This is a genomic window from Methylobacterium sp. AC832 (genome assembly GCF_979256025.1).
In genome coordinates, this window is the sequence record NZ_CEEDMV010000004.1 from 1 (window position 1) to 57,671 (window position 57,671).

The following is a 57,671-nucleotide window of genomic DNA, read 5'->3' on the forward strand; positions in this document are numbered from 1 at the left end:
GCGGTGGAATGAGCCGTGGAGGTGCTGGCGGCGCGGGACTCGCGGCTGCGGGCGGTGGTGGGCGAGGCTGGGGCGGTGGCGGTGGCGGCTTGAGCCGTGGCGGTGCTGGCGGCGGTCCCGCTGCCGTGGGGGGCGCTGGCCAGGGAGGCTGGGGCGGTGGACGCGGACAGGGCGGGATCGCTGCCGGTCCGAACTCCGGCGGTGGCTTCAACCGTGGCGGCTACGGTCATCACCGCGGGTATGGCTACAATCGTGGCTACGGCCGGGGATACGGCTACGGCGGACTCGGTCTTGGTTTGGGGCTAGGCTTGGCTGGAGCCGGAATCGGTTACGGCTATGGCAGCGGTTACTACGATAACGGTGGCTATTACGGCGGCGGCTATGCCCCAGCCTATTATGGTGGCGCCGTCGAGGTTCAGCAGGATGTCGGCGGGTCCGATCAGGACGTCGCCTACTGCATCCAGCGCTTCCGCTCCTACGATCAGCGATCGGGCACCTATCTGGGCAATGACGGTCAGCGTCACCGCTGCCCGCAATAACAACTGCACGGAAGACCTGCACCAAGAGCGAAGACGTTTCAGCCTCATCCGACAAGAGAAGCCCCGCATCACTCGTTGCGGGGCTTCGTCGCATCTGGGCCCAGTGGCGCCTGCCTTACTCATCCGCGCCGTCTTTGCCATCGGTCCATCGGCGGAGATGATGATCTATACCTGGCGACCCCGCCTCCACCCCGTTCGAGGGTCTGGGTCTAGGAACGGCGGTCGCAGCGAGGAGGGATCTTCCGGGGCTGCTCGGCATGGCGTAACGCCACGTCATGGTGGCTTCCGGTTCTCTCCTCGCTCCCGACGACATCGCCCACGTCATTCAGGTCGCGCTCGCTCCCGCTTTCCTGCTGACGGCGCTGGCGACGCTGCTCAATGTCTTCTCAACGCGCCTTGGGCGGGTGGCCGACCGTGTCGATGATGCCGCCGCCAGCTTGCAGAAGGCGGATGCGGCCGAGGCGGCGCACCTGTCGCGCCAACTGACCTATCTGCGTCAGCGCTCCTTCATGCTCGATGTGGCTGTGGTGCTGGCCTGTTTCGGCAGCATCATGACCGGCTTCGCGGTGCTCACGCTTTTCGTCGGGGCCTTGCGCGATGCCGCCACGGCCTCCGTCTTGTTCGGATGCTTCGGCGTCGCCCTGGTCTGCACGGTGGCGGCTATCGTCGCCTTCCTTCTCGAGATCCTGATGGCGGGCCGCCGCATCAGGGACGAGGTCGACCGCCAGACGGTGCAGGCCTCGGATCGGGAAGCGTCTGGACCCGATCTCCCATAGCGGTCGCCGCGAACAGCACGGGCTTGATCCAATGTTGCGGACCGCCACCTGCGGCTTCAATCCTCGACGATCCCCTCGCCATGCGCGTCGAGCCAGCGAATTGCGCCGCTGAGGTCGAAGCCCCGTTCCCGGCCATAGGCCGCGACGTCATCGCGCCTCAAGCGTCCCGCCAACACCTCGCTCAAAGCCCAGAGGGTGAGCGAGCGGGTACCACTACGACAATGCGCGAGGACAGGGCCGGGCGCCCCTTCCACGGCGTCGCGGAACTGCGCGATGTCGTCGAGTGTGATGTCTGGGCCGGTAACCGGAAGATGGAGATAGGCCAGCCCCGCCGCCCTAGCAGCTGCGGCTTCGGCCTCCGTGCCCAATTGGCCGGGTTCTTCCCCCTCGGGCCTGTTGTTGATCAGCAGAGCGAACCCTTTTCCCGCCAAGTCGGCGATCTCGGCTTCGTTCGGCTGGCCGGAGACCGAAAGTCGGGATTCGATGGAGGTGATGGTCATGGAAGATCGTCCTTGGGGCTGCCTTGCGGCTCCGTTGGCGCTGCACGGACCCGCCACAGATCGTGTCCGTTCCGTGCGGCACAAGCGGGGCAGGCTGATTCCACCGCACGGCCCGCCTTGAACCCGGGATGGGTCTCGTCCGTTTCCGGTCTGATCCTCAACCCGCCTTCAGGATGACCACCATGGCCGATGCAAGACAGATCGTCGACGCGCTCGTGCGCTCACGCAAGGGCGGGATCGCCGCCACGGCCGCCCTCGGTGGGCTCGCCCTCGTCGCGGGCCTGGCTCTTCGAGCACTCCGTCCTTCCCATGAGCCCGAAACCCCCGATCTCAGCCAAGTCGGCGAGGACGAGGCCCGCATCATGCTGCGCGCCATGGTGGCGGCGACCTTGGCCGACGGCATCGTGGACACGCAGGAGCGCCAGCGCCTCGACGAGGCGGTAGAGGCGGCCGGTATCGACAAGGATGGCCGCGCCTGGCTCGAAAAGGAGCTGGCCGACCCGGCCGAGATCGACGAACTCGCCGAACGCGTGGATTCGCCGGAGAAGGGTGCCCGCCTCTATGCGGCAGCGCGTCTGGCCATCGATGCCGATACGCTGCAGGAGCGGGAGTTCCTGAAGCGATTGGCCGAGGCCCTGGACGTCTCGCAGGACGTGGCGGCGAGGGTCGATGCCGGGCTCGAAAATGCCTGATGGAGAGCGATGTCGCGGGAGTTGACGCGCTCCGTACCGGCCCGATGGGGAAGTGCTACTTCCCCATCCATTCGTGCCCTGCCACCAGCGCCTCAACTGATCGTGTCCAGGTGCCGGGCTGGTCGGTGGCGCCGGTGCCGAGTGCCCGCTGGACCATGACGCTGTCGCTCCAGCGGCCGTACTTGTAGCCCACCGCCGGCAACAGGCCGACACGGACGAAGCCGCAGGTCTCGTGGAGCCGCAGGGACGCTTCGTTCTGCGCGTCGATATAGCCGATCATCTGGCGGTAGCCACCGGCGGCGCAGGCCTCGATCAAAGCCGGCAGCAGGCGTCGCCCGATGCCGGCGTTCAGGTGCTCGTGATGAACGTAGATCGAGTGCTTGAGCGTGTAGCGATAGGCCGGGCGCTTCCGGAACGGGACAGCGTAAGCGTAGCCCGCCACCACCCCATCGCGGTCGGCCACAAGATGCGGCAGACGCCTCTTGCGCATGGCCTTGCGGCGGCGCTTGAGGTCGTCGGGATGGAGCGGATCCGCTTCGAAATCCCCCACATCACCTACGCCCCGCCGAATATGGTGGGCGTAGATCGCCACCATGGCCGGCACGTCCGCATCCGAGGAGGGCCGGATGATGATCCCGGTATCGGAGGCGGCGGGCGGCCCTTCCGGATTCACGGGCGATTCTCGCGCATGACATAGGTGTAGAAGCGGATGGTCCCATCGGGATCGACGTTGCGGAACACGCCCTGAATCTCGGCCTCGAAGCCCGGGAACAGGTTCGCGGAGCGCTCGAACATCTTGAAGTAGTCCAGCATGGGTTTCGCCCGTTCGTCCAGTCGTTCGCCCGGCAGCACCGTGCCGATGCCCGGCGGGTAGACCAGAAGCAAGGTCGTCGCCACGCGACCTTCCGCTTCCGCGATTGGCACGTAATCGACGTTGTTGCGGGTGAGCTGCTGCACCGCCTCCTTCGGAGTCATGACCATCTCGGGCAGGTGGCCGGGCTCGAACTGCTTGCGTTGAAGGGTGCTGGTGCCGTGCTGGCGGTGGAAGGCGTGGAAATCCGCGCAGAGGTCGCGCAGGCGTACGCCCTTGTAGCGGTTCGGCCGGCGCCGGACGAATTCCGGCATGGCATCCTCGAGCGGCACATTCTCGTCATGCAGGCGCTTGAAGGCCACGAGGCCGGAGATGAGCGTGCCGGCCTTGGAGGATTCGACGCCCGGCGTCAGCAGGAAGAGGAGCGAGTTGAGGTCGTTCTTCTCCGGCACGATGCGGTTTTCGCGCAGGTACTGGGCCACGATGGGCGCGGGCACGCCGTGCTCGGCATATTCTCCCGTGCGCCGGTCGAAGCCGGGGGTGAGCACGGTGAGCTTGTTCGGGTCGGTCATGGCGTAGTTCGGCGCCACATGGTTGAAGCCGTGCCAGGCGGCACCGGGGGTCAGCTCCCAGTATTTCGCGTCGCTGGCGAGCTCGTCCGTCGAGACACTCTCCCACGGCACCTTGCCCTCCGGGCCCTTCACCGTGTCCGGCACGAAGGGATCGAAGAACCAGCGGCGCAGGGGATCGCCCTCCTTCTCCTCGAATTCGCGGCGGATGGCGCGGACCTTCTTGCGCCATTCGATGCCGAGCCGGATCGTGTCGTCCCACAGGACGACGCCCGAGCGGCCCTTCATCATCTGCGCGCCGACATCGAGCGAGGCGAAGAGCGGGTAGAACGGCGAGGTCGAGGCGTGGACGAGGAAGGTCTCGTTGAAGCGCCGGTGCTCGATGCGCCGGGTCTGGCCGCGGATATGGCTGTCCTTGGTGTGGATCTGCGAGGCCTGGGAGAAGCTCGCCAGCTGCTTGTGGGTCGATTGCGTGGCGATGATGCCCGGCGAGGTCTCGTCGAGGCCCTTCAGTCCCATGGCGAAGCGACCGGCGAAGAGGGGGTGGAACTTCATGAAGCCCGCCCAGGCCTCGTCGAACAGGATGTAGTCGCAGAGATGCCCGATCTTCTCGAGGATCATCTGCGCGTTGTAGATGGTGCCGTCATAGGTGCACTGCTCCACCACCGCCACGCGGAACGGGCGCTCGCGCTTCCAGGCTTCCTTGTCGGTGATGAGGGGGTTGGTGCGGATCTTCTCACGGATGGCCGCCTCGTCGAGGGCCTCGTGATACATCGGGCCGATCAGGCCGAAGCAGTTGCGGTCGGTCTCCAGGAAGACCGGAACCGCGCCGCCGAGGAACAGGGCGCCGTGATGGGCCGCCTTGTGGTTGTTGCGGTCGAACAGGACGAGGTCGCCCTCCGCCACCAGGGCCGAGAGCACGATCTTGTTGGAGGCCGAGGTGCCGTTGAGGACGAAATAGGTCTTCTCGGCGCCGAAGATGACGGCGGCTTCTTTCTGCGCTTTCAAGGCCGGGCCTTCGTGGACCAGAAGGTCGCCGAGATCGAGCACGGAATTGTCGAGGTCGTCGCGGAACACGGCCTCGCCGAGATGCTCCACGAAGATACGCCCGATCGGCGAGCGGTTGTAGAAGATGCCGCCATTATGGCCCGGGCAGGTCCAGAGCTGGTTGCCCTGCTCTGCGTAATCGACCAGCGCGCCGAAGAACGGCGTCTTCAGGGTCTCGGCATATTGCTTCACGCGGCTCACCAGGCCGCGGGCGATGTAGTCCGGGGTCTCTTCGGCCAGGAAGATGTAGCCGTCGATGAAGTCGAGCACTTCGACGGGGATGTCCTCCAGGCGCTTGCGGCGGACCATGATGACGATGGGCATTTCGAGCCCGCGCTTCCGCATCAGGTTGATGAGGGCCGCCGCCTTGCCGTCGAGGCCGCGCTTGCCCCAATCCACCACCATGCAGCCGATGGCGGCATCGGTCTGGACCGCGATGGCTGCGTCCTCCACGCGGCGGGCGCGGACCACTTCGAAGCCGAGCTTCTCCACAGAGCCGATGATCTGCTGGACGCGCACGCCCTCGAGGTCGTCCGGGTCGAAGTTAGGCGCGCACATGAGCACGGTGAAGCGGCGAAAGAAGTCCATGCGGGGGAAGGCTCCGGTGGTCGGATGAATCGAGGGTGTGTGGGCGCGTTCGCGTTCGGGATCAACCAGGCCGGCCGGCGAGATTGAGCCGGCGGATGACGACATAGACGGCCAGCGCCGCAAGCGCGCCGATGATCAGGGCGATCATGGAGCCGCTGTCGGTTTCGGAAAAGAACAGGCCCTTGGTGTTCATGCCGAAGACGCCCGTGACCAGGGTGGGCGGCAGAAACAGGGCCGTGAGGATGGAGAGGGTGAAGAGCTGGCGGTTGGTCAGCGCGGTCGTGCGGGCGGCGATCTCATCCTGGAGAAGCCGGCTGCGCTCGGACAGGACATGCATGTCCCGGTGGAGCGAATCGAGGCGCTGGACCACGCGCGCCGCCATGGCGCCGACGGCTTCCGGCAATTGGTCGCCCTCCATGGCGGCCTCATCCTCGAGCCGGTGGAACACCGCGCGTAAGCCGGCGAGTTGACGGTGGGAGCGCACGGATTGGCGGCGGATCGGTCCCAACGGCCTGGCATCGTCGGCCTTGGCCTCGTCGAGCATGTCGTCCTCGATGGCATCGAGGGAGGAGGACAGGCGATCGGACGTGGCATTGAGCGATGCGATGGTGCTGCCGACGAAGCGCTCCAGCAGCTTTGCCGGGCCGGGAACGAGGGTGCCGGACAGGACCGCGTCGCGGGCGGCGACCGCGCAGGCCGTGGCATGGCGACGGCCACTGACCAGATAGCCTGGACCGAGAACGCAATGGAGGCGGCCGTTCGGTTCTTCGCTCGACGACCCGTCGAAAGCGCGTTCCCGGTCGGCGATGACGAAGCCGGCATGAGGGCCATCGACGACGACACGCTGATGCTCGTCGCGGGCGAAGGTTGCGGCGGCGAGACGGGGCGGGCCGAGGCGTCCCTCAAGGATCAGCGCCTCGGTCCGCGCATCGACGAGATCGACGTGAAGCCAAACGAAGCCGTGTTCCGGGTCACCGAGGGAAGGAAGCTCGTCCCCCAGCGCAACCTGGCGTCCCCGTCCATCCGTGTCGAAGGCGAGGGCGAAGATCAACCCCGGGAGGGACGATTCCTCGATGAGAAGATGCTGCATAATGCGTTCGCGGCGAACATGGCCGGCAAAATACCGGCTCACTATCGCGCTGGATCGCAAGGCTGGGCGACACTGTGATGACGACGAGGCGCGTCTGCTGCCATCGTATTCTCCCGATGGATCAGACGACTCACAGGGACGGGGCGGAGCGACGACGTCGATGGTCGAGCGGTGATTGGCCATCATGACGTGCATTCGCGAGGGATCGCGCTGAGCGTCACCAGTCGCCTTCGCATCACGGCCGCCTGCGCGACATTCTTCGGCTGGCCTTGCTGGGCCAAGCGCTCGTGGAAGGGCATGCAGTGATGATGAACATCGCCTGTGCTTGCCTGCAGCATCTGCACTTCGCCGAGGTTCGTTGGACTGGGCGGAAAATAACGCCGCGTCGTCCGAGGTCTTCATCGTCGCTATTCGCGTCCAGCGTGCGGCAGGCCGTCGCTGGACATCTCTTCCGTTAGCTTCGTTCCGCCCCGTCCTGCATCCTCATTTCGTAAGACGATTCAGACTACCCTCAAGAAGTAAATTACCGACATACTACTAGATCAGGAGTCCAAAGTCCGCCCCACTCAAGGATTCCTTAGCAACATTTCTCAGGATGATACTGTTGCCAAGACCAACATCATCGAACGTGACAAGAGTGTCCGCCCCCCGTTCAACATAGTAAGGTTGATATCCTCGAAGCTGCTCACGAGGGCTGACACGTCGAAATGATCGAAGCCCTTCGCGAAACCATAGACGTTATCCTTCCCGAAATTCATTTCGAAAGTGAAGGTATCAGCTCCCCCACCTGCATACAGCTTGTCGTTACCCGTGCCGCCATCGATCACCGTGTCACCCACGCCGGACCTGATGACATCGTTCCCCTTTGTCCCCGACACCGTGGCGAAGGTATCCTTGGCGTTCTGCAGGTTGACCGTAGTGCCTGCGGTCACGCCCGACAGATCGAGGGTCAGTGCTCCGCGCACATAGATCGTCTCGATACTCTTGAAGCTTGTGTCGGTGAACGTGAAAGTATCGGCTCCAAGAAGCAGGAGCCTGTCCTGCCCATTTCCCCCGTCGACCAGCGCTGGTGCATTGGTAACTGCCAGCTTATCATTGCCGTCGCCGCCGATCAGTGTATCGGATGCTCCTACTCCCCGGAGGAAATCGTTACCGGCCAAGCCCGTCAGGATATTAATGCCGCTATCGCCGATCAGGACGTCTTCGTATCGACTACATGGCCGGCGAGGCACTTTGAGCCCTCGCTCCACCGGCGAATGACGCAGGATGGTGCCCCGCCGACATCGAATGCCATTCAGAATCGGTCATGGCTGCGGAACACTCGTCCGCTCCGACCCTGGACGATGTCGTTCCGCCGGGCCTCCGGCGGTTCGAACCCGGATCGCCACGAGATCGGGGCCTCTCCCGCGTTGAGGGTCCGAACAGCGTTGAACCGAGGGCCGCGGCAAGGTGCGGGTTGGGCCGGAGCCCGCATGGGGAGAAAGGACATCCGCCGTCGGGAGATCGCCGGGCGGCACCGACAGGATCACCCCCGATCCCTGGACCGGATTTAGCCAGACAGGATCTAACGGTCCCTGTCCGCCTCCAGCTGTTTCATGAGCTCGGCAAGGCGAGGGTCGAGAGGCTCGTCGATCACGGGCTCGTAGAGGGCCTGCAACTCCTCGCCGAGACGCCGCCGGGTGGTCTCGGTCAGCGCGCTGTTGAGATCCCTGGTGCGCGGCCGGGGCCGGGCTGGCTCGCGATAGTCTTCAATGAGCATCGCCACTCCTTCGATAACACAAGAAATGTGAACGCCGGGATCGAAGATAGGTTCATATGTCGCGGTGAACGGGGTTTACCGCCCGAGGGAACGAGCGCGACGGAGATAGGCCCCTGAGTGCGAGAATACCTCCCGGCAGAAGTCAGCGCCTGCGTCGATCAGAAAGTCACAGCGTTGAGACTGCCCACAGAGCTTCCGGTCATGGACGGGCTGCGCTCAGACCAGAATGGCCCGCCGGAAGATTTTTTTGGGAATACCGAACCATCGCTTTTACTTCGCAAACGACCATCGAACGAAACTGTAGCTGAGATATCGAGAGCACCTTTCGAGGTCGAGTGACGGCGGCGGGCTTGCTGATCGTTGACGAACGGACACCAGAGCACTGCCATCAGGGAGGACAAATACACCTCTGTGCCGCTTTCCTCATATATCGGCATTTCTGCTGCCTCTTTCTTACAGAGGAATATTTGTTTTATTCTTATTATAAACTTGAAATACAGATTTATGCTTGCGTTGCGGCTCGGGGCGGCTAGGCTCCCTCGAATCATCCAGCTTCGGAATCGCCGTCCCATCGCCATATGAGCCTCACTTCCGCGCAAATCCTCGACCTCGCTCCCGATGCGTCGAGCCGCAAGGCCGGGCAGGATCAGGCGAAGGCGGCCAAGTGGAGCGGGCTCGGGCGGGCAGGCGCCGTCGTCTGGGGCGAGATCAAGGGAAGCGGAGCGAACCCTTATCGCACGGTGGCCGATCTCTCCGGTCCAGCCTCGAAATGCACCTGCCCGAGCCGGAAATTTCCCTGCAAGCACGCAATCGGCCTGATGCTGGTAGATGCCGCCGCGCCGATCTCCGAGGCAGAACCGCCGGATTGGATCGCCGCCTGGATCCGGGGGCGCGAGAGCCGCGCCGTCTCCGCCGAAACGCGGTCCCAGCAAGCCTCTGCCCCCGTCGACGAAAAGGGGCAGGCCAAGCGCCGTCAGGCCCGCGAGGACAAGGTCTCGGCGGCGCTCGATGAACTCGATCTCTGGCTCGGCGACCTGATGCGGCGCGGTCTCGCGACGGTGCGGCGCGAGACCTATGCCTTCTGGGACCGCATGGCGGGACGCCTCGTCGATGGACAGGCCCCGGGCCTCGCCCGTAGGGTCCGGGCCGTGCCGGGCCTCATCGCGGCCGCGCCCGGCTCTGCCGCGCGTCCGGAGGCGGCCCTTGCCCTCGCCCTCGGCCGCCTGTCCCTGCTGGCCCGGGCCGCCCGGCGTCTGGAACGGCTCACGACCGAACAGGCAGCGGGCGTCCGCGCGGCCATCGGCTATCCCGTGACCACCGAGGAAATGGCGGCACGTCCGGGTCTCGTCGACGAGTGGGCCGTCCTCGCGCATGCGGTGGAGGACGAGGACAAGCTCACCGCCCGCACCGTCTGGCTCGCCGGACGGACGAGTGGCGCCATGGCCCAGGTCGTCGATTACGGCACCTCCGGCTCGCCGCTGCCGCCGGTCCCGGCGGCAGGACAGGATTTCTCGGGCGCGCTCGCCTTCCATCCCGGCGATCCGCCGCTCAGGGCCGCGTTTCGCGAGGGGCGCGCCAGTCCGGCACCGGCCGGCGCCCTGCCCGGCGCGACGAGCGTCGCCGAAGCCCTCGACGGTTTCGCCGGGGCCCTGGCGCGGGCGCCGTGGATCGACCGTTGGCCGCTTCGGCTGTCCGGACTACGCCTCGGACATCTCGCGGATGGCGCCATGGGCGCGGGTGACGCCACCGGCTGTTTGACCCTTGCCGATTCCGCACATGTCCCCCCTCTGATGGCGGTGGCGGCGGGGGGGCATGTCGATCTTTTCGGTCTCTATGACGGGTTCGCGCTCACGCCCCTCGCCATGGTGGCCGGCGGGCATCTCTACGCGGTTCCGGCCCAGGATCCCCGGCCGATCCTGGTGAGGGCGGCCTGATGGGCCTCGACGTCTCCGCCCCCGACGATTGGGAGTCGGCCCTCGTCTCCGCTCTGCTGGGGGCCGACCGCTCCCCCTCCCCTGTCGATCTCGAGACGGTCGCCGGTGCGCTGCCGCGCGCAGAGCCGGGCATGACCCTGCTGGCGCGGGTCGCGGTCGCGGGCATCCACCATCTCGCCGGCAGCGGCTTTCCGCCAGAAGCCTTCACGCCGACGCCCCCTCACGAGGCGAAGGGCCGTCCCTGCCCACCCGAAGCGGCGGCGCGGCTCGGGCTGCTCCTCGCCGCGGGCACGGAGGCGCAGGGCCGCGTGAAGGAGTGGTGCGAGATCGCGGCGGAGCGGGGCATGCGCGCTCCGCCCTGGCTGCTCCCCGCCCTCGCGCCCTACCGGCGCGAGTGGGACGAGACCATCGACGCGGTCGCGGGCGAGGAGCTCGCCTGGCTGGAGGCGGCCTGTTCCGCCCGAGGCGCCGAGGCGGCGATTTCGGCCCCGGATGGCGCTGAAGCGAGCCCGGCCGAGCGCCACGCCGCCTTCGCCGACTTCCGCTTGCGCGATCCCGAAGGAGCCCGCGCCGATCTGGAGGCTGGGTTCAGCGCCGAGAAGGCGGAGATGCGCGAGCGCCTCGTCTACATCCTGGAGATCGGCCTGTCGGAGGCGGATGCGCCCTTCCTCGAAACCTGCCTGGACGATCGCGCGGGCGGCGTGCGCGCGGCAGCGAGAGTCCTGCTACCGCGCCTCACCCACTCGCTCTTCGCCTCCCGCATGGCGGCGAGGGCGCGAACCGCGCTCGTGGTCGAAAGCAGCCGAAAGCTCCTCGGCGGGACGAAACACACTCTGGTGGTGACGCTGCCGGAGGAATCGCCGACGCTCGCGCGGGACGGGATCGAGCCGAACGCCTACGAGCGGAGGCGCGGCGGCGCGAGGGCCGGTCTGCTCGAGAGCGTCATCGCCGCCGCTCCCCTCCACGCCTTCGCCGATCATCCGCCGAAGCTCTGGATCGAACTGGCCCTGCGCAGCGAATGGGCGATCCAGATCGTCGATGGTTTTCTCACCGCCGCGCGCCGCGAGCGCGACCTCGACTGGGTACGGATGATGGTGTCGGTGCTGGCCGAGGCGTCGGCCGGGCGCCTCTCCGGCATCGAGCCGGTCGACGCGCTCCGTGAGACCTGGGCCCGCGCCGTACGGTCGCTCCCCGATGCGGAATGGGAGGCGACGGTGGCGCAGCTCCTCGGCAAGGGGGAGATCGATACGATTCTGACCCTGCTGCGACAGGCGCCCTCATCCCTGTCGGAGGTCTTCACGGCGGCCCTCCTCGATTGGCTTTCTGCGGTGACGCGGACCTCGCAATCCGACCGCCAGGACCTCGCCTCCGCTTACCTGCTCACCCGCCTCGCCGAACGGGCCTGGCCCGACGAGGACCACGCGGCATCGGCTGCCGCCATCCTCGCCCGGCTGCCGGACGAGGCCGAGGACAACCTGCGCCGGCAGATCGAGGACTTCGCCGAAACCCTCGCTTTGCGCGCCACCATCAGACGGGAGTTCGCCTGAGGCATGAGCCAGACCAACGGAACCAAGACGACGCAGCTGCGCCGAGCCGCCGAAGATGCCTTCGCCGAGGAGTTGGAGGCGCTGCGCGGCGCCGATGACAGGCCGCGCCCGCCGAACTGGCTGCTCTCACCCCAGGCCGTCGTCACCTACCTCATGGGCGGAAGGCTCGGCTCCGGTTTCGAGGTCACGCCGAAATATATCGGCGACCGGCGCTTGATGGAAGTGGCGGTGGCGACGCTGGCCACCGACCGGGCGCTCCTTCTTCTCGGTACGCCGGGCACCGCCAAGAGCTGGGTCAGCGAGCATCTGGCCGCCGCGATCTGCGGCACCTCGCGCCTCATCGTGCAGGGCACCGCCGGCACCAGCGAGGAATCGATCCGCTACGGCTGGAACTACGCACTGCTCCTCGCCAAGGGGCCGAGCCGCGAGGCGGTGGTGGCGAGCCCGATCGTGCGTGCCATGGAGGAGGGCAAAATCGCCCGCGTGGAGGAACTGACCCGCATCCCGTCCGAGACGCAGGACAGTTTCATCACGATCCTCTCCGAGAAGACCCTGCCGATCCCGGAACTCAACGAGGAGATCGCCGCCGCGCGGGGCTTCAACCTCATCGCCACCGCCAACAACCGGGATCGCGGCGTCAACGAATTGTCGAGCGCGTTGAAGCGGCGCTTCAACACCGTGGTGCTGCCCTCGCCGGCAACGATCGAGGCCGAGATCGCCATCGTCGAGTCCCGTGTCGCCGCCCTCGGGCGCGCCTTCGAGATCCCCGCCGAACCGCCCGGCGCCGACCAGATCCGCCGCGTCGTCACCATCTTCCGCGAGTTGCGGGAAGGCGTGACCGCGGACGGCAAGAGCAAGGTCAAGCAGCCGTCCAGCACGCTCTCCACGGCCGAGGCGATCAGCGTCGTCGGCAGCGGGCTGGCGCTGGCCGCGCATTTCGGCAACGGCCACCTCTCGGCCCACGACCTCGTCTCCGGCATCAGTGGCGCGGTGATCAAGGATCCGGTGCAGGACGCCATCGTCTGGCGCGAATATCTCGAGACCGTCGTGAAGGAACGGTCGGAGTGGAAGGACTTCTACCGCGCCGCCCGCGAGAGCGCGTGAGGGCGTTCTCACCCTCCCCCATCTGCGGAGGAGGGTGCCTGCGGAGCAGGCGGGAGAGGGGGCGACCTCTCCGGATACGGCGCTCCCCTCTCCCGACCCTCGCTGACGCGAGGGCCACCCTCCCCCGCAGAGGGGGGAGGGAAAGCCCCGCGCGCCATCCACCGCGACACCCCACCCAAGAGTAACGAGCGTGCCATGAGCCTTCGTCCCACCACCCCCGGCCGCGATGCCTGAGGTTCGGATCTTCGGCATCCGCCACCACGGGCCGGGCTCGGCCCGCTCGCTGCGCGCGGCCCTCGATGCGTTCCGGCCCGATTGCCTGCTCATCGAAGGGCCGCCGGATGCAGACGCCCTGATCCCGCTCGTCGCCGATCCGGCGATGACACCGCCGGTGGCGCTGCTCGTCTACCGGGCGGACCGGCCGCAGACCTGCGCCTTCTTCCCCTTCGCGGCCTTCTCGCCCGAATGGGTGGCCATGCGGCATGGCCTCGACCATGGGGCGACCCTGCGTTTCATCGACCTGCCGCACGCGATCCAGCTCGCCGACGGGTTCGAAACGAGGGGGGAGGCGCCCGAAAGCGAGACGGCCCCGGCCGAGCTCGATACGCCTGAGCCCGCCGAGGCGAGCGAGGCGCCCTCCGTCGCCGTTCGGCGCGATCCCCTCGGCGAACTGGCCGAGGTCGCAGGTTTCCCCGATGGCGAGCGCTGGTGGGATGCCTTCGTCGAGAGCCGCACGGGCGAGGATGGCGACGTGTTCGCGGCGATCCAAGAGGCCATGACGGCCCTGCGCGAGGGCGCCGAGACTGCTTCCGGCCAGGACGTCGACGGGGACGCGTTTCGCGAGGAGGTGCGCGAAGCGCATATGCGCACCTGCCTCCGCAAGGCGGCACGAGAGGATTTTACCCGCATCGCCGTGATCTGTGGCGCCTGGCACGCCCCGGCGCTGGCGCGCCACGATGCCAAGGGACAGGTCGGCCTCGACGCGGCGACCCTGAAGGGACTGCCTCGGACCAAGGTCGCCGCGGCCTGGGCGCCGTGGTCCTATGAGCGCCTCGCCACAGCCAGCGGCTACCGGGCTGGGGTGCTCTCGCCCGAATGGTACGACACGTTGTGGAACCACGAGGGCCGTGTCGCAGCGCGGTGGCTCGCTCGCGCGGCGGCCCTGCTCCGCGCGGAAGACCTCGATGCCTCTCCGGCCTCCGTGATCGAGGCAGTCCGCCTCGCCGAGGCGCTGGCCGGGTTCCGGGGCCGGGCACGCCCCTCCCTCGACGACCTGCACGAGGCAGCGCAGGCGACCCTGTGCTTCGCCGATCCGGCGCCGATGGCCCTGATCCGGCGCAAGCTCGTCATCGGCGAGCGCCTGGGCGCGACCCCACCGGATAGTCCCGGCACGCCGGTGGAGGCAGATTTCGCCGCGACCTGCAAAAGCCTGCGCCTAAAGCCGGAGGCGGTCGCGGGCGAACTCATCCTCGACCTGCGCAAGGAGAACGACCTCGCCCGCAGTCATTTCCTCAACCGGCTCCATCTCATCGGCATCCCCTGGGGCCGGCGTCAGCAGGCGCGCGGGCGCGGCACCTTCAAGGAGGCGTGGTTCCTGTCCTGGCAGCCCGAATGGGTGGTGGATCTAGTCGCCGCCTCCGCCGATGGCGGCACGGTGGCCGAGGCCGCCGGCAGCCGGGTGCGCAGGCGGGCCCGCGAGGCGACCCGCGTCGCGGAGCTGTCGGGCCTCATCGGCACGCTCCTCGACGCCGATCTCGCCGGAGCCACGGACGACGTGATCCGCGCCCTCAACGACCGCGCCGCAGTCTCGGCGGACGTGTTCGACCTCATGGAGGCGCTGCCGCCCCTGGCCGAACTGGCGCGCTACGGCTCGGTACGCTCTTCGGACACGGAGCCGGTGCTGGGCGTGGTGCGCGGGCTCGTGCCCCGCGCCGCCGCAGGACTGACGGCGGCCTGCCAGAGCCTCGACGACGATGCAGCGAGCGCCGCCAAGGCGCGGATCGTCGGCGTCCATGCCGCGATCTCGCTGTTGGAGGAGCCCGACCTGAAGGCGGTCTGGCAGGAGGCCCTTCACGGCCTGGCCGACCAGAGCCATGTGCATGGCCGCGTCGTCGGACGCGCCGTGCGACTGCTGTTCGACGACCGGGCCCTCGATGCGGAGCAGGCCGGGGACCGGCTTCGCCTCGCTTTGTCCCGCGCCTCAGGCACGGTGGCGGCCGCCGCCTGGATCGAGGGGTTCCTGGAGGAGAGCGGCACGGTCCTGATTCACGGCGGCACCCTGCTCGCGGTCCTCGACGAATGGCTCGCTGGCCTCGACGGGACGCTCTTTTCCGAATTGCTGCCCCTCCTGCGACGCACCTTCGCGACGATCTCGCAGGGCGAGCGACGCGCCATCGGCGAGGCTTTGAACCGCCATGGGACGGGTGTTTCCGAGGGAGAGGAATCGGGCCGCATCCTCGATGCCGAACGCGCCGCCAGGGTGCTGCCGGTCCTGCGCCTTCTCCTGGCGCCGAGTGGGGACAAGACGACGGAGGACACGCCATGAGCGACACCGAGCGCCTGCGCCGCTGGCGCCTCGTCCTCGGCGGGGGCGCGGCGGACGGCACCGGCTGCGGCCTGTCGGGCCGCGATGTCGGCATCGACCGGGCGCTCGGCGCCCTTTACGATTCCGACCGGAAGGGCAGCCTCGGTGCCTCCTCCCCCTCCGTGCCGCGCTGGCTCGGCGACATCCGCGACTATTTCCCGGCCTCCGTGGTGCAGGTGATGCAGCGGGACGCCTTCGAGCGCCTCGACCTCAAACGCATGCTCACCGAGCCCGAGATGCTGGAGGCGGTGGTCCCCGACGTCGCCCTCGTCTCGACCCTGATCTCCATGCGCGGGCTGCTCGGCGGCAAGACCAAGGACACCGCCCGCCTCGTGGTGCGCAAGGTGGTGGAGGCCCTGATGCGCAAGCTCGAAGAGCCCCTGCGCCAGGCGGTGACGGGGGCCATCGATCGCGCCAGCGTGAACCGGCGCCCGCGCCACACGGAGATCGACTGGAACCGGACCATTCGGGCCAACCTGCGCCATTACCAAGCCAAGTATCGCACCATCATCCCCGAGACCCGGTTCGGCCATGGCCGGCGCCAGCGCGCCAGCCTCAAGGACGTGATCCTGTGCATCGACCAATCCGGCTCGATGGCGAGTTCGGTCGTCTATTCGAGCATCTTCGGCGCGGTGATGGCCTCACTCCCGGCGGTGACCACCCGGCTGGTGGTGTTCGACACAGAGGTGGTGGATCTCTCCGACGAGTTGGAAGACCCGGTGGAGGTGCTGTTCTCGGTCCAGCTCGGCGGCGGCACCGACATCAACCGGGCGATGGGCTATTGCGAATCCCGCATCACCCGCCCCGAGGACACGATCCTTGTCCTGATCTCGGACCTCTACGAGGGCGGCGTCGAGGCCGGGCTCCTGGCGCGCGCGCAGCGGATGGTGGCGTCGGGCGTGCAGGTGGTGGCGCTGCTAGCGCTGTCCGACGAGGGCGCGCCGTCATACGACCGGGCGCTGGCGGGCCGGCTCGCCGCGTTGGGCGTGCCCGCCTTCGCCTGCACGCCAGACCTGTTCCCCGACCTGATGGCGGCGGCGATCCGGAAATCCGACCTCACGGCCTGGGCCGCCTCGGCCGGCATCGCGGCGATCCCCGCGGCGGGCCCGCCCGGCTGAGAGCTTGTTTGAGTTGTTGTCCAGGGCGTTACCTCAAGATGAGGAGGTCTGCTTGGATGATCGACTTTGGCAGACGATCGACTTTGGCATGAGCATCCGCTGAGACATCCGATCAAAAGGGCTCTGAGCGGGACGCATCTAATCCGAAGCTGTTTCGTCAGCCGACACCTCGGCCGGGAGCTTGGTTCGTTCGCGAAGCAGGGCCGGGTGGAACGCCCTCGCCCTCCGTAATCTGCGCTGCAACATCCAGCGGGAGCGGGACCGGATCGGCCACAGGGCACGTCTCATGGAGTTCCCCCTAGCCGAGATGGAGCGGCGGCGTGGGCCGGCCGGCTTGGCTGGCTGCGGCGATCTCGTTCAGGCGCCCCGTGGCGACGTCGTAGACGAAACCGAAGATCGGGATGCGGCTCGGCACGAGGGGATGCGCGCGGATGCGCCGGACGTCCGAGGTGACGGCAGGGCTCCGCTCGGGGATGGTCAGCCAGTCGATGGCGTAGCCGGCCGGCGAGCCGCCGCCATGATGCGGGTTCGACCAGACCGTGCCGTCGAAGTTCGCCGTGTCGAGACTGTCGGCGAGGAGGTCGCCGATGACGGCATCGGTGAACAGCTCCATCCCGCAATCGGTGTGGTGGATCACGAAGAACGCCTCGGTGCCAAGGAGCTTGTGGGAGATCACCAGGGAGCGGATGGCGTCGTCGCTGGCCCGCCCGCCGGCATTGCGGATGACGTGGGCGTCGCCTTCCCCGAGGCCGGCATATTTCGCCGGATCGAGGCGCGCGTCCATGCAGGTCAGGATGGCGAAGCGGCGGGCCGGCGGAAGGGCGAGGTCGCCCTTGTCGAAGCTCTCCGCGTAGCGGTCGTTGGCCGCGCGGATGTCTCGATAGGCCTGTGGCTCCGGGTCGGAGACGGCGATGTCGGCTGCCATGGAGGGGAAACCTCGGTGAGGAAGGTGGCGTGGCTGAACATGGCGGCGACACCGCCGAGATGAGCGGCGTCAGGGGTGCCGCGCGGGCTGTCGCCGTGCCAGGGCGGACCGCGGAGGAGCGCGTTCAGCAGGCCGGAGATCACGCGCCGGGGGCCGCCGATCATGCGCCCCCCGTCACGGCGAGGTCGCCGTAGAACCGCGCCGCCACGTCGGGATGGGAGCGCAGGCGGCCCTTGAGGTAGTTGCGGCCGACCTCGTGGAAGAGCGGGTTGTCGGGGTCGCTCGCCGGGCCGCGCGCCTCTGCGGCGAGGTCGGGCGGCAAATCGAGCAAGGGAACGGTGGCGTCGTGGCGGGCGCCGAGGAAGAACGCGACCGAGAGGCGGTCGCGCCCCGCCGGCGGGGTGACGACCCGGTGGATCGTGGCCCGCAGGTAGCCGTTGGAGGCGAGTTCGAGGAGTTCGCCGATATTGACGACGAAGCTCCCCTCCACCGGCTCGGCGGCGATCCAGCCGTCCCGCCCCTCGACTTCGAGGCCGCTCTGCCCGTCCTGGACCAGCAGCGTGAGGAAGCCGCTATCCTTGTGGGCGCCGACGCCCTGCTCTCCCTGCGTGGCCTCACGGCCGGGATAGCGGATGATCTTGATGTGCTGGTTGGGCGCGCCCTGGTAGATAGGGGCGAACACGTCCTCCGGCTGGCCCAAGGCCAGGGCGAAGGCGCGCAGCAGGCGGATGCCGAGCTGCGTCACCGCCTCCTGCCAGCGCAGCAGGCCGACGCGGAGTTCGGGCAGGCCGACGGGCCATTGGTTGGGGCCCTGCAGACGGCTCCAGGGGGGCGAGGCTGCGGTCTGCGCCAGGGCCTCGCGCTCGGCGCCGACATCGAACTGCTCGCGCCAATCCGGTGCGCCGCGCGTGATCTCGCGGCCGGCCGCCGTGTAGCCACGGAAATGCGGCGAGCGCACCATGGCCACGGCCTGTTTCTCCGGGAGAGGCAGCGCGAAGAAGCGACGGGCCAGGGCCTGGACCTCGGCGATCTCCGCCGCCGGAATGCCGTGGCCGACGAGGTGGAAGAAACCGACATCGCGGGCGGCATCACGCAGTTCGGCCAGGAAGGCCTCCCGCTCGGCCGGTCCGGTATCCAGCCGGCGCAGGTCGAGACGGGGGATCGAGGCGGCGGAAGCAGAGGATTCCGGTGCCGCCCACGAAGCCAGCGGGGAAGCCGCCATGGTCAGGCGGCCTTCGCGAAGGACCCGACCGAGGCCAGGGCCTGGTCGAGATCGGCCAGGATGTCGTCGATATGTTCGAGGCCGATGGAGAGGCGGACATAGCCGTCGGACACGCCGGTGGCGCGCTGGTCGGCGGGGGACAATTGCGAATGCGTGGTGCTGGCCGGATGGATCGCGAGGCTGCGGGCATCGCCGATATTGGCCACGTGGTAGAACAGCGACAGGGCCTCGATGAAGCGCCGGCCGGCCTCGCGCCCGGCCGCGAGCTCGAACCCGACGAGGCCGCCATAGCCGCCCTTGAGGTACCGTTCCGCCCGCTCGCGCGCCTTGCCGGTGGCGTGCGATGGATGGATGACCCGCTCGATCTCGGGCCGGGCGGCGAGGTAATCGACCACGGCCTGCGCGTTGCGGCTGTGGCGCTCGATGCGCAGGGCCACGGTCTCCAGCCCCTGCAGGGTGAGGAAGGCATTGAGCGGCGAGACGGACGGGCCGAGGTCGCGTAGCAGCCGGACCCGGGCGCGCAGGATATAGGCGATGGGCCCGAGGGGCTTGGCCGCCTCCGTCCAGACCGCGCCGTGATAGCTCGGATCGGGGGTGTTGAGGGCCGGCTGGCGCTGGGGGTTGGCCGCCCAATCGAACCGACCGCCATCGATGATGGCGCCGCCGATGGCGATGCCGTGGCCGCCGAGATACTTGGTGGTGGAATAGACTACGATCGCCGCGCCATGGTCGAATGGGCGCGCCAGGAGCGGCGCGGCGGTGTTGTCGACGATGAGCGGGATGCCGAAGCCCCGGCCGATCTCGGCCACCTCCGCGATGGGGAAGACCGCGAGTTTCGGGTTGGCCAGCGTCTCGCCGTAATAGGCGCGGGTGCGGTCGTCGGTGGCGCGGCGGAAATTCTCCAGGTCGGCCGGATCGACGAAGCGGACCTCGATTCCCTGCTCGGCCAGCGTGTTGGCGAAGAGGCTCCAGGTGCCGCCATAGAGGTCGGTGGAGGCGACGATGTTGTCGCCCACCCGCGCGAGGTTCTGCACCGACAGGGCGGAGGCCGCCTGGCCCGACGCCAGGGCCAGCGCCGCCGCCCCGCCTTCGAGGGCGGCGAGGCGCTGCTCCAGCACGTCGACGGTGGGGTTCGTCACACGGGTGTAGAGGTGGCCGAGTTCCTTCAAGGCGAACAGGTTCTCGGCATGGGCCGTGTCGCGGAACTGGAACGAGGTGGTCTGGTGGATCGGCACCGCCACCGAGCCCGTGGTCGGATCGGCGCGCCAGCCCGCATGCAGGGCAATCGTCTCGGGGTGAAGCGAGGCGGGCCGGGGCGATTTGGGCCGGGGCGACTTAGGCGTCGTGTTCTGGTTCGACATGGGGTGGCTCCGGGAAAGGGAACGGGGCGGGGGCATTGGCCAAGGGATATCGGTCACCGCTTCGCAGAAGCGGCGTGATCCCGGCATCGACCGGAATGACCGGAACTACAGTTCCGTCGAAGATGAAGTCTATTCCGGCCTTCGATTATGCCGCTCGGTGACTGCTCAAGATGACATCCGTATCATGAGGCACGGGCCGTCCCTGTCAACGAAATGGAATTTCGATTTTCGAGGTGGATCGGCACAAAGTCTTCGGCGGCGAGGGTGAGAGAAAGAAGAGACCGTTCAAACCCGGCATGAGCCCGCCTACCACCGCCGATGCGCGGGTAAGGCCAAGACGGCGCGGACCGTCGATGGACTCCCTACTGCCAATCCGGCTCGCCCCTCACCCCTGGCGTCGCTCGAACCGGAAAGGGCGGTGCTCGTCCTCGAAGGCCCGCATCTCGACGGTCCACAACCCGCCATCGTCACCGTTCATGGTGAAATGGAGTGCGTAGGCGGCACCGCCCTCCCCGGCGGGGTCGCGGAACTCGATCTCGTCCAGCCACCACGGCTCGTCTGCGAGGCCGCAGGCTTTCGTCCTGTTCACGAACAGGTCGAGATAGGCCGAGGCCGCGTCCCGCACGGCCGGGAGCGAGGCTGCGACCTTGGTCGCCAGGCCAGCCTAGACGTGGCTCACCTCGCCGTTCTCTTCGCCGAGGTAGAGGGTGATATGGTCGATCCGTGCGACCCAGGTGGCAGGTCCCATCCGGGTGAAGTTCAAGGCCACGGCGTCACCTCCCCTCTCACCTCCCATGCGGGGGACCGCCGCTCCCTGCGGAACGAAGGTACCGGCCAGGATGAGGCGGATGGGATCGCTCAGTCGACGGCGATCATCACGTCGGAGGATTTGACGACGGCATAGGCTTCGCCGCCCACGGCGAGGCCGAGCGCATCCACCGACTCGTTGGTGATCGAGGCGGTGACGACGGTACCGTCGGCGATCTCGATCTTCACATGGGCGGTGGTGGCGCCCTTCTCGACGGCGACGATCTTGCCCTTGAGGGTGTTGCGCGCGCTGATCTTCATGACGTTTCCTATGGTTTTGCTGCGTTGGGGCCGAGGAGCGTGAAGCCCTGCGCCTCGAAGAACGGCCTCGCCTCGGCGCTCTTCAGGAAGGCGAGGAATTTCGCCGCCCCCTCCCCTTTGGCTTCGGCCGTGACGGCGAAGGGGTACACGACCGGGGGATGGCTGTCCGGCGGAAACACGCCCACCACCTTCACCCCCGGATCGGATCTGGCGTCGCTCTCGTAGACCACGCCCAGCGGCGCTTCACCGCGCGAGACCAGGAGCAATGCGGCTCGCACGTTGTCGGCCTGGGCGAGGCGCGGCTGCAGTCGTCCCCACAGGCCGAGCTTCTCGAAAGCGGCTTTCGCGTATTTGCCGATGGGCACCGAATTGACCTCGCCGGTGGCGAGACGCCCCTCGGGTCCGAGTGCGGCGGAAAAGCCCTCGGCGGTGAACGTAAGGTCGGCGGTCGCGGCGTCCTTCGGCGCGATGACGACGATGCGGTTGCCGAGCAGGTTCACGCGGGTCTCGGGACGGATGAGGTTCTTCTGTGCGAGGTAGTCCATCCATTCGAGATCCGCCGAGGCGATCAGATCGGCCGGCGCACCGGATTCGATCTGCCGCGCCAGGGCCGAGGACGCGGCGTAGCTCGCCTTCACCGCGATGCCGCTCCTGGCGGTGAAGGCCTTGCCGGCATTGTCGAGGGCGTTCTTCAGGCTCGCGGCGGCGAAGACCGTGGCCGTCTCGGCCGCCCGGGCGGCCGAGACGAGGATAACGGGGGCTAGGATGACGGAGCCGGCGAGGACCAGGGCACGGAGGGCGGTGAGCATGACGGATCGTCTCTCGAAGGCGCACAGTAAAGGGACGGCCGTCAGGCGGCCGCATCTACGATAACCCGGCGCAGCGCTATATACATCCCGACATATCGATCGCTCAAGGTCCGACCGCCCGGCGCGTGCGGTCGAAACGGCCCGCCATTGGGCCTATCGTCGACCCTCGTTGGAACGGGTCCTGGGCGGCGGGCGGGGAAGAGGCGGGCAGATGGCGAGGTTGAGCATCCGGGTCGATCTCAAGCCCGGGAACCGCATCGGTCCGGGCAAGATCCAGCTCCTCGAAATGATCGCCGAACATGGCTCGATCTCGGCGGCAGGACGGGCCATCGGCATGTCCTACAGGCGGGCTTGGACGCTCACCGAGGCGCTGAACGCCGGCTTCGGCCGGCCGGTGGTGGAGGTCCAGATCGGCGGCAGGAGCGGCGGCGGCGCGCGGCTGACAGCCTTCGGTACCGATCTGGTCCGCGCTTACCGCGCCATCGAGGCGGCGGCGGCCGAGGCTGCCGCGCCGTTCCTGAACGGGCTGGACGCAGGAACGGTCACGCCCGGCGACGGCGAGGGAGCGCCCGTCGAACGCACCGGATGAGGGGGCCACAGCCGGCCTCAGGCGACGTTCGTCGGCCGCCGGTCGATCTCGAGTGCCGCATCCACGACGGCATCGCCAGCGAAATGGTGCAGCATGTGGCCGAGCCCATGCAGCCAGCGAAAGGTCGCGCCCGGAATCAGGCGCGCGGCCTGACGCCCATGGACAAGCGGGTTCGTGACGATGTCGGCACTGCCGCACAGGATGGCCACGGGCACACGGCAGGTCGGGTAACTGATCGCGCTGCGGGACAGATCCCCCCATAGCAGATTGGCGTTCTCGCCATCGGCGACGAGGCGGCGGTGCTGGCCGGCGAGCCGGAAGGGAAATTCGGCGGCGAAACGCTCCGGCATCCGCTGCGGCAGGAACATGGCCCGCCACAGCAACGGCATCAGCATCGCGTCGCTGCCAGATAGCATCCGCGACAGTGCCTCCCCGCCCACCGGGCTGGCGCGCGGCCCGAACAGGATCTGTTCGAGGCGCAATTCGGGAAAGCAGATCGGCGAGATGGCGACCACGCCGCCCGTCTCGTCGGGATAGGCCATGCCGAAGGCGAGACAGACCGCACCGCCGAAGGAATGGCCGACAAGGATGGGTCGGGTCAGCTGCAGAGCGCGCGAGACCTCCCGCAGGATATCGGCCTGGCGCCAGAGCGACGCGTCGCTCAGGCGGATATGCTCGCTCTCGCCATGGCCGGGCCGATCGATGGCGACCACGCGGAAGTGCCGCGACAACGCTTCCATGGGCCCGAGCCACATGTCGTCCAGGGTCATCACCGCGCCGTGGACGAGGATGAGGTCCGGCCCCGACCCCGCTTCCACATAGGCGATCCTCGGCCCGTCCGGGATGTCGAGGAAGCGGCGTGGCGGCACAGCCCCCCATCGCGTCACCGGAGGGGGAGACGCTTCGAGGAGAGTTGCATCGCGGCTTGGTTCGGCATCGATCCTCAACGCCACCTCAGTATCGTCTTCCGGGCAAAGACTTGCGGCCGAGGATCACGGCGGCGGTGGCGGCGAGGCCCGCCACGGTGCCCATGGCCACGAGGGGATGCAGGGTCGCCCGGGTATAGGTGCTCGTCCGCATGACGGGATAGGGCGGCGCGCCCCTCACCTCGCCCGCGCCGCGCGGAGCGTGCAGAGCACCCTCGGATTGCTCCGCCGGCTCCGAGCGCTTCTGGAGCGCGATGATGGACGAAGCCAGCCGGTCGTAGGCGCCGGGGGCGAATTCCTTGCCCATGACGAACAGCTTGCCGCCGCCGCCGACGATGATGTCGCGCTGGCCATGCTCTGCCGCATGAAGGATAGAGTTGGCGACCTCTTCCGGCGGATAGATGGGCGGAGGCAAAGCCGGCCGCCGGTCCATGTAGTTGCGGGCCCGGTCGGGGAGTGGCGTGTCGATGGAGGCCGGCTTGATCAGCGTGACGGAGACCGGCGCGTCCTCGGCGATCAACTCCATGCGCAGTGTGTCGGTGAAGCCCTTCACCGCGTGTTTCGAGGTCGCGTAGAGGCCCTGGAACGGGAAGGCGAGGTCGGAGGCGATGCTGCCGACATTGATGAGCGCCCCCCCGCGCCGGCGCAGGTGCTCGACCGCGATCAGGGACCCGTTCACCGTGCCCCAGAGGTTGGTCCGGATGAGCCGCTCATGGTCCTCCTGGGCGATCTCCGAGAGCGGCCCGTAGACGGTGAGGCCCGCGACGTTCACCCAGGTGTCGAAACCGCCGAAGGTCGCGATGGCGGCGTCGGCGATGGCCTGGACATCCTCGCGGCGTCCCACATCCGCCACGACGGAGGCGGCACGGCCGACGCCGCCGAACTCCTCGCGAAGGCGTGCGAGGACGTCCGCGCTCCGTGCCGCGAGGACGACGCGGGCGCCCCGCGCCGAGGCCATGCGGGCCGTGGCGAGGCCGATGCCGCTCGATGCCCCCGTGATCACGATCACCTGCTCGCGCAGGGGTTTATGTTTCATCGGCGCGTTCTCCCGGTCACTGCAGGGGTTGGAAAATCTCCAAACCTACGCATGAGTCGGAAATGCGTTGCCAGCAGCGCCGGCCTGCGCGGTTTTCACGCGCGCTCGCGTCAGCCGCCTGTGAGGCTCTCAGCCCCCGGTGAGACTCTCAGCCCCCAGTAAGACTTTCGGCGAAATCGTCGGGCACCTCGCCGAACTGGCCGAGGATCGTCGCGCTTTCAAGCTCGCCGGTCTCGTCGTCGGCGACCACCTTCAGGGCAGCGGTGCCGGGCAGGCGGCCAGACATGGCCTCCGCCTTCTTCAGGGCGCCGCTCTCCGTGGGTGCCACCTCGCGGTCACCGGGCACGAGGCGCTTGCGCTTGATCACGAAGGTCTGGACCACGAACGTCGTCTTCAGGGCCATTGCCGTCTCCGTGGGCCGCACCGCCCTCCCTGCCTCATAGGCCGGGCGCGGACACCTTACCAGAGACGGATCAGGCCGTAGCCGTCCCGCGCGTCCACGATCTCGATGCCGAGAAGGCCGATGAGGAGGAGGCTTACCCGGAACACCACCGGGCCGAAGGCGCCGGAAAACAGGAAGAGACCCGCCAGGATCAGGCTGACATGTCCCGCCAGCGGATCGGCGAAGCGCCGTACCGGCTCGGGCAGCCAGGGCTGAAGGATGCCGTAGCCGTCGAGGCCCGGAAGCGGCAGCAGGTTGAGGATGATGGCGGTGCCCTGGAACAGGGCGGAGACGGCGAGAACCGCCCGCAGCGTGTCGGATTCCTCACCCGTGAGAGAATAGAGCAGGGCGAGCGCAAGCAGGAAGAGGCCATTCATCGCCGGGCCGGCCGCCGACACGGCGGAGATCCAGAGCTTGCTGGACAGGAGATGGGTGTTCACGAACACGCGCCCGCCGGGAAATCCGATCCCCCCGAGGATCGTGAACAGCAGCGGCAGGACGATGGAGGAGAGCGCGTCGGCGTAGAGACGCGGGTCCAGGGTGAGGTAGCCGCTCTGCGGGATATCCATATCGCCTCCTTTCCAGGCGACGAAGGCATGGCCGAATTCGTGCAGGCACAGGCTGAGCAGCCAGCCGGCCATCACGAAGACGAACGCCACACCCGAGCCCGCCACGGCGCCGGTGCCGATGGCGAGGCCGGTCCCGAGGAAGATCAGGGCGATCAGCAGGAAGTTCGCACTGGGGCCGACCGGAAGGGTGGCGGCGCGAACCTGGCTTGGCGGAAGCTCTGACGACATCTCACCCCCGATGGAGCCTCGGACCGACGGACCGGCGGCGGCGGGTCGAGTTCCCAAATTCCGCCATGTCCAAACGCCTCATACGCTCGTAGCGCCGCGCGCGGCAGCGTCGCATCGCGGGAGCTTCGTGCGCATGACACGATAAAGTGGTGGTCTCAACAGCGCACCGTCACCGACCGCCCTTCTCGACCACTCTTCCATGAGCCAAGCCCGTCACGCATGACCCTGCTCCGCGTCATCCTGCTCCTCGCCCTCGGGCTCTCGGCCTCGGTCCTCGGCGCCCTGTTCCTGTTCCAGCGTCATCTCATCTATCCCGGCGCTTTCGGGAGCGGTTTCGGAGAGGGCGAACGCGGGGTGCCGGCCGGGACGGAGGCAGTCACGCTGAATACGGCCGACGGCCACCGCCTCTACGGCCTGTGGTGGGCACCGGAACCCGGACGCGGCGTGGTGCTGACCTTCCACGGCAACGGCTCGCTTCCCGAGCCGCATGCCGCGCGGTTCTCGAACGGGGTCTGGCGCGCCGCCGGCTGGGGCACCCTCGCCATCGCCTATCGCGGCTATCCGGGCTCGACCGGCTCACCGAGCGAGGCGGGCCTCATCGAGGACGGGTTGGCGGCCTACCGGCTCGTTCGTGACCGCGCCCCGGACGCACCGATCCTGCTGCACGGCCATTCCATGGGGGCGGCGGTGGCCGTGGCCGTGGCCGCACGCGAGCCGCATCTCGGCCTCTATCTCGAAGCGCCGTTCGTCTCCCTCACCCGCCTCGTCGGCGAACACTTCCCGCTGCTGCCCCGGCTGCTCCTGCGCGATACCTGGCGCTCGGATCGCCGCATCGGCGAGGCGACGGGGCGCATCCTCATCGTCCACGGCACCGGCGACCCCGTGATTCCCGTGGCGCATGGGCGCGACCTCGCGGCCCTCGCCGGGACCAGGGCGCGCTTCGTCGCCGTGCCGGGCGATCACGTCTCGCTCCTCGGCCAACGCGACGCGGAGGCGGAAGCGACGTTCCGTCCCGTCAGGAGTGCCGAGCCCATTCCGGCCATGCCGCGTTGATAGCGGCAGGATGGGAGACGGGAATTTGGGACGACGCGCCCGGCAATGGCGGGAGGACGAGGAGACCGGGAACCGCTCGTCCGGCCCCACGATCTGCCCGCTCTGCGAACGGCCGATCCCGCCGCGCGCCAAATCGAGCCTGCACCACCTCACGCCCAAGCTGAAGGGCGGCGCCAAGGCCGGCACCGTCCGCCTGCACCAGATCTGCCATTCCGCGATCCACGCCCGCTACAGCGAGGCCGAGATCGCCCGCCGCCTCGCCGATATCGAGGTTCTGCGGGCCGATCCCGAGATCAGCGGCTTCCTCGCCTGGGTGCGGACCAAGCCGGACGATTTCCACGCCGCGACGCGGATGACGCGGGCGCGCAAACTCTCGCGCGGCAAGGTTTCCTGACGCCCCGCCATCCGCTTCGATGGTCGCCCCCGCACGGTCGTCGGGCGGGTGGCCGCCGCTCCGTAAAGTCGGCTGTTTTTCTTTAGAACAATTCGTTTTTGTTGCTCCGGAAGCACGCAGCCTTAGCAACGATTCCCAAATCCTTGCTCGGTTTCATGTAATAAATTATTCGCTTGCGTATACACAAAGTCGTTTCCCCAAATTTTTGAATCTTCCATGCGCCGGCCCCGAGCCGAAAGCTCGCGTGCCCGTCGCAAAAGCAGGAATGCAACGGTGCGTAAGCGCGTCTCGACACTGGCAACAACCCTGAGTTACTCCGCATTCGGCGCCGCCTCGCTCGGTCTCGCTTGGATGGGATCATCCTCGAGCGCATGGGCGCAGACCGCGGTGCGGCTGGACGAGCTTTCGGTGGAAGCCTCGTCCGGCGCAGCGGGCCGGGGCAGTTCGGGGTCGGGGCGCCTGGGAGACCTGCCGCCCCCCTATGCCGGCGGTCAGGTGGCGCGCGGCGGTTCCCTCGGGATCCTCGGCACCAGGGATGTGCTGAACACGCCCTTCAGCACCGTCAACTTCACCCAGCAGGTGATCCAGGATCAGCAGGCGCGCACCGTCGCCGATACGCTCATCAACGATTCCTCGGTGCGCCTGACGACGGGCAGCAACGGGTTCGACGATACGTTCCAGATCCGCGGCTTTCCCGTTCAGTCACAGGATGTGGGCCTGAATGGCCTGTACGGACTGGTCCCCTCCAATCGCGTGGCGGCGCAATACATCGAGCGCATCGAGCTGCTCAAAGGGCCCGGCGCCTTCATGTACGGCATCCCGCCGGGCGGGAGCGTCGGCGGCAGCATCAACATCGTGACCAAGCGCGCGCTCGATGTCCCCTTCGTGCGCGTCACGCCGCAATTCATCAGCGACGGCAATTTCGGCGTCCATGTCGATGCCGGTACCCGCGCCGGCGAGAACAAGGAATGGGGCATCCGCTTCAACGGCCTGGGCCGGACCGGCGAGGCCTCGATCGACAACGGCAACCTGCAGAGCGGCATCGGCGCCCTCTCGCTCGACTATCGCGGCGAACGCCTGCGCTGGGCCCTCGATGTCATCTCGCAGAACGAAGACACCAAGAACTTCCGGCCCCAGCTGAGTCTGCAATCGGATATCCCCTTCATTCCCAGGCCGCCCGATGCAAGAGGCAACTGGTTTCCGGGGACGCAGCTCAAGCAACGCGACAACACCGTCGCCTCCTTCGTGGAATACGACCTGACGGATTGGCTGACCGCCTATGGCGGGATCGGCTATCGCGCGGGCTCCAATCAGCAGACCTTCCCGGATACGCGCGTCTTCGGGTACTCGAACGGAGTCGATGCTCTCGGCAACTTCCGGCTCATCAACGCCTTCTACGATTCCGAGAGCAGCACGATCAGCGGCAATGCCGGCGTGAAGGCCCGGTTCGACACAGGGTTCATCAACCACTCGCTGAACCTCGTCTTCACCGGGTTCAATCGGGAGGACGGCTTCGCCTATGTGTCGAACACACCCGGTGAATCGGTGCCGTCGAACATCTACCGCCCGGCACCGCTTCCCGTAGTCACCGGCGCGCGCCTCAATCCCCAACGCTATGCAGATACCTCGCTGACGAGCGTGGCCGTCGTCGACACGATGTCGGCCTTCAACGATTCTCTGCTGCTCACCGCGGGCGTCCGCTACCAGATGGTGAACCAGAAGAGCTTCGACACCGTGACCCAGGCACGGACGAGCGAATACGATGCCGATGCCACATCGCCCCTCGCCGGCATCGTCATCAAGCCCTGGCAGAACGTCTCCCTCTACGCGAACTACGCGGAAGGACTGACGGCAGGCACCATCGTTGGTCCCGGCTTCAGCAATACGGGCGCGATCCTCAGCCCCTACCAGTCGGATCAGCAGGAAGTCGGGATCAAGGTCGATTGGGGGACCATCACGACGACGGCCGCCCTCTTCCAGATCAGCCGGCCCGATCTGGTCCAGACCGCCTCCGGTGCCCAGGCCTACAATGGCGAGCAGCGCAACCAGGGCCTGGAACTGTCGGCCTACGGCGCCATCGTGCCGAGCCTGCGCGGGTTCGCGAGCGCGACCTTCCTTCGCCCCGAACTGACCAAGCCGATCGATCCCCTGCGGCGGGGGAACGACGCCGCCGGCGTGTCCGATCTCACCGTCTCTGCCGGCCTCGAATGGGATACGCCCTGGGTACCGGGCCTCTCTCTCAACGGCCGGGTGATCTACACGTCCGGCGCATACCTCACCGACGCCAACACCTTGCGCTTCCCCGACTGGACGCGGGTCGATCTTGGCTTTCGCTACGCGACGCTGGTCTATGACAGGCCCATCACCTTCCGGTTCAATGTCGAGAACGTGGCCGACAACCGCTATTGGCTCACGACCGGCACTTTCGTGACCGTCGCATCGCCCCGGACCTTCATCCTATCCGCCTCCCTCGACTTCTGATGCCGTAGAACCGGGCGGGGCTCGGCGAGCCCCGCCCGCGAGCCTCCCTAGGCCGGGGCGATCATCGAGGGTACCGCTCCCAGACGAGGGTGAGAATGCTCGTCTTGCCGTCGACGTTGAACTTGAAGGGAGGGGTCGTCAGGATGATCTTGCCATCCTTCAGTTTCACATCCCTGACCTGCGAGGTTCCGCTCCACGCTTCGTTCCACGACGTGTCGATCGCGTGCGTGATCCTTTGTCCATCGAGCGTGTACGTGCCGGCATAAGCGAAGAACGTCTTGTGCAGATGGATACGATCTTCGTCGGTCATCTTGTCGTTGGCGATGGGTTTCGTGCGGCCCTCGAAGGCGCAGATGACCATCATGCGCCCGTCCTTGCCGTAGGTGAGCCAACCGCTGGGGTGGGGTCCGCCATAAGCATCGAGCGTCTCGTTCGTATCGACGATCTTGCGGGTGGCGCTCGCGAGGCGCCACGTTCCATGAATGTCGTGCGCTTCGAGCGCGACGGCAGACGAGGCGACGAAGCACCACGCCGCGGCGGGAACGCATAGCTTCACGAATCCCTCCCATGTCTTTCGATTCGCCACCGGCGAAGCTCAATAGATTATGCGAATACTTGACATTCCGCCATGACATTGAGGCCATCGCGATGCGAAACGGCCATTATGGACCGCTCTGCGATCCGAGCCTTCGCGTTGACCGGGCCTTCGGCATCGATCAAGGAAAGCTGCATCACAGGCAGCCGGCCTTGATTCCGGATCGGCCATGCTCGTTCCCGGATTTCGACGGAGTGCAGCTTTGGCCCCAGCGACCCAGATCCCAGGCCCCGGCGCCGAGGAGGCCTTGAGACTCGCCTGGGTCGACGTCGCCAAGGGCCTGTGCATCATCCTCGTGGTGATGATGCACTCGACCCTCGGCACCGGCATGGACATGGGTGGCGAGGGCTTCCTCCATACCGTCGTCGCCTTCGCCAAGCCGTTCCGGATTCCCGATTTCTTCCTGCTGTCGGGCCTGTTCGTCGGCCGCGTGATCGACCGGGACTGGCGTCTCTTCGCCGACCGGCGGGTCGTCCACTTCGCCTATTTCTACCTGCTCTGGGTGCTGATCCAGTCGACGGTGAAATACGGCCAGATCGTCGACGGCGGCGGGCCGGGGGCCCTCCTCGCCCATCTCGCGCACGCTCTGGTGGAGCCCTATTCGACCCTCTGGTTCATCTATCTGCTCGCCGTCTTCTCGGTGCTGACGAAGCTCCTGCGCCGCCTGCATCCGGCGCTCCTCCTCGGCGGGGCGGCCCTGCTCCAGAGCCTTCCCCTCGAAGGTCATTCGGATCTCGTCACCGAATTCTGCGGCCGCTACGTCTGGTTTGTCGCCGGCTACTTGTTCGCGGCCCGGATCTTCCGGTTCGCCGACCTCGTCCGTCGCCCCCCCCGCGCCGCGCTCGGCGGCCTCGCGGCCTGGGCATTGGTGAACGGCCTCTTCGCCTTCACCGCTACAGGCCACGAGACCTTTCCGACCCTGGCCAGCCTGCCCCTCGTCAGCCTCGTCCTCGGCGGGGCCGGGGCGCTCGCCATCGTGGCCGTCGGCGCCTTGCTCACCCTCGCCGGGGGGCCGGTGACGGCGGCGCTCAGAGCCTGCGGCGAGCGCTCGATCGTGATCTACCTCGCGTTCTTCCTGCCCATGGCGGCGACCCGGACGCTGATCGTGAAGACCGGCGCCATCGCCGATATCGGGCTGGCCAGCCTCGTCGTGACCCTCGTCGCCGTGCTCGTCCCCCTCGCCATCGAGCGGATGGTGCGCCACACGCCCTTCGTCTTCCTGTTCCGTCGCCCGGCAGCGTTCCACATCGCCGCCGAGACGCCGCCGCGATCCGCGAGGACGGCGGCAACAGGCTGAAATCAGGCCTGATCGTCGATGTAGCGGGAGGCGATCATCGAGGCGGCGGTGCGGTTCTCGACGCCGAGCTTGGCGTAGATGCTCTCCAGATGCTTCGTCACCGTGCGCGGTGACAGGCCGAGGATGTCGCCGATATCGCGGCTCGCCTTGCCCCGCGACAGCCAGAACAGCACGTCGGCCTCGCGGGCGGTGATCGGCAGGTTGGCGCGCAGGCGCTCGATGCCGCTGGCGGAAGCATCGCGGGAAAGGCGCAGCAGCACCTCGTCGCCGGTGGTGCCGATGAGGCTGAGGCTATGGGCGGCGCCCTCCGTATCCGGCAGCGTGACCGAGGCCGCGTTGCCGCCCTTCAGCTGTTCGGCGAGCCAGGAGCGGCCGGCCTCGGGCAGGCGCGAACCCCCGTCGCCGAGCTTGGCCAGCACGCGGGCGGCCTGTGGCGTGCTCCACAGGACGGTGCCCTGGCGATCCACCGCGAAAAGCGTGCGGCCGGTCGTGTCGAGGGCCGCCCGCGCGCTCTGCGCGGCCCGCGCGCTCGCCAGATGCACGCGGATGCGGGCCAGGATCTCGTCGGGGGCGATCGGCTTGGTGACGTAGTCGCTGCCGCCCGCCTCCAGGCCCTTCACGATGTGCTCGGTCTCTGACAGGCCGGTCATGAAGATCACCGGCACGAGGGCGAGGTCGCTGCGCGCTTTGAGCCGCCGGCAGGTCTCGAACCCGTCCATGCCGGGCATCACCGCATCGAGCAGGATGATGTCGGGGGTGATCTCCTCCACCAGCGCCAAAGCGAGGTCGCCCGCCACCGCCACCAGCACGGTGGCGCCGGAGCGCTCGATCGCCTCCGTGAGGAAGCTCAGGGTCTCGGGGGAATCGTCGACGACGAGGACGATGTCGCGCTGCGTCTCAGCCATCGCGCATCCCTTCGAGGATGCGCACGTAGCGCCGGAGGTCGTAGGAGGCCACGAGCCCGCGCATCTGCGCGGCGATCTCGGCAGGCATGGCCGACTGGCCTTCGAGCTCCGTCAGCTTGGCCTCGATACCGCGGACATGGCCGATCCGGCCGAGGCGGATCAGCTCGGCGATATGGTCCTGGCGCAGGGATTCGCCGCCGTTTCCGCTCCGGGGCGGAGCCTCGGCCAAGGCGGGCGCGGGCGGGGCTGGCTGGCCCAGCGCCAGCAGCCGGTCGATCCGCTCCAGGAAGTCGCGCAGGTCGAAGGGCTTCGGGATGATTTCGTCATGCGGGGCGTCGTCGCCCCGGATCGGGCTGATCTCGTGGACGTTGGCGGACATGATGGCGATGCGGGAGGAGAGCCCGGCATCGCGCAGGGCCTTGGCCACGGCCCAGCCGCTCATCCCCGGCATGGCGATGTCGAGGAGGATGATGTCGGGCCGCCGCTCCATCGCCAGGTTCAGGCAATGCGCGCCGTCGGGGGATTCCAGCACGACGAGGCCGAGCGGTTCGAGCACCTCGCGCATGAGGGCGCGATGCGCGGCATCGTCGTCGGCCACCAGCACCACGCGCGGCGGCCCGACATGGACCGGCCTCTCCCGCCGGCTGCCGGCGGCGCGCTCGGACGGTTCGGCGGGCTTGGGACCGGCCGGGCGGTGCACCGAGGCCAGCATGAGCCGGAGGCTGAAGCAGGTGCCACGGCCGACTTCGCTCTCCACGCTGACCTCGCCGCCCATCACCTGGGCGAGGAGATGCGCGATGGTGAGCCCGAGCCCGGTTCCCGGCGTGTTGCGGGCGGCGGGCAGCGAGCCGCGCTCGAAAGGTCCGAAGATCCGCTGCAGGTCGCCCTCGGGAATGCCGAGACCGCTATCGCGTATCGAGAACACCGCGACCTGGCTGCGATACGTCATCTCCAGGGAGACCCAACCGGTTTCCGTGAACTTGATCGCGTTGGAGAGGAGGTTGAGCAGGATCTGGCGCAGGCGCTTCTCGTCCGCCGCCACCACGGCCGGCAGCACGGGCGGGCGCGAGAACCGGAATTCGAGGCCGGCGGCGTTGGCCTGGAGCCGGACCATGTCGACGATCTGGTCCAGGAATTCGGCGAGGCGGAATTCGTTGCGGTGGATCTGGAGGCGCCCCGCCTCCATGCGCGAAATGTCGAGGAGGCCGTCGATCAGGCCCGACAGGTGCTGGGCGCTGCGCCGGATGACGCGGATGCCGTTGCGGCGCGGGGCCGGGATGTCGTCGTCCCCCTCCAGCAATTGCGCGTAACCGAGGACGGCGTTGAGCGGCGTGCGGAGCTCGTGGCTCATGCCCACCACGTAGCGGCTCTTGGCGAGGTTGGCGGCCTCGGCCGTCTCCTTGGCCTGCTGCAGCTTGGCGTCGGTGATCTTGTGGGCCTCGATCTCGGCCTCGTAGAGGGCGGTCTGGCGGGTGGTCTCCTCCTGCGCCACGCGGCGGCTCTCCTGGGCGAGCACGAACAGCCAGGCGACGATGCCGAGGATGACCACGAGGATGAAGAACACGCTGGTCAGCGCGGCGCGCAAGGTCTCGCGATGCTCCGGCTGCGTCGTCGAGATCCCACCATGGACGATGCCGAGAATGAGCCCGATCACCGAGACCAGGGTCAGCATGAGGGCGAGGTAGCGGCCGAGGGGCGCCCCGATCCAGGCGGCGGTCTTCTCGGGCATGATCCGCGAGAGCACGCCCTGGGCCTGGGCCTCCAGGCGGCCATGCGGCTTGCACAGGTCGCCGCAGCGGGCGTCGAGGGAGCAGCAGAGCGAGCAGATCGGCCCGGCATAGGCCGGGCAATGGGCCATGTCCTCGCCCTCGAACGGATGCTCGCAAACGGTGCACTGGATCTCGGACCGCCCGCCCCATTCGGCGGTGGCGGGCCTGGCGAGGTAATACCGGCCGCCGGTGGCGTAGGCGATGGCGGGTGCGGCGGCGAAGGCGGTGACGAGGGCCAGAAGCGGCGCGAAGTTCTGGAGCCCGCCCCCAAGCAGACCCACATAAGCGAGGGAGCCCACCACCAGCGCCAGCGCGGACGCTCCGGTGCCGACGGGGTTCACGGCGTAGAGATGCGCGCGCTTGAACTCGATCCCCGGCGGCGACAGGCCGAGGGGCTTGTTGATGGCCAGATCCGCCGAGAGCGCGCCGACCCAGGCCGAGACCACCACCGCATAGAGCGAGAGCGTGCTGGCGAGGGTCTTGTCGATGCCGAGCTCCATCAGCAGCAGCGCGATGGCCACGTTGAAGACGAGCCAGACCACGCGGCCGGGATGGCTGTGGGTCAGGCGGGAGAAGAAGTTCGACCAGGCGATGGAGCCGGCATAGGCGTTGGTGACGTTGATCTTGAGCTGCGAGATCACCACGAACAAGCCGGTGAGGAGGATCGCCCCCTCCCGCGACGGCATCACGTAGCCGAAGGCGACCACATACATCTGCGTCGGCTCGGCCGCTTGTTCGTGCGGCACGCCCTGCCCAAGGGCCAGCACCGCCAGGAAGGCGCCGAGCATGATCTTGAACATGCCGGGCAGGATCCAGCCCGCCCCGGCCCCGAGCACGGCGAGCCACCAGCGCGGATTGCTCCCCGATTCGGACGTCTCGGCCGGCGGGACGAAGCGGAGGAAATCTACCTGCTCGCCGATCTGCGCCAACAGCGCGAGGAGGATGCCGGAGGCGAGGCCGAACTGGGCGAGGTCGAAGCCCGAGATCGGGTAGCCCATGAATGTGGAGATGGAGCCGACGGCTTCCGACGCCCCCGGATAGGACAGGAGATCACCGAAGGCGGGGCCGCTCTTCCACGCGATGAAGCCGAGGGGCAGGAGATTGAGCCCGATCCAGAGCGGCTGGGTCCAGATCTGGAACCGGCTGATCAGGCTGATCCCGTAGATAACGAGGGGGATCACCACGACCGCGCTAACGATATAGCCGATCCAGAGCGGCAGGCCGAGGCAGAGTTGCAGCGCCAGCGCCATGATCGACGCCTCGATGGCGAAGAACAGGAAGGTGAAGCTCGCATAGATCAGCGAGGTGATGGTGGAGCCGAGATAGCCGAAGCCGGCCCCGCGGGTGAGGAGATCGATGTCGACGCCGTAGCGCGCGGCATAGAGGCTGATCGGCACGGCGGTGGCGAAGATCAGCACGCCCACGAACAGCACCGCCGCCGCCGTGTTGGTGAAGCCCGTGGCCAGGACGAGAGTGCCGCCGATCGCCTCCAGTGCCAGGAACGAGAGCGACCCCAGCGCCGTCTGCGCCACCCGCAGGCTCGACCAGCGCCGCGCCTTCTTGGCGGTGAAGCGCAGGGCGTAATCTTCGAGGGTCTCGTCCGCGACGAAGCGGTTATAGGCTCGCCGGATCGGGGGAATCTGCTGGCGGCCGCTCATGGGGTCGTTCAGTCTGCCCGGTCAGCGTCACGTGTGGGAGGAGCCGGCCCGCATGCGGTCACGGGCAAACGGCGGTCGATCAGCAATCCCCGTGCCGCGGGGCCGGGAGACATTGGTACACCAGGAGAGCCGCGTCGAGGCCCCGCTCCACAGGGAAGGCATGCCTCGCACAGGGAAGACGATTCTCCGAAGGGGGCGAGAGGCGAGGCGCACAACCTCTCTCCCTACGCAAAACAGCGTATATGCTGCGCCGCGCCATCACGCCTAGCTTCCGCCATCCGCAACGGCCCGCCTTATGCAGGAGCCGGCGGGACATTTCCTGGAAGGGGTTCACGCAGGATGGCAGCCGACAACGAGCACGGACCGCACTCGGCCCTCCGTCGCAAACTTCTCATGGGTCTGGCGAGCATTCCGGCCATGGCCATGATGCCGCGCAGCGCCTTCGCTGCGGCTCCTCCGACCTCGGCGGTGAACACCACCGGCCTCGCGGTGACCGACACCGAAGTCACCGTCGGTATCCTCCATTCCGCCACCGGCACGATGGCGATCTCCGAGACCGGATCGATCCAGGCGGAGAAGCTCGCCATCGCGCAGATCAACGAGGCCGGCGGCGTACTGGGCCGCAAGATCAAGATCATCCAGGAGGACGGCGCCTCCGACTGGCCGACCTTCGCCGAGAAGGCCAAGAAGCTCCTCGTCAACGACCATTGCGCCGCCGTGATGGGCTGCTGGACCTCCGCCTCGCGCAAGGCCGCGCTTCCGGTGTTCGAACAGTATAACGGCCTGCTCTACTACCCGACCTTCTACGAGGGCCTGGAGCAGTCCAAGAACGTCATCTATACCGGCCAGGAAGCCACGCAGCAGATCCTCGAATCGCTCAACTGGGTGACCAAGGAGAAGGGCGCCAAGACGTTCTTCTTCATCGGCTCGGACTACATCTGGCCGCGCACCTCGAACAAGATCGCCCGCAAGCACATCGAGAACGTACTGAAGACCAAGGTCGTCGGCGAGGAATATTTCCCGCTGGGTCACACCCAGTTCAACTCGGTCATCAACAAGATCAAGCTGACCAAGCCCGACGTGATCTTCACCGACGTCGTCGGCGGCTCGAACGTGGCGTTCTACAAGCAGCTCAAGGCGGCCGGTATCGACCTCAACAAGCAGACCCTGCTGACCATCTCCGTGACGGAAGACGAGATCGACGGCATCGGCGGCGACAACATCGCGGGCGCCTATTCCTGCATGAAATACTTCCAGTCGCTCAAGAACGCCAACAACGAGAAGTTCGTCGCCGCCTTCCACAAGATGTGGGGCGAGAAGACCGTCATCGGCGACGTGACCCAGGCCGCCTATCTCGGCCCGTTCCTGTGGAAGATGGCCTGCGAGAAGGCTGGCTCGTTCGACGTCGACAAGGTGGTCGCGGCCTCCGCCGACATCGAGTTCAAGGAAGCCCCCGAGGGCTACGTCAAGATCCACCCGAACCACCATCTCTGGTCGAAGACCCGCGTCGCAAAGGCTCTGCCGAGCGGCCAGTTCGAGATCGTCTACGAGAGCCCCGCGCTCATCGAGCCGAACCCCTTCCCGAAGGGCTACCAGTAGGACTGCGCTACCGGCGTAGATTTCCTCGTCGTCCAGACGGGACAATAGCTGGCGACGAGAGCCTCCACCGGAAACTCGGACACTCCGTCATCCCGGGTCCACGCAGTGGAGCCCGGGATCCAGAAGCGCAGGTTCCACAAGGTTCTGCACCGTCGGCGGCTCTGGATTCCGGGCTCGCCTACGGCGCCCCGGAATGACGGGATGCCAGATACCGTCGCCCATTCGGAAGGGAAGACGCCGGCGGCCCAAGGATTGCACGACCGTCATTGCCTCCCTCGGAGTACGAAAACATGCTCGGTGACTATTCCCTCGGAGATCTCGGCGCGATCTTCGCGATGCAGGGTTTCGCCGGCCTGATCCTGTTCTCGGTCTACGTGCTGATGGCGCTCGGCCTCGCGGTCATCTTCGGTCAGATGGGCGTGATCAACATGGCGCATGGGGAGTTCATGATCCTCGGCGCCTACGTCACCTATCTGTGCTCGACCTTCTTCCAGACCCACCTGCCCGGCCTGTTCGGCGTCTACTTCTTCGTGGCGATGATCCTGGCCTTCCTGGCCTCGGGAGCCCTCGGGATGATCGTCGAATGGACGCTCATCCGGCATCTCTACAAGCGCCCCCTCGATACGCTGCTCGCCACCTGGGGGCTCTCGCTGATCCTGCAGCAGGCCTACCGCACCATCTTCGGGGCCCGCGAAGTCGGCGTCGAGCTGCCCTCATGGCTCATCGGCTCGGTCCAGGTCACCGACACGATCGAGGTGCCGATCAACGGCCTGTTCGTGATGGCGATCACGACTCTCATCACCGTCGGCGTCGGCCTGCTGATGTACCGCTCGCGCTTCGGCCAGCAGGTGCGTGCGGTGATGCAGAACCGCCCTATGGCCGGCGCGGTCGGCATCGATACCGAGAAGGTGGATCGCTACACGTTCGGCCTCGGCTGCGGCATCGCCGGCGTGGCGGGCTCGGCCTTCACCATGATCGGATCCACCGGGCCGACCTCGGGCCAGCTCTACATCGTCGACACCTTCCTGATCGTCGTATTCGGCGGCGCGGCGAGCCTGCTCGGCACCATCGCCTCGGCCTTCTCGATCTCGCAGACCCAGTCGACCCTCGAATTCTTCCTGTCCGGCTCCACCGCCAAGGTTCTGACGCTGCTCGCCGTCGTCGGGATCCTGATGGTTCGCCCGCAGGGTCTGTTCACTCTCAAGGTCCGGCGCTGAGGAGGCCATCCCGATGACAAGCCCCGTCCAGACCCTGTCGAAGTCGCTCACCGTGAACGACAATCCCTTCATGAAACCGATGGAGTGGGTGAGCCTCGCGCTGCTCGCCGGTCTCATCCTCTTCGTCCTGCCGGCGACCCTCGACGCGTTCCGCCTCAACCTCGTCGGCAAGTACCTCACCTACGCCTTCGTGGCGCTGGGCCTCGTCATGTGCTGGGGTTATGCCGGCATCCTGTCTCTCGGACAGGGCGTGTTCTTCGGGCTCGGCGGCTATTGCATGGCCATGTACCTGAAGCTCGAAGCCTCCAGCGTCGAGAACACCAAGATCCAGTCGACGCCGGGCATCCCGGACTTCATGGACTGGAACCAGATCACCGAACTTCCCCTGATGTGGAAGCCGTTCCAGAGCCTGCCGCTGACGCTGATCCTCGTCGTGGCCGTGCCGGTGTTCTTCGCCTTCATCATCGGCTTCGCGATGTTCACCCGCCGGGTCGGCGGCACCTACTTCGCCATCATCACCCAGGCCATCGCCGCCATCCTGACGATCCTCATCGTCGGCCAGCAGGGTTATACCGGCGGCATCAACGGCATCACCGACCTGCGGACCCTGCACGGTTGGGACATCCGCACCGACAGCGCGAAGTTCATCCTCTACTTCGTTAATGGCGGCCTGCTCCTCGGCTGCATCCTGGCGGCGCAATACGTGAAGAAGGCCAAGCTCGGGCGCATCCTCCTCGCCATGCGCGACAAGGAGGACCGGGTCCGGTTCTCGGGCTATTCCGTGGCGGGGTTCAAGGTCTTCGCCTTCTGCCTCGCGGCCGGCTTCGCCGCCATCGGCGGGGCGATGTTCACCCTGCAGGTCGGGTTCATGTCGCCGTCCTTCGTCGGCATCGTGCCCTCCATCGAGATGGTGATCTACGCCGCCGTCGGCGGGCGCCTGTCCCTGTTCGGCGCCGTCTGGGGCACGCTTCTGGTCAACTGGGCCAAGACCACCTTCTCGGAGAGCTTCCCCGAACTCTGGCTCTTCGGCCTCGGCGCCCTGTTCATCGCCGTCGTGCTCGCCTTCCCCAACGGCTTGGCCGGCATCTACCGCAGCTATGTCGAGCCGCGCCTGACCCGCAAGGTGAAGGCCCTGGCGCCGGTGGGTGCGCCCGTCCCCCACGGCACCCCCGCCGAATAGGAGCGAGACTGACGATGAACGCCGCCATCCTGAGCTCGCCGATCATCGGCGAATCCCCCGACGCGAAGGACTTCCTCCTCTCAGTGGAAGCCCTCACCGTCTCCTTCGACGGCTTCAAGGCGGTGAACGACGTGTCGTTCTACGTCGATCCCAACGAGATCCGCGTCATCATCGGCCCCAACGGCGCCGGCAAGACCACGGTGCTCGACCTGATCTGCGGGCGCACCAAGGCCAGCGCCGGGTCGATCAAGTTCAAGGGCCAGGAACTCACCAAGATCTCGGAGAGCGCCATCGTCCAGGCCGGCGTCGGCCGTAAGTTCCAGACGCCGTCGATCTACGACGACCTCACGGTGTTCGAGAATTTGGAGATCTCCTTCCCCCGCGGCCGCACGGTGTGGGGTGCGCTGACCTTCAAACGCGATGCCGAGGTCCGTGACCGTATCCACGAAGTCGCGACCATGATCTTCCTGAAAGATCAACTCAAAGAGCGGGCCGAGTTCCTCAGCCACGGCCAGAAGCAATGGCTCGAGATCGGCATGCTGCTGATCCAGGACCCCGAACTCCTGATGCTCGACGAGCCGGTGGCCGGAATGAGTGTCGGCGAGCGCATCAAGACCGCCGAACTCCTCAACCAGATCATCGTCGGCCGCTCGGTGCTGGTGATCGAGCACGACATGAAGTTCGTCGAGGACATCGCCCACCGGGTCACCGTGCTGCACCAGGGCAAGGTGCTCTCCGAAGGCTCGATGGAGCGGGTGAAGAACGACCCGAAGGTCATCGAAGTCTATCTCGGCCACTGAACAGGACCGGCGCCATGCTTCAGACCAGTTCCGCCTCGGCCACCCTCCCGCCGGCGCCCGCCCTCGGGGCTCAGCCGATGCTGGCGATCCGCGACCTCCACTCAGCCTATGGCCAGAGCGAGGTGCTGCACGGCCTCGACATCAGCATCGCCCCCGGCGAGATCGTCGCCGTGATGGGCCGCAACGGCATGGGCAAGACCACGCTGATGAAGACCCTGATGGGGATCGTCCCGGTGAAGTCCGGCACCATCACGGTCGACGGCCGGGACATCACCGCCCTCAAGAGCCACCAGCGCGTGGCGGGCGGCCTCGCCTACGTGCCGCAGGGCCGGATGATCTTCTCGGCCATGACGGTGCAGGAGAATATCGAGACGGGCCTGACCGTCACCAAGGAGCGCAAGGTTCCGCAGGACCTCTACACGATGTTCCCGGTCCTGCTGGAAATGAAGGCGCGGCGCGGCGGCAACCTCTCCGGCGGCCAGCAGCAGCAGCTCGCCATCGCGCGGGCCCTGGCCAGCCGGCCGAAGGTGCTCCTCCTCGACGAGCCGACCGAGGGCATCCAGCCCTCGATCATCCGCGAGATGGGACGGACCCTGAAGAAGATCCGCGACGAGCGCGGCCTTTCCATCGTCGTCTCGGAGCAGGTGCTGAGCTTCGCCCTCGACGTCGCCGACCGGGTGCTGGTCATCGAGAACGGCCACATCGTCCACGAGGCGATGCGGGCGGATATCGACGAGGCACAGGTCGCCCGCTTCCTCTCGGTCTGATCGCCGGGGCAGCATCCGCCCGCCGTTCCGCAACACAGCTCCAGGGAGCCCCCATGGCGGATTACGAGATCTTCGAACTCGGCGACTATGTGCTCCAATGCGGTAAGACGCTGCGCAAGGCCAAGCTCGCCTTCAAAACCTTCGGAACGCTCAACGCGGCCAAGGACAACGCCATCGTCTATCCGACCTGGTATTCGGGCCAGCACACGGAGAACGAATGGTTGATCGGGCCGGGCAAGGCCCTCGACCCGGACAAATACTTCATCATCATCCCGAACATGTTCGGCAACGGGCTTTCGTCCTCGCCGAGCAACACGCCCGCCCCCTGGGACGGGCCGCGCTTTCCCAATGTGACGGCCTACGACAACGTCGTGGCCCAGCACCGCCTCGTCACCGAGCATTTCGGCATCGAGACGCTGGTGCTGGTGACGGGCTGGTCGATGGGTGCGCTCCAGACCTACCATTGGGGCGCGCTCTATCCCGACATGGTTCCGCGCATCCTGCCGTTTCAGGGTTCGGCCAAGTGTTCGCGGCACAACTTCGTCTTCCTCGAAGGGGCGAAAGCCGCCCTGCAGGCGGACGCCGCTTTCGCGGAGGGTTGGTACACGTCGCCGCCGAACAAGGGGCTGCGGGCCTTCGGCCGGGTCTATGCCGGTTGGGGCCTGTCGCAGACCTTCTACCGGATCGAAGCCGACCTGACCCATATGGGCTACGCGTCCCTGGAGGATTTCCTCGTCGGGTTCTGGGAAGGCCTGTTCTACTCGCGTGACGCCAACGATCTGCTGGCCATGCTCTGGACCTGGCAGAACGGCGATATCGGCGCCAACCCGGTCTTCAAGGGCGACACCAAGGCGGCCCTCGCCGCGATCCGCGCCAAGGCGATCCTGATGCCGGCCTCCACCGACCTGTACTTCCCGCCGGAGGACAACCGGATCGAGGCGGAATCGATGCCGAACGCCGAGTTGCGGGTGATCGAGACCTGGTGGGGCCATTTCGCCGGCGGCCCCGGCACCAGCCCCGACGACATCGCCACGCTCGACGCCGCGCTCAAAGAGCTGCTCGCGAGCTGAACGCCGGGCAGCGCCGCCAAGGGCGCCGCCGGCCATCGTCCACGGCCCGCCGGATGAGCCGGCCGGCCCAAACGGGGCGCACGCCCCGGTCACGCCAGAGGGAGTCGAACAACGATGGCTGAGACCCTGATCAAGGTCGACCTGACGCAGTCGGCCTACGACAACGACATGGTCCACAATCGCTGGCACCCGGACATTCCGATGGTGGCCATGGTCAAGCCCGGCGACGACTTCATCGTCGAGACCTATGACTGGACCGGCGGCTTCATCAAGAACAACGATTCCGCCGACGACGTGCGCGACATCGACCTGTCGATCGTCCACTTCCTCTCCGGCCCCATCGGCGTCGAGGGCGCGGAGCCCGGCGATCTCCTGGTGGTCGATCTCCTCGATATCGGCGCCAAGCCCGAGAGCCAGTGGGGCTTCAACGGATTCTTCTCCAAGAAGAACGGCGGCGGCTTCCTCGACGAACACTTCCCCCAGGCGCAGAAGTCGATCTGGGATTTCGAGGGCATGTTCACCAAGTCGCGCCACATCCCCGGCGTGCGCTTCCCCGGCCTGATCCATCCCGGCCTGATCGGCTGCCTGCCCGATCCGAAGATGCTGGACACCTGGAACACCCGCGAGAAGGCGCTCTACGACACCAATCCCGGCCGGGTGCCGGCGCTCGCCACGCTGCCCTTCGGCCCCACCGCCCATATGGGCCGGCTCAAGGGCGAGGCGAAGGACAAGGCCGCGGCGGAAGGCGCCCGCACGGTGCCGGGTCGCGAGCATGGCGGCAATTGCGACATCAAGGATCTGTCGCGCGGCTCGAAGATCTACTTCCCCGTCTACGTGCCGGGCGCCGGCCTCTCCATGGGCGACCTGCATTTCAGCCAGGGCGATGGCGAGATCACCTTCTGCGGCGCCATCGAAATGGCGGGCTGGGTCCATCTCAAGGTCAGCCTGATCAAGGACGGTATGTCGAAATACGGGATCAAGAACCCGATCTTCAAGCCGTCGCCGATGACGCCCAAATTCGACGATCACCTGATCTTCGAGGGCATCTCCGTCGATGAATACGGCAAGCAACATTACCTCGACGTGACCGTGGCCTACCGGCAGGCCTGCCTCAACGCCATCGAATACCTGAAGAAGTTCGGCTATTCGGGCGCCCAGGCCTATTCGATCCTCGGCACCGCCCCGGTCCAGGGCCACATCTCCGGCGTCGTCGACATCCCCAACGCCTGCGCCACGCTCTGGATTCCGACGAAGATCTTCGACTTCGACATCAATCCGGGTGCGGACGGGCCGATCAAGCATATCGACGGCTCGATCCAGATGCCGCTCTCGCCGGATCTTTGAGAGGCGGTTCTGCCCTTCAGTCGAGCGCGTCCCCCTCCTCCTTGTGGGAGGGGTTAGGGGTGGGGGTGGCTCCGCCAGCCTCCAGAGGTCGAGGGTCACCCAACCACCCCCACCCTCGATCCCTCCCCAAAAGGGGGAGGGAAGGCGCGCGACGCATGCGATGCATGAGACCGAAGGCCCTTTAGGGGGAAGTACGTTTCCCCCGTCGCGTCGCCCATTGTCGATCCTTCAAGAGGCCCCCATGCCCGTCTACGATTATGCCTGCGACGCCTGCGGGCCCTTCACGGTGCTGCGCCCGATGGCGCAGTTCAAGGACCCGCATGACTGCCCCGATTGCGGCTCGTCCTGCGGCCGTGCCTTCCTCACCGCGCCCAACCTCGCCTCCATGGATGCGGGACGGCGCAAGGCGCATGCGGTCAACGAGCGGAGTGCCCACGCGCCCCGCAAATCATCGGGACACGGGGCCGGCTGCGGCTGTTGCTCGGGGGCCTCGAAAACCAAGCAGCCGGCGGCCGCCAAAAGCTTCCCCAACGCGCGGCCGTGGATGATCAGCCACTGAAAGCTGCCACACCCTCCCCCTCTGCGGGGGAGGGAAACGGCGCATTGCACTCCCGAATCCAGGAGAACCCCACCCATGATGCACGGCGACATTTCCTCGAGCAACGACAGCGTCGGCGTCGCGGTCGTCAACTATAAGATGCCGCGTCTCCATACGAAGGCCGAAGTCCTGGAGAACGCGCGGAAGATCGCCGACATGGTGGTGGGCATGAAGTCTGGCCTGCCCGGCATGGATCTTGTGATCTTCCCCGAATACTCGACCCACGGGATCATGTACGACGGCAAGGAGATGTACGAGACCGCATCCGCCGTGCCCGGCGAGGAGACCGCGATCTTCGCCGAGGCCTGCCGGAAGGCGGGTGTCTGGGGCGTGTTCTCGCTCACCGGCGAGCGCCACGAAGAGCATCCGAACAAGGCGCCCTACAACACTCTCATCCTGATGAACGACCAGGGTGAGATCGTGCAGAAATACCGCAAGATCATGCCCTGGACCCCGATCGAGGGCTGGTATCCGGGCGATTGCACCTATGTCTCGGACGGGCCGAAGGGCCTCAAGATCAGCCTCATCATCTGCGACGATGGCAATTACCCCGAGATCTGGCGCGACTGCGCCATGCGGGGCGCCGAACTCATCATCCGCTGCCAGGGCTACATGTATCCGGCCAAGGAGCAGCAGATCCTGATGTCGAAAGCGATGGCTTTCGCCAATAACACCTATGTGGCTGTGGCCAATGCGGCCGGCTTCGACGGCGTCTATAGCTATTTCGGCCATTCGGCGATCATCGGCTTCGACGGCCGGACGCTCGGCGAATGCGGCACCGAGGAAATGGGCGTTCAATATGCCGCCCTGTCGAAGTTCCTCATCCGCGACGCCCGCGCCAACATGCAGTCGGAGAACCATCTCTTCAAACTGCTGCACCGTGGCTATACGGGCATGATCAACTCGAAAGAAAACGAGCCCGGCAAGGCCGATTGTCCCTACGACTTCTATCGTCGCTGGATCGAGGACCCGGCCGGCACCCGCGAGGCGGTTCGCGCCATCACCCGCCCCGATCTCGGCACGCCGGAATGCCCGATCGAAGGCATCCCCAACGCCGCCAAGTAGGATTTTTCGAAAAGCCTGTTTGCGGTGGTTGTCCAAGGTCTTACCTCATCCTGAGGTGCCGCGTAGCGGCCTCGAAGGAGGGCTCCAGAGATCGCGCGATGACTGCAGGGCTCCTTCGAGGCCCGCTGACGCGGGCGCCTCAGGATGAGGGGGCTGATTGGATGATCGACTTTGGCCGATGATCGACTCGGGCATGAGCGTCCGCCGAGAAATTTGATCGAGCAGCCTCTAAACCAGGTCTCGATGAGCCCGATCCATGCGTCGCGCTGATCGAGACTTGGTTTGAGTAGATCAGTGGAAGCGGACCGTCGGCGCGGTCTCGATCGGCACGTCGATCCGGCAGCGCAGGCCTTCGGCTTGGAAATCGAGCTCGACCGAGCCCGCGAGTTCGCGGGCGATGCCGCCGGTGATGAGCCGGGTGCCGAAGCCGCGGCGCTTCGGCTGCGCCACGGCCGGGCCGCCGCGTTCCCGCCACTCGATTTCCAGCCGCCGCCCACCCATGCCATCCTCAGTGACGCGCCAGATCACCGACAGGCGGCCCTGGCTGCCTGAAAGGGCGCCGTATTTCGCCGCGTTGGTGGTGAGTTCGTGGGCGGTCATTCCCAAGGCCAGCACGTAGCGCGGCGGTAGGTCGATATCGGGGCCGACGAGTTCCATATGGTCCGCCGAACTGCGGTAGGGGCTGAGCTCGTTCTCGAGCACGGCGCGGAGCGGCGCGCCGGTCCAGTCGTCGCGGGTCAGGAGATCGTGGGTCTTCGACAGAGCGAGGATGCGGCCCTCGAACTGCGCCGCCTGCTCCTCGCCGCCGCGCGATTGCCGGGCGAGGGACTGGACCGTGGCGAGGGTGTTCTTCACCCGATGATTCAGCTCGTGCATCATCGTCACCTGCTGTTCCTGCAGGCTGCGCGTGCGTTCGAGCTCGGCCCGCAGACCGTCCTCGTGCTTCTCGAGCGTGGCGGCCATGGCGTCGAAAGCCTGGCCGAGCTGGCCGAATTCGGAGCGGCCCGTCAGGCCCGACCGGGCGAAGAGCTGGCCGGAACGCCAGGCGCGGGACGCCTTCAACAGCCGCCGCACCGGCTTGCGGATGAAGACGCGGCCGCCGATCAAGGCCGCCACGATGGCGACGAGCGTCCCGAGGAAGATCAGGATCACGCCGCGCCGCGTCGCCGCATCGATATCGGCGAAGGCGGTATCGCGGGCGAGGCCCACGGCGACGGTCATCCCGTCGAGGGCGCCATCGGGACGGACCACGCTGGTGATGCGGCGGATTCCATTGAGACCGGGCATCTCGACGGCGCTTCCGAGGGTGCTGGCCCTGTCCAGACCGGACGCGAAGGCGGCCGGCATCGTCTGACCGACCCAGGAGCCGAGATCGGGATTCTGGACGATGATGGTGCCGCTGCGGTCGGTCACCGTCACGGCGGCGTCCTTGGGCAGCCAGGCATGGGCCAGCCGCTCGCCCAGCCAGGCGGGATCGAAGCCGAAGATGAGCAGGCCGGAGGACCTGTCGCTGGAATCCCGGATCGGATAGGCGAACTGGATGGTGGGAACCCGGCTGCCGCGACCGACCACATATTCCCCGATCACCGGCACGCCCGACTGCATCGCTTTCTGGAAATAGGTCCGGTCGGCGATGGAATAGGCGCCCCGCTCCATTCCCAGGCTGTTGCAGACGAGCTGCCCCTTCGCATCCGCCACGATGAGGATCGTGGCACCCGACAGCTTTCGGATGATGGAGCGCAGGAAGCTGGTGCACCCCGCCGCTTCCTGGTCGCGGATGAACGGAGCCTCCGCGAGGATATCGAGGAGCTGGCGCATGCCGCTGGCGAACTGGGTGAGGTCTTCCGCCACCGCGCGGGCGTTGCGCATTGCCGAGGCCGTCACGGCATCCTCGCGGGCGCTGCGCAGCGCGTGCTCGTTGAAGCTCTGGACCGCGATGGCAGGGACGAGGGCGAGCACGACCAGCGCGACGATACGGGATGTGAGCGTCATGACGGGAGGTCGGCCATGGGGAACGTTTCAGCCAGACGGACCCGGTTCGGCCGACCGAATCAGCTTGGCCATAATACTGTATGCCTGACTTGGCGGACCAGCCGTATGGGCAATTTGGCGCGGCGCCGGGATTTCTCCGTGACGGTGAACGCTTAATCGTCCCTGTCGAGGCTGGACCGGCGCTCCGCCTGCGGCCACAACCGCGTCAGCATGAAAGCCCCGAGCGTGACAGCACCGAGGAAGACCACATGAGCGACCGCATCACTCTCAAGGCAGGAGACGGCACCGTGGCGGTGGTCGCGGCCTCCGGTGCCGAGCCCGTCTCCTGGCAGGTGGGTGGGCGGGAGTATATCTGGAACGGAGATCCGGCGCATTGGAACCGGCATGCGCCCTGGCTCTTCCCGGTGGTCGGCGCCTCGTCCGGCGGCGTGGTCCGGGTGGATGGCACGGCCTATCCGATGGGCCAGCACGGCTTTGCCCGCGACCTGCCCTTCACGATCGTCTCGCAGAGCGACGACAGCGTCACGTTGCGCCTCATCGAGAGCGAGGCGACGCGCGCCCGCTACCCCTATCCGTTCCAACTCGACATCACCACGCGGGTCGGCCCGGCCCATCTCGATTTCGAGATCTGGATCGAGAATACCGGTGGGACGAACCTGCCCTACGCCCTGGGCTTCCATCCGGCCTTCCCCTGGCCCTTCGCCGGCGGGGAGCGCAAGGCGGGTGGCGGCTACGCGGTGGAGTTCGAGCACCCCGAACGGGCGCTGGCGCCGGAGGTGGGGGATGGCGGCCTGCTCCTGCGCCAGGAGCGTCCGTTCCCCCTCGAAGGCCGCATCCTGCCCCTCGATCCCGACCTATTCGCCGAGGCCATCGTCCTGCGCGATGCGGCGAGCGCACGGATGCGCTTCACCGCGCCCGACGGCAGCGCCATCCGCATGGATGTCTCGGATTTCCCGCACCTCGCCATCTGGACGAAGCCCACGGCGCCGTTCCTGTCCCTGGAATGCTGGACCGGCCATGCCGATTGGGCCGGGTTCGACGGCGACCTGACCCGCCGGGATTCACAGCGCCTCATCGCCCCCGGCCAGCGCGTCCGCCACGGGGTCAGCCTTACCCTGGAAGGTCCCCGCTCATGATCCGCCCCGTCGACGAGAACGGCTTCTCGGCCGAAGCCTGGGCGCGCAACGAGACGGCCTACGAGGCCATCCGGACGATGCCGTTCAATGCCGAGCTCGCCGCCGGCACCCTCGGGGAGGCCCGCTTTCGCCACTACATCCTGCAGGACGCGCATTACCTCATCGGCTTCGGAAGGGCGCTGGCCCTAGCGGCGGCGAAGTCGCCGGAGCCCGAGGGCATCGTGCAGTTCGCCAAGGCCGCCGAGACGGCGATCGTGGTCGAGCGCTCCCTCCATGGCGGCTTCTTCCGGGATTACGGCATCACGGCCGAGACCTTCGCGGCGACGCCGCTCTCGCCGGCCTGCGACCACTATGTCTCGTATCTCCTCGCCACGGCCTATGCCGAGCCCTACGAGGTCCTGCTCGGCGCCCTGCTCCCGTGCTTCTGGATCTATGCCGAGATCGGCACCGACATCCTCCTGGCACGGGCAGGCACCGGCAATCCCTACGCCGCCTGGATCGACACCTACGCGGGCGAGGAATTCGGCACCGCCGTCGCCGAGATGATCGCGACCACCGATTCCGCGGCGCTCGGGGTCTCGCCCTCGCTGCGTGAGCGGATGCACCGCGCTTTCTCCCGCGCGACGCAGCTCGAATGGATGTTCTGGGACAGCGCTTACCGCGAGGCGGCCTGGCCGGTCTGACCGTCGGGACGCCCGACCCCGGAACAGGGCGGAGGAATTCGCACCGGCTTCGGCACTCCCGGCTTGACGATGCGGACGATGCCGTCGCGCAGGGAGAGCATGTGGCCGCGCTCCACATCGGTCCAGCACTCGTCGCGGGTGAGCGCCTTGGTGGCGATGACCGTCACCACGTCGTCGGTCCGCGTCTCCTGCGCGAAATCCACGTGCCAATCCTCGTCGATGAGGGTCGCGGTGCCGAACGGCGCGCAGCGGGTGAGGTAGCACAGGCGCTTGCCGCAATGGGCATAGAGCGTCCGGCTGTCGCTGAGCAGCATGTTGAACACGCCGAGCCCGTGCAGCTCGGCGCAGAGTTCAGCGACGGCATTGTCGAGCCGCGCCGGGCTCGGCAGGCTCGGATAGCGGGTTTGCAGCCGGTCGAGCATCCAGCAGAACGCGTATTCGCTGTCGGTGGAGCCCACCGGCTTGAACCAGGTCAGCGGCCACTTCTTCACGCCCTTGAGTTGGCCGTTATGGGCGAAGGTCCAGCGCCGGCCCCAGAGCTCACGGCTGAACGGATGGGTGTTCTCGAGCCCGACCCGCCCGCGATTGGCCTTGCGGACATGCGCGATCACGATCCGGCTCTTGATCGCGTAGTCGCGCAGCAGCTTGGCGAGGACCGAACGCGCGCTCGGCTCGGGCTCGTGGAAGGCGCGCGCGCCCCGCCCCTCGTAGAAGGTGATGCCCCATCCATCGGCGTGAGGCCCGGTCTCCCCGCCGCGCCGGGCGAGGCCCGCGAAGGAGAAACGGATGTCGGTGGGCACGTTCGCGCTCATGCCGAGCAATTCGCACATGGAGGTTCGGGGACTTCGCGTGGGAGGAACGGGTGGGCTTGCGGAGGACGGAGTCCTTGGGGAGACCGCCAAGCTACCCACTCTAGAGGATTTTCCCACCCGCGGGAGCCGGTAATCCTTCCGAAACGCTCCGCTTCACGCAAACAGCCTTCCACGCGCAGAAAGCCTTGGTCGGCACCGGGAAAGCGCGCGACCTTCGGAGGCCATTTCCTCCTGGGATGTAAACGCCGCCGGACCCGCGCGGTCCGGCGGCGCAATGTCCGCCGTAAGGTTCAGAACCGATAGGTGAAGTTGCCCTTCACGGCATGGTCCTGCGCCCGCTCGCCCACCTGGCCCGTATAGGACACACCGAGCGTGGTGCCGCGCGCCACCCGCACGTCGAGCCCGGCTTGTGCCACCAGGGCGTCCCGGCCGATCGGCGTGCCCGTGGTGAGGAAGCTCGGCCCCGTGCCGAAGCTCAGGAGGGCTTTGGGCACCACGTCGCCATAGGCCCGGCGATAGCCAACCAACCCGTTCAGCGAGACCGGCGCACCGGACCCGAGATCGAAGCTGGTCTGGCCGCGCAGGCCCAACGTCGAGGTCGCCACCTCGGTGGTCTGCGCCGCGCTCGTCAGCGCCGCCAGCCCACCCGCTTCGGTGAAGCGGTCGCGCCCGATCGACACGTAGGCCCCGCCCAGGAAGGGCTCGATATAGGTCTGCTGGACCGGGGCCGGAGCCGCCCCGCCCTTGGCGACCAGGACGGGCTGGGCAGCGCCCAGGAAGAAGCGGTAGCCCACCTCGCCGAAGCCCTGCACGGTGGAGCCGCCGTAGCGGGCCGTGTCGTTGTCGGAGAACCCGGCGAAGCTCACGACCCGGCTCATGCGGCTCGACTGGTCGGCATAGACCGCACCGAGGCGTAGCGCGAAGGCCCCCCGCTCGAAGCCGCCATAGACTCCGCCGAAGCCGCTCTCGATCGTGCCCGATGAGAGGCGCCCTGCGCTGTCGAGGCTGGTCGCGGTGTAGCCACCGGCCACACCGAGGCGGAAGCCGGTCTCCAGACGGAGATCCGCACCGAGCACGAACCCGGAGGTCTGGCGCGAGAGCCCGGCGGCGTTGCCGTCGCTACGGGCCTGGCCGAAGCTGCCGAAACCCTGTCCCCAGAGCCCGAACACGCGCGGGTCGAGAACCCGCACGGGCACGGGCGCCACCGGAGCGGACCGACCCGGCAGGTCGGCCGTGTAAGTGGCCGGCAGGCTGCCGTAATCGGCGACCTCCGCCGCGCCCCAGCGCAGGCGGTCGAGGATGGCCTCGCGCACGAAGAAGGCGGTCTCGAACTGGGCGCTCGCGGCACTGGCGTGGATGTCGCCGGTGAGCGCCCCGAAGGCGGCGCGCGCCTCGGGCGTGGTCAGTCCGACGGTGCGCCCGTAGAGGGCGGAGCCCGCGCCGCCCGCCTGGATGGCGTCGGCGACGCCGGCCTGATTGCGGGTCTGGGCGATGGTGGAGAAGGCGATGTCGTTGCGGGTCAGCGTCAGGTCGACCGCCCCCGCGCTGTAGCGCAGGGTCGGGGTGAGAAAGGCGAAGTTGGAGGTGACGCCGGCGAACTGCCCCGTGACGCCGCGGGCGGCGGTCAGGACGGTGTAGCTCGTGCGCGGGTCGTAGCGGCCCGCACCGGCCAGCACCTGGACGGTGCCGCCGTCGAGGGTGGCGGTGCCGGTCGCCGTGACGCGGTCGGACTGGCCGGCGGCGTTGGCTTCGACCTGCAAGGTGGAACCGGGCGCGAAGCTGGCATTGCCGGCCACGTTGAGGGTGCCGATGGAATTGCCCGGCGCCACCGCCGCGCCGGACCGGGCCACGAGCCCGCCCACCGTGCCGGTGCCGCCGATGGCAGCGCCCTCGCCCACCGTCACCACGGAATGCGCGAGACTGCCGTTCACGTCGAGACGCCCCTGCGCGACGCCCGTGAGACCGCTGAACGTGCTGGTGCCGGTCAGGTTGAGAGTACCGGATCCGGCCTTGGTCAGGATGCCGGTGCCGGCGATGGAATTCGCCAGCGTTCCGTCGGTGGCCTGGTCGAGGATCAGGCTGGCATTGTCGGTGATGGCACCCGAGCCGAGGCTGGCGGCGGAGGCGACGAGGGTGCCGCCCGCGATGGTGGTGCCGCCCGAATAGGTGTTCGTGCCGGTGAGGGTGAGCGTGCCGGTGCCGGCCTTCGTCAGGGAGCCGGTTCCGCCGATGTCGTTCCGCCAGGTGTCGCTGGCGTCGTACCCGCCCTTGGCGGCGTCCATCGTCACCGTGACGGCGCCGTTGAAGGCGCCGTAGCCGTCCGCCGCCGCTACGAGATTCAGGCGGCCCCAGCCGTCATAGGTGTTGCCGTCGAGCAGCGGGTAGCCCGAGGACAGGCCCGTCGTCGCCAGCACCTCCCGACGCTGGGCGTCGCTGAGATAGGGGAAGCGGGTGAGAAGGAGCACCTGCGCCTGGACCGGCACCTCGGCGGCCGTCAGGGGCGTGCTGGGTCCGGTCGGCTGGAAGCCGTAGGTCATCCGGGCGGTGTAATCCGCCTTGTTCTGCGCGGCGTTGCCGAAGGAATCGGCCGCTCCGGAGGCCGCTCCTGCGGCGAGGCACCCCGCCACGGTCCCCGCCCCGCAGCTCGCGGCCAGATAGGATTGGGTCTGCTGGTAGGCCTGATACACGGCGTAGGCGCCGGCATTGGCCGGGTTGGTCCAGTCGATCCGGTTGCCGGCCGCGTCGTAGAGGGCGGCGTAGATGTTGGTGGCGGCGATCGCCGTCGACTGCATGCGGCCGCCCATCACGTCGAGGGGCGAGTGCATGCCGGTCAGGATGCGGTTGTTACCGAGCTCGGAGGCACGGGTCAGGAGTTCCTGCATCCGCTGCGGGACGAGGAAGCCGACACCGAGGCTCTGGAGATAGCCCGAATTGGTGTGGCCGCTCGGATAGCCACCATCCGCGTAGGCATTCGTGGTGTTGGTGCGGGGGTTGAGCAGCGTCGGCACGTCGACCGCCGTGCTGACGCGGAACGGACGGGGCGAGGTCCCGATTCCCGGAACGTACTCGCCAACCCCGAACGTCGTCGGGTTGAAGGCGCCGGTGGAGCCGAAGGAGCCGACATTGGGAGCCGTCAGCGGTCGTCCGCCATTGGCATCGATCATCTCCTGGGTGACTGTGAAGCCCTTCACCCAGCGCTCGGTCGTTCCGTAGACCGCCGGAACGGGGAAATTGGAGAGGTAGCCGGGCACGACGAAGTTCGCCGTGTCCGCGGTGGTCAGGCCCGCCTTGTTCGTGATGGCGTTGTAATCGTTGAAGCGGGGCGCCAGGGGGTCGATGGCCGGATTGGGGCCCTGGTAGCGCCCGAAGACCCGCTTCGACGGTTCCGTCGAAGCATTGGCCCGGACCGTGTTGTCGATGAAGCTGACCGCCGCCGCGAGGGGTGTCGCCGTCCCGTCGCCGAAGCTCGTCGCGCCTCCGCTCGCGCTCGCGCCGGTGCTGAGGTTGGCCGCGTAGTCGGCCAGCGTCGTCGTCGCATAGGTGGTCGGCGTAAGGCTCGTCGGCCGGGTGCCGGTGAACGAGGCCCCGGCCCCGGTGAGGTAGGCGGAGGTGAGGGGGCCGAGCCCGTTCAGGATGCTGTAGGCCTGTACGGTGCGGTCGTCGTGGATCGCCGCCAGGGTCTGGTCCGCATTCCGGGCCTGCGTCATCCCGACCACCGTCTGGTAGTTCTGGATCATGACGGCGGGATTGGACGTCATCAGGCCGATGTAGCTGTCGAGGACGCGCGGAATGACCGTCCCGGGGACGACCGAGGTGCTGTTCGTGAAGCCGATGCCCGGCGAGGTCGGAATCTGCTGAGCCTGCGCACCGACCGGCAGGAGGCACGTCGCGGCAAGCAGGGCGGTCTTGAGAGGTGTGGACACGGAAGCCTCGCACGAAAAAAAGGCAGCAGCCTGTTGGCGGCGCGGTGCTAGCTTGGCCGTAAGACGATGCCGTGACGAAGATCGCCTGGCGCGAACACGACAGGGCATTCGTGGCGCGCGTGTAGCGCCGGATGGCTGCTTTCGGCTCGATGGACGAAGGCTGAAGAACGGCGCCGGGAGAATGGCGGCATGGCCCGCCGAGGTGCGCCCCAGCGCTTTCGCCGCCGCGCCCGATCCTCTAAGCCGCTCAGCGAGCCTCGGTTTCCCGGGGCGATTTGCACAGAGTGCCGATGGACCGGGATCCGATCGCCTTCACCTGGCGGACCGCGCGGAGCGAGCATGTCGCCGCGGTGGGGCTCGCGCTCGGTCTCGGGGGGCCCCTCGCGTTTCTCGCGCTGCTGTGCATGCGCGACCTCGTGGGCGTCCAGGTCCACGATACCGAAACGGCGGGCCGGTTCCTGCGAATCACCGCGACGTTGCCGTGGCGGACGGGCGAAGCGGAGCCGTTCGTCGCCTTCGCCGGCTGGGCCCTGCCCACGGCCGACCTCGTGCGCGTGGCCTTCCTCGGCCTGGCGGCGGCGGCCTTGGCCTCGGCCGGCCTCGGCTGGGCGGTGGCGCGCCTCTGCTTCCAGGCGCAGGCGCGCACGGTGGCGGCCCTGCATGGTCGGGTCACCGAGGCGATCCTGCACGCGCCGCCGAGCGCCCGCGACGAGGCGCGCGCCCTGGCGCAGATCCTGGCCGACATGCTGGGCCGCCTCGACACCCTGTTCGGACTGGCGGTCCTGGTGCCGGCGCTGGCGATCGGCAGCGGGATCCTCGCCCTGATTCTCGCCGCCCTGGCCGCCCCGCGCCTGATGCCCACCGTGGCCGTCGGCCTCCTGGCATCCGGGCTCGCCCGCGCCTTGATCCAGCGGCGCGTGCACGATCGCGCGGCTTTGCGTCTGCGGGCCGGGGGCGCGGCGGGGCGGGCCCTCGCCGATCTCATCCGGCGGATGCCGGCGGTACGCGCTCACGGCGCGGCGGCCTTCGAGCGCAGCCGCCTCGCCGCCAAGGGGGCCAGCACCCGCGACGCGCTGGCGGCATCGGAATCGCGCCTCGCCTATGCGCGCGCGCCGTCCACGGCGCTCGTCATCCTGCTGCCTGCCATCGTCGTGGCGGTGGCGCTCTGGCGCGGGCACGACGGCACGACGATGCCGGTGGAGCCCGGTGCCCTGGTGGCGGCCGGCGGCGGCTTCGCCCTCGCCGTTCTGGCCCTGGCGGTGACGCTACGCCTGCGCTCGATCCATGAGGCCGTGGCGCCGGTCTTCCGCGATCTGGCGGCGACGCTCGTGTCCCTCGAAGGGCGCGGCGGCAACAGGCCCGGCGCCTTCGCTGCGCTGCCGAAGGGCGGGGAACTCGCCGCGTCCGGCGTCGGCGTCTACGATCCCGCCAGCGGCGAACGCCTCGCCGGCGTCGACGTCACCGTGGCGATGCCCTCCCACCTCGCCATCGTGGGCGAGCGCGGCAGCGGCGCGCGGGCGCTGGCCGCCCTGCTGGCCGGACAGCTCGAACCCACCGCGGGCGCGGTGACCTATGACGGGATCGACCTGCGCAGCCTCGACCCGGCCGAGCGCGCCAGCCACATCGCGCTGGCCGGCGCCGAGGCGATCCTGATCGAGGGCACGCTGGAACAGAACATCCTCTACGGCGCGGCGCGGCAGGAAAAGCCGTCCGAGGCGGACCTCATCGAGGTGCTGCACCTGACCGGGCTCGACACTTTCGTCTATGCGCGCGGCCTCGAGGGAACGGTGGACCCGAACGCCGAACCCGGCATCGCCGATTCCATCGTCTCCGCCCGCCACGCCGTGCGCGAGGCCCTGGCGGAGGACAAGGCGGCGCGACTGGTGGAGCCGTTCGATCCCGCCCGCTACAACCATCAGGCGACGGTGGGCGAGAACATCCTGTTCGGCGAGGCCGTGGGACCGGCCTTCTCCGGCAGCCATATCGCGGCCCATCCCTACCTGCGCGCCGTGCTCGAGGCCGAGGACCTGACGCGGCCCTTCACCGAGATCGGGCTCCAGGTGGCGCGCAGCACCATCGAGATCTTCGCGGACCTTCCGGACGACCACCCGCTCTTCGACGCGTTCTCGCTGTTTCCCGCGGCCGAGCGCGGGTTCTTCGAAGATCTCGTCAGCCGTCAGCCGGAGGCGAAGGGCTGGCGCCGGGGCCCGGCGGGCCAGCGCGACCGCAAGCGCCTGATCGGATTGGCGCTTCGCTACAGCGAGACGCGGCACCGGTTCGGCCTCATCGACGCCGCCTTCGAGGACCGGATCGTCGCCGCACGCCACTCTTTCGCGCGGCTTCTGCCTCAGAACCTGCGCTCGGCGGTGGAATTCTACGATCCCGACCGGCTGAACCCGGCCGCCAGCCTGGAGGAGAACCTCCTGTTCGGCCGCATCAACGGCGAGGAGGCCGGGGCGGAGCCGCGCGTGCGAGCCCTGGTGCGCCGGGTCCTCGTGCAGCAGGGCCTCGAATCAACCGTCTACCGGCTCGGCCTCGCCAGCCGCGTGGAGCCGGGCATGGGCGGCGGCGGGGCGAGCCTCGGGGAGAACGCCATCGGCTCGCGCGAGCGCATCGGCATCGACCTCGCCCGCTGCCTCGTACGCAAACCGGACATCGTGGTCGTCGCCATCGCGCTGGACGACGGCAAGGCCGCCGAGATCAGGACGCGCCTCGCCAGCCTGCGCGCGGCGCGAGCCGGCCGCGGCCTCATCGTCTGCCTGCCGAGCACCGATACGCTCGACGCGAACGATCCCTTCGGCGCGGTGCTGCATGTGGAGCGCAACACGGTGATGGCCGCCTGACGGGGCCGTGACACGCCCCTCCTCGTCGCCGGTGGCCCGTCCGACATTGCCGGCCGCTGTCCCCTCCGGTCCGCTTCGCCACGCCGCTGCCGCTGACCAGTGGCGTAGCTAGGCGGGCAGGAACGCCATCGCATCCACCTCGACCAACATGTCGGGGAATGCCAGCGCCGCAACGCCGATCAATGCGCTGGCCGGTGGGCATTCGGCGTCGATCCAGCGATCGCGCACAGCCCGGATGATTGGGAGCTGGCTTGGATCATAGTCCCGGACATAGATCGTGAGACGCGCGACGGCGCTGAAATCGGCGCCCGCCGCATGGAGCGTCGCCTGCATATTCCGGAACACCCGGTCGAGCTGGGTCGCCAGATCCCCGCTGACCACTTCGCCGGCGCCATCGAAGGGGACATGGCCCGAGAGGATGAGCAATCGGCCCTCCGCAACCAGCATTGCCTGCGAGATGCCGGGAATCGAGGGACCGGGCGGATTGATGGGTCGCAGCATCTCGATGCTCCATTGCCGGCATGGGGTGACAACCCACGAATGCAAGGCCGACGATATCTCCCTCCGATGTGATCTTTGCGACAGAGCGTCCCTCGACCCGCCGAACCTCCGCATTCCCGTCGGCGTCAGTGATCGTCGGTCGACCAAAGAAGAAGG

Annotated in this window: 48 protein-coding genes; 25 read left to right on the top strand and 23 right to left on the bottom strand. The window is 67.7% G+C overall.

The features are described from left to right. Positions 1-539 (top strand): BA14K family protein (locus AC0IXR_RS14775; RefSeq protein ID WP_471761303.1); only part of this gene is annotated, 539 nt, incomplete at its 5' end. A gap of 275 nt (positions 540-814) precedes the next feature. Beyond that, a complete protein-coding gene (locus AC0IXR_RS14780; RefSeq protein WP_207414116.1) occupies positions 815-1,315 on the top strand; it encodes a DUF2721 domain-containing protein in 501 nt (166 codons plus the stop codon). A 56-nt stretch (positions 1,316-1,371) separates the two neighbouring features. Here the strand turns inward: AC0IXR_RS14780 and AC0IXR_RS14785 are convergent, their stop codons facing one another. Next, entirely contained in the window at positions 1,372-1,815 is a 444-nt protein-coding gene (locus AC0IXR_RS14785; RefSeq protein ID WP_056454704.1) for a protein tyrosine phosphatase family protein, read from the bottom strand. Positions 1,816-1,997: 182 nt separating this feature from the next. Here AC0IXR_RS14785 and AC0IXR_RS14790 point away from each other — a divergent pair, with 182 nt between their 5' ends. Further along, entirely contained in the window at positions 1,998-2,507 is a 510-nt protein-coding gene (locus tag AC0IXR_RS14790) for a DUF533 domain-containing protein (RefSeq protein WP_056423228.1), read from the top strand. Positions 2,508-2,562: 55 nt separating this feature from the next. Here AC0IXR_RS14790 and AC0IXR_RS14795 read toward each other — a convergent pair whose 3' ends face one another. The 5 genes from AC0IXR_RS14795 to AC0IXR_RS14815 form a co-directional block, all read right to left on the bottom strand. Further along, positions 2,563-3,180, bottom strand: coding sequence for a GNAT family N-acetyltransferase (locus tag AC0IXR_RS14795; RefSeq protein WP_056422177.1), 618 nt, complete (start codon positions 3,178-3,180; stop codon positions 2,563-2,565). Continuing rightward, positions 3,177-5,522, bottom strand: coding sequence for an Orn/Lys/Arg family decarboxylase (locus AC0IXR_RS14800; RefSeq protein WP_471761305.1), 2,346 nt, complete (start codon positions 5,520-5,522; stop codon positions 3,177-3,179). The genes AC0IXR_RS14795 and AC0IXR_RS14800 overlap by 4 nt, the downstream gene beginning before the upstream one ends. A gap of 61 nt (positions 5,523-5,583) precedes the next feature. Further along, entirely contained in the window at positions 5,584-6,612 is a 1,029-nt protein-coding gene (locus AC0IXR_RS14805) for a CorA family divalent cation transporter (protein ID WP_419953040.1), read from the bottom strand. Positions 6,613-7,202: 590 nt separating this feature from the next. Next, on the bottom strand, positions 7,203-7,844 hold the full coding sequence (locus AC0IXR_RS14810) for a M10 family metallopeptidase C-terminal domain-containing protein (protein WP_471761306.1): 642 nt from the start codon (positions 7,842-7,844) through the stop codon (positions 7,203-7,205). A 332-nt stretch (positions 7,845-8,176) separates the two neighbouring features. Continuing rightward, the gene (locus AC0IXR_RS14815) at positions 8,177-8,371 is read right to left on the bottom strand and encodes a hypothetical protein (RefSeq protein ID WP_056422192.1); all 195 of its coding nucleotides are present in this window, start codon (positions 8,369-8,371) and stop codon (positions 8,177-8,179) included. A 578-nt stretch (positions 8,372-8,949) separates the two neighbouring features. On the opposite strand from AC0IXR_RS14815, the gene AC0IXR_RS14820 reads away from it, so the two are divergent. The 5 genes from AC0IXR_RS14820 to AC0IXR_RS14840 all read left to right on the top strand — a co-directional run bounded on the left by AC0IXR_RS14820 (position 8,950) and on the right by AC0IXR_RS14840 (position 16,658). Then, positions 8,950-10,305: an SWIM zinc finger family protein gene (locus tag AC0IXR_RS14820; RefSeq protein ID WP_471761307.1), complete on the top strand. Its 1,356-nt coding sequence runs from the start codon at positions 8,950-8,952 to the stop codon at positions 10,303-10,305. Further along, positions 10,305-11,852 (top strand): DUF5691 domain-containing protein, encoded by a 1,548-nt coding sequence (locus AC0IXR_RS14825; protein WP_471761308.1) that lies wholly within the window; start codon positions 10,305-10,307, stop codon positions 11,850-11,852. The genes AC0IXR_RS14820 and AC0IXR_RS14825 overlap by 1 nt, the downstream gene beginning before the upstream one ends. A 3-nt stretch (positions 11,853-11,855) precedes the next feature. Further along, a complete protein-coding gene (locus AC0IXR_RS14830; RefSeq protein WP_471761310.1) occupies positions 11,856-12,956 on the top strand; it encodes an ATP-binding protein in 1,101 nt (366 codons plus the stop codon). A 226-nt stretch (positions 12,957-13,182) separates the two neighbouring features. Beyond that, positions 13,183-15,501 (top strand): DUF5682 family protein, encoded by a 2,319-nt coding sequence (locus AC0IXR_RS14835; protein ID WP_471761311.1) that lies wholly within the window; start codon positions 13,183-13,185, stop codon positions 15,499-15,501. Then, entirely contained in the window at positions 15,498-16,658 is a 1,161-nt protein-coding gene (locus AC0IXR_RS14840) for a VWA domain-containing protein (protein ID WP_471761312.1), read from the top strand. The genes AC0IXR_RS14835 and AC0IXR_RS14840 overlap by 4 nt, the downstream gene beginning before the upstream one ends. 298 nt (positions 16,659-16,956) lie before the next feature. On the opposite strand, the gene AC0IXR_RS14845 is transcribed toward AC0IXR_RS14840, so the two are convergent. The 6 genes from AC0IXR_RS14845 to modA form a co-directional block, all read right to left on the bottom strand. Continuing rightward, entirely contained in the window at positions 16,957-17,583 is a 627-nt protein-coding gene (locus tag AC0IXR_RS14845; RefSeq protein ID WP_471761313.1) for a beta-class carbonic anhydrase, read from the bottom strand. A 160-nt stretch (positions 17,584-17,743) separates the two neighbouring features. Further along, a complete protein-coding gene (locus AC0IXR_RS14850) occupies positions 17,744-18,805 on the bottom strand; it encodes an isopenicillin N synthase family dioxygenase (protein WP_471761314.1) in 1,062 nt (353 codons plus the stop codon). A 2-nt stretch (positions 18,806-18,807) separates the two neighbouring features. Next, positions 18,808-20,166, bottom strand: coding sequence for an O-acetylhomoserine aminocarboxypropyltransferase/cysteine synthase family protein (locus tag AC0IXR_RS14855; RefSeq protein WP_471761315.1), 1,359 nt, complete (start codon positions 20,164-20,166; stop codon positions 18,808-18,810). A 385-nt stretch (positions 20,167-20,551) separates the two neighbouring features. Continuing rightward, positions 20,552-20,791, bottom strand: a complete 240-nt coding sequence (locus AC0IXR_RS14860; RefSeq protein ID WP_471761316.1) for a hypothetical protein — start codon at positions 20,789-20,791, stop codon at positions 20,552-20,554. A gap of 233 nt (positions 20,792-21,024) precedes the next feature. Then, positions 21,025-21,234: a TOBE domain-containing protein gene (locus AC0IXR_RS14865; RefSeq protein WP_056422220.1), complete on the bottom strand. Its 210-nt coding sequence runs from the start codon at positions 21,232-21,234 to the stop codon at positions 21,025-21,027. Between the two features lie 8 nt (positions 21,235-21,242). Then, entirely contained in the window at positions 21,243-22,043 is an 801-nt protein-coding gene (modA, locus tag AC0IXR_RS14870; protein WP_471761317.1) for a molybdate ABC transporter substrate-binding protein, read from the bottom strand. Positions 22,044-22,254: 211 nt separating this feature from the next. On the opposite strand from modA, the gene AC0IXR_RS14875 reads away from it, so the two are divergent. Further along, on the top strand, positions 22,255-22,632 hold the full coding sequence (locus AC0IXR_RS14875) for a winged helix-turn-helix domain-containing protein (RefSeq protein ID WP_056454695.1): 378 nt from the start codon (positions 22,255-22,257) through the stop codon (positions 22,630-22,632). Between the two features lie 17 nt (positions 22,633-22,649). Here AC0IXR_RS14875 and AC0IXR_RS14880 read toward each other — a convergent pair whose 3' ends face one another. From AC0IXR_RS14880 to AC0IXR_RS14895, 4 genes are all read right to left on the bottom strand, one after another. Beyond that, positions 22,650-23,585, bottom strand: a complete 936-nt coding sequence (locus AC0IXR_RS14880; RefSeq protein WP_471761318.1) for an alpha/beta fold hydrolase — start codon at positions 23,583-23,585, stop codon at positions 22,650-22,652. Between the two features lies 1 nt (position 23,586). Continuing rightward, on the bottom strand, positions 23,587-24,594 hold the full coding sequence (locus AC0IXR_RS14885; protein WP_471761319.1) for an SDR family oxidoreductase: 1,008 nt from the start codon (positions 24,592-24,594) through the stop codon (positions 23,587-23,589). 148 nt (positions 24,595-24,742) lie between these two features. Beyond that, positions 24,743-24,997 (bottom strand): hypothetical protein, encoded by a 255-nt coding sequence (locus AC0IXR_RS14890; RefSeq protein WP_018041714.1) that lies wholly within the window; start codon positions 24,995-24,997, stop codon positions 24,743-24,745. A gap of 56 nt (positions 24,998-25,053) precedes the next feature. After that, positions 25,054-25,833, bottom strand: a complete 780-nt coding sequence (locus AC0IXR_RS14895; RefSeq protein WP_471761320.1) for a site-2 protease family protein — start codon at positions 25,831-25,833, stop codon at positions 25,054-25,056. Between the two features lie 219 nt (positions 25,834-26,052). Between AC0IXR_RS14895 and AC0IXR_RS14900 the strand changes: the two genes are divergently transcribed. The 3 genes from AC0IXR_RS14900 to AC0IXR_RS14910 all read left to right on the top strand — a co-directional run bounded on the left by AC0IXR_RS14900 (position 26,053) and on the right by AC0IXR_RS14910 (position 29,761). Next, the gene (locus AC0IXR_RS14900) at positions 26,053-26,886 is read left to right on the top strand and encodes an alpha/beta hydrolase (RefSeq protein WP_471761321.1); all 834 of its coding nucleotides are present in this window, start codon (positions 26,053-26,055) and stop codon (positions 26,884-26,886) included. Positions 26,887-26,896: 10 nt separating this feature from the next. Continuing rightward, a complete protein-coding gene (locus AC0IXR_RS14905) occupies positions 26,897-27,280 on the top strand; it encodes a restriction endonuclease (RefSeq protein WP_471761322.1) in 384 nt (127 codons plus the stop codon). 351 nt (positions 27,281-27,631) lie between these two features. Further along, a complete protein-coding gene (locus AC0IXR_RS14910) occupies positions 27,632-29,761 on the top strand; it encodes a TonB-dependent receptor (protein WP_471761577.1) in 2,130 nt (709 codons plus the stop codon). 61 nt (positions 29,762-29,822) lie between these two features. Here AC0IXR_RS14910 and AC0IXR_RS14915 read toward each other — a convergent pair whose 3' ends face one another. Continuing rightward, a complete protein-coding gene (locus AC0IXR_RS14915) occupies positions 29,823-30,317 on the bottom strand; it encodes a lipocalin-like domain-containing protein (RefSeq protein WP_471761323.1) in 495 nt (164 codons plus the stop codon). Positions 30,318-30,525: 208 nt separating this feature from the next. Here AC0IXR_RS14915 and AC0IXR_RS14920 point away from each other — a divergent pair, with 208 nt between their 5' ends. Beyond that, positions 30,526-31,653, top strand: a complete 1,128-nt coding sequence (locus tag AC0IXR_RS14920; RefSeq protein WP_471761324.1) for an acyltransferase family protein — start codon at positions 30,526-30,528, stop codon at positions 31,651-31,653. Positions 31,654-31,655: 2 nt separating this feature from the next. Here the strand turns inward: AC0IXR_RS14920 and AC0IXR_RS14925 are convergent, their stop codons facing one another. Then, positions 31,656-32,558: a response regulator transcription factor gene (locus AC0IXR_RS14925; protein WP_056422240.1), complete on the bottom strand. Its 903-nt coding sequence runs from the start codon at positions 32,556-32,558 to the stop codon at positions 31,656-31,658. Beyond that, positions 32,551-35,985: a hybrid sensor histidine kinase/response regulator gene (locus AC0IXR_RS14930; protein WP_471761325.1), complete on the bottom strand. Its 3,435-nt coding sequence runs from the start codon at positions 35,983-35,985 to the stop codon at positions 32,551-32,553. The genes AC0IXR_RS14925 and AC0IXR_RS14930 overlap by 8 nt, the downstream gene beginning before the upstream one ends. Before the next feature lie 339 nt (positions 35,986-36,324). Here AC0IXR_RS14930 and urtA point away from each other — a divergent pair, with 339 nt between their 5' ends. The 9 genes from urtA to AC0IXR_RS14975 all read left to right on the top strand — a co-directional run bounded on the left by urtA (position 36,325) and on the right by AC0IXR_RS14975 (position 45,625). After that, positions 36,325-37,584 carry an urea ABC transporter substrate-binding protein gene (gene urtA, locus AC0IXR_RS14935; RefSeq protein WP_056422246.1) on the top strand — a complete coding sequence of 420 codons (1,260 nt, stop codon included), beginning with the start codon at positions 36,325-36,327 and terminating at the stop codon, positions 37,582-37,584. Between the two features lie 290 nt (positions 37,585-37,874). Further along, the gene (urtB, locus tag AC0IXR_RS14940) at positions 37,875-38,801 is read left to right on the top strand and encodes an urea ABC transporter permease subunit UrtB (RefSeq protein WP_018041706.1); all 927 of its coding nucleotides are present in this window, start codon (positions 37,875-37,877) and stop codon (positions 38,799-38,801) included. A gap of 13 nt (positions 38,802-38,814) precedes the next feature. Continuing rightward, positions 38,815-39,981 (top strand): urea ABC transporter permease subunit UrtC, encoded by a 1,167-nt coding sequence (gene urtC, locus AC0IXR_RS14945; RefSeq protein WP_207414355.1) that lies wholly within the window; start codon positions 38,815-38,817, stop codon positions 39,979-39,981. 14 nt (positions 39,982-39,995) lie between these two features. Continuing rightward, positions 39,996-40,781 (top strand): urea ABC transporter ATP-binding protein UrtD, encoded by a 786-nt coding sequence (gene urtD / locus AC0IXR_RS14950; protein WP_018041704.1) that lies wholly within the window; start codon positions 39,996-39,998, stop codon positions 40,779-40,781. A 14-nt stretch (positions 40,782-40,795) separates the two neighbouring features. Further along, the gene (gene urtE, locus AC0IXR_RS14955; RefSeq protein WP_056422257.1) at positions 40,796-41,548 is read left to right on the top strand and encodes an urea ABC transporter ATP-binding subunit UrtE; all 753 of its coding nucleotides are present in this window, start codon (positions 40,796-40,798) and stop codon (positions 41,546-41,548) included. A 53-nt stretch (positions 41,549-41,601) separates the two neighbouring features. Beyond that, positions 41,602-42,618 (top strand): alpha/beta fold hydrolase, encoded by a 1,017-nt coding sequence (locus tag AC0IXR_RS14960; RefSeq protein WP_056422260.1) that lies wholly within the window; start codon positions 41,602-41,604, stop codon positions 42,616-42,618. A gap of 114 nt (positions 42,619-42,732) precedes the next feature. Next, positions 42,733-43,962 (top strand): formamidase, encoded by a 1,230-nt coding sequence (gene fmdA, locus AC0IXR_RS14965; RefSeq protein ID WP_056422266.1) that lies wholly within the window; start codon positions 42,733-42,735, stop codon positions 43,960-43,962. A gap of 241 nt (positions 43,963-44,203) precedes the next feature. Beyond that, complete coding sequence (locus tag AC0IXR_RS14970; protein WP_018041701.1) at positions 44,204-44,521, top strand: FmdB family zinc ribbon protein; 318 nt, start codon at positions 44,204-44,206, stop codon at positions 44,519-44,521. A 75-nt stretch (positions 44,522-44,596) separates the two neighbouring features. Further along, positions 44,597-45,625 carry an aliphatic amidase gene (locus AC0IXR_RS14975; protein ID WP_018041700.1) on the top strand — a complete coding sequence of 343 codons (1,029 nt, stop codon included), beginning with the start codon at positions 44,597-44,599 and terminating at the stop codon, positions 45,623-45,625. 291 nt (positions 45,626-45,916) lie between these two features. Here the strand turns inward: AC0IXR_RS14975 and AC0IXR_RS14980 are convergent, their stop codons facing one another. Continuing rightward, positions 45,917-47,617 (bottom strand): sensor histidine kinase, encoded by a 1,701-nt coding sequence (locus AC0IXR_RS14980; RefSeq protein ID WP_471761326.1) that lies wholly within the window; start codon positions 47,615-47,617, stop codon positions 45,917-45,919. A 248-nt stretch (positions 47,618-47,865) separates the two neighbouring features. On the opposite strand from AC0IXR_RS14980, the gene AC0IXR_RS14985 reads away from it, so the two are divergent. Together AC0IXR_RS14985 and AC0IXR_RS14990 are read left to right on the top strand one after the other, a co-directional pair. After that, on the top strand, positions 47,866-48,753 hold the full coding sequence (locus AC0IXR_RS14985) for an aldose 1-epimerase family protein (RefSeq protein ID WP_461234624.1): 888 nt from the start codon (positions 47,866-47,868) through the stop codon (positions 48,751-48,753). Continuing rightward, positions 48,750-49,436 carry a TenA family protein gene (locus AC0IXR_RS14990; RefSeq protein WP_471761327.1) on the top strand — a complete coding sequence of 229 codons (687 nt, stop codon included), beginning with the start codon at positions 48,750-48,752 and terminating at the stop codon, positions 49,434-49,436. Before AC0IXR_RS14985 ends, AC0IXR_RS14990 begins: the two co-directional genes overlap by 4 nt. Here the strand turns inward: AC0IXR_RS14990 and AC0IXR_RS14995 are convergent. Both AC0IXR_RS14995 and AC0IXR_RS15000 read right to left on the bottom strand, forming a co-directional pair. Beyond that, complete coding sequence (locus tag AC0IXR_RS14995; protein ID WP_056422280.1) at positions 49,409-50,266, bottom strand: class II glutamine amidotransferase; 858 nt, start codon at positions 50,264-50,266, stop codon at positions 49,409-49,411. The genes AC0IXR_RS14990 and AC0IXR_RS14995 overlap by 28 nt on opposite strands. Before the next feature lie 272 nt (positions 50,267-50,538). Then, complete coding sequence (locus AC0IXR_RS15000; protein ID WP_471761328.1) at positions 50,539-54,171, bottom strand: autotransporter family protein; 3,633 nt, start codon at positions 54,169-54,171, stop codon at positions 50,539-50,541. 290 nt (positions 54,172-54,461) lie between these two features. On the opposite strand from AC0IXR_RS15000, the gene AC0IXR_RS15005 reads away from it, so the two are divergent. Continuing rightward, positions 54,462-57,014, top strand: coding sequence for an ATP-binding cassette domain-containing protein (locus tag AC0IXR_RS15005; protein WP_471761329.1), 2,553 nt, complete (start codon positions 54,462-54,464; stop codon positions 57,012-57,014). A gap of 108 nt (positions 57,015-57,122) precedes the next feature. Here the strand turns inward: AC0IXR_RS15005 and AC0IXR_RS15010 are convergent, their stop codons facing one another. Continuing rightward, positions 57,123-57,515: a RidA family protein gene (locus AC0IXR_RS15010; RefSeq protein ID WP_471761330.1), complete on the bottom strand. Its 393-nt coding sequence runs from the start codon at positions 57,513-57,515 to the stop codon at positions 57,123-57,125. Positions 57,516-57,671: the final 156 nt, after the last annotated feature.

Coding starts and splice junctions, on each gene's coding strand:
- AC0IXR_RS14925 (WP_056422240.1), bottom strand. CDS start 32,558: ATGGCTGAGACGCAGCGCGACATCGTCCTCGTCGTCGACGATTCCCCC.
- AC0IXR_RS14790 (WP_056423228.1), top strand. CDS start 1,998: ATGGCCGATGCAAGACAGATCGTCGACGCGCTCGTGCGCTCACGCAAG.
- modA (WP_471761317.1), bottom strand. CDS start 22,043: ATGCTCACCGCCCTCCGTGCCCTGGTCCTCGCCGGCTCCGTCATCCTA.
- AC0IXR_RS14930 (WP_471761325.1), bottom strand. CDS start 35,985: ATGAGCGGCCGCCAGCAGATTCCCCCGATCCGGCGAGCCTATAACCGC.
- AC0IXR_RS14890 (WP_018041714.1), bottom strand. CDS start 24,997: ATGGCCCTGAAGACGACGTTCGTGGTCCAGACCTTCGTGATCAAGCGC.
- AC0IXR_RS14885 (WP_471761319.1), bottom strand. CDS start 24,594: ATGAAACATAAACCCCTGCGCGAGCAGGTGATCGTGATCACGGGGGCA.
- AC0IXR_RS14835 (WP_471761311.1), top strand. CDS start 13,183: ATGCCTGAGGTTCGGATCTTCGGCATCCGCCACCACGGGCCGGGCTCG.
- fmdA (WP_056422266.1), top strand. CDS start 42,733: ATGGCTGAGACCCTGATCAAGGTCGACCTGACGCAGTCGGCCTACGAC.
- AC0IXR_RS14785 (WP_056454704.1), bottom strand. CDS start 1,815: ATGACCATCACCTCCATCGAATCCCGACTTTCGGTCTCCGGCCAGCCG.
- AC0IXR_RS14960 (WP_056422260.1), top strand. CDS start 41,602: ATGGCGGATTACGAGATCTTCGAACTCGGCGACTATGTGCTCCAATGC.
- AC0IXR_RS15005 (WP_471761329.1), top strand. CDS start 54,462: ATGGACCGGGATCCGATCGCCTTCACCTGGCGGACCGCGCGGAGCGAG.
- AC0IXR_RS14995 (WP_056422280.1), bottom strand. CDS start 50,266: ATGTGCGAATTGCTCGGCATGAGCGCGAACGTGCCCACCGACATCCGT.
- urtD (WP_018041704.1), top strand. CDS start 39,996: ATGAACGCCGCCATCCTGAGCTCGCCGATCATCGGCGAATCCCCCGAC.
- AC0IXR_RS14805 (WP_419953040.1), bottom strand. CDS start 6,612: ATGCAGCATCTTCTCATCGAGGAATCGTCCCTCCCGGGGTTGATCTTC.
- urtB (WP_018041706.1), top strand. CDS start 37,875: ATGCTCGGTGACTATTCCCTCGGAGATCTCGGCGCGATCTTCGCGATG.
- AC0IXR_RS14850 (WP_471761314.1), bottom strand. CDS start 18,805: ATGGCGGCTTCCCCGCTGGCTTCGTGGGCGGCACCGGAATCCTCTGCT.
- AC0IXR_RS14875 (WP_056454695.1), top strand. CDS start 22,255: ATGGCGAGGTTGAGCATCCGGGTCGATCTCAAGCCCGGGAACCGCATC.
- AC0IXR_RS14865 (WP_056422220.1), bottom strand. CDS start 21,234: ATGAAGATCAGCGCGCGCAACACCCTCAAGGGCAAGATCGTCGCCGTC.
- AC0IXR_RS14825 (WP_471761308.1), top strand. CDS start 10,305: ATGGGCCTCGACGTCTCCGCCCCCGACGATTGGGAGTCGGCCCTCGTC.
- AC0IXR_RS14905 (WP_471761322.1), top strand. CDS start 26,897: ATGGGAGACGGGAATTTGGGACGACGCGCCCGGCAATGGCGGGAGGAC.
- AC0IXR_RS14800 (WP_471761305.1), bottom strand. CDS start 5,522: ATGGACTTCTTTCGCCGCTTCACCGTGCTCATGTGCGCGCCTAACTTC.
- AC0IXR_RS14900 (WP_471761321.1), top strand. CDS start 26,053: ATGACCCTGCTCCGCGTCATCCTGCTCCTCGCCCTCGGGCTCTCGGCC.
- AC0IXR_RS14975 (WP_018041700.1), top strand. CDS start 44,597: ATGATGCACGGCGACATTTCCTCGAGCAACGACAGCGTCGGCGTCGCG.
- AC0IXR_RS15010 (WP_471761330.1), bottom strand. CDS start 57,515: ATGCTGCGACCCATCAATCCGCCCGGTCCCTCGATTCCCGGCATCTCG.
- AC0IXR_RS14980 (WP_471761326.1), bottom strand. CDS start 47,617: ATGACGCTCACATCCCGTATCGTCGCGCTGGTCGTGCTCGCCCTCGTC.
- AC0IXR_RS14855 (WP_471761315.1), bottom strand. CDS start 20,166: ATGTCGAACCAGAACACGACGCCTAAGTCGCCCCGGCCCAAATCGCCC.
- urtC (WP_207414355.1), top strand. CDS start 38,815: ATGACAAGCCCCGTCCAGACCCTGTCGAAGTCGCTCACCGTGAACGAC.
- AC0IXR_RS14830 (WP_471761310.1), top strand. CDS start 11,856: ATGAGCCAGACCAACGGAACCAAGACGACGCAGCTGCGCCGAGCCGCC.
- urtE (WP_056422257.1), top strand. CDS start 40,796: ATGCTTCAGACCAGTTCCGCCTCGGCCACCCTCCCGCCGGCGCCCGCC.
- AC0IXR_RS14895 (WP_471761320.1), bottom strand. CDS start 25,833: ATGTCGTCAGAGCTTCCGCCAAGCCAGGTTCGCGCCGCCACCCTTCCG.
- AC0IXR_RS14820 (WP_471761307.1), top strand. CDS start 8,950: ATGAGCCTCACTTCCGCGCAAATCCTCGACCTCGCTCCCGATGCGTCG.
- AC0IXR_RS14845 (WP_471761313.1), bottom strand. CDS start 17,583: ATGGCAGCCGACATCGCCGTCTCCGACCCGGAGCCACAGGCCTATCGA.
- AC0IXR_RS14920 (WP_471761324.1), top strand. CDS start 30,526: ATGCTCGTTCCCGGATTTCGACGGAGTGCAGCTTTGGCCCCAGCGACC.
- AC0IXR_RS14780 (WP_207414116.1), top strand. CDS start 815: ATGGTGGCTTCCGGTTCTCTCCTCGCTCCCGACGACATCGCCCACGTC.
- AC0IXR_RS14985 (WP_461234624.1), top strand. CDS start 47,866: ATGAGCGACCGCATCACTCTCAAGGCAGGAGACGGCACCGTGGCGGTG.
- AC0IXR_RS14815 (WP_056422192.1), bottom strand. CDS start 8,371: ATGCTCATTGAAGACTATCGCGAGCCAGCCCGGCCCCGGCCGCGCACC.
- AC0IXR_RS14970 (WP_018041701.1), top strand. CDS start 44,204: ATGCCCGTCTACGATTATGCCTGCGACGCCTGCGGGCCCTTCACGGTG.
- AC0IXR_RS14910 (WP_471761577.1), top strand. CDS start 27,632: ATGGGATCATCCTCGAGCGCATGGGCGCAGACCGCGGTGCGGCTGGAC.
- AC0IXR_RS14840 (WP_471761312.1), top strand. CDS start 15,498: ATGAGCGACACCGAGCGCCTGCGCCGCTGGCGCCTCGTCCTCGGCGGG.
- urtA (WP_056422246.1), top strand. CDS start 36,325: ATGGCAGCCGACAACGAGCACGGACCGCACTCGGCCCTCCGTCGCAAA.
- AC0IXR_RS14990 (WP_471761327.1), top strand. CDS start 48,750: ATGATCCGCCCCGTCGACGAGAACGGCTTCTCGGCCGAAGCCTGGGCG.